This window comes from Nonomuraea turcica (genome assembly GCF_030718205.1).
GTDB lineage: Bacteria > Actinomycetota > Actinomycetes > Streptosporangiales > Streptosporangiaceae > Nonomuraea.
Genome location: NZ_JAUZQF010000017.1, coordinates 228,926 through 285,848 on the forward strand (window position 1 = coordinate 228,926; position 56,923 = coordinate 285,848).

Here is a 56,923-nt window from a genome sequence, read left to right on the forward strand (position 1 = left end):
GTGCGGCAGTGGATGCTCGACGGCATGGTGGCGCGCCTGTCGGCGGGCGTATCGGTGATGCCGGGCGCCTCCGAGCTGCTCGACGCCGTCCGGGCCGGGGGAGTCCCCGTGGGGCTCGTCACGTCCTCGCTGAAGGAGATCGCCGACGCGGTGCTCAAGAGCGTCGGCAGAGACCGCTTCGACGTCGTGGTCACCGCCGACGACGTCTCCCGCACCAAGCCGGACCCGGAGCCGTACCTGATGGCCGCGAGCATGCTCGGCGTGGAGCCGGTCCGTTGCGTCGTCCTGGAGGACTCGCCGAACGGCGTGGCCGCGGCCACGGCGGCCGGCTGCGCCGTCGTGGCGGTCCCCAGCCTCCTGCCCATCGAGCCGGCGCCCGGCCGGCTCGTGGTCTCCTCCCTGCAAGAGGTCGCGGTCGCCGACCTCAGGGCACTCCTGACGTTCTGAGGGCTCGTCCCCTAAGGGAAAAGTGGTTCTCGCGGAGGAGGCGACCGGGCGTTCGCGTGCCAGGATGGAGTAACGAGCCACACATTGAGGGGGCGGCACCATGGACATGTTCAACCAGCTTGCTTCGCTTTGGCTGCCACTGTGTGCCGGTGCGACGGTCGCCGGGCTGGTGTTCAGCTTCCTGGCGTTCCGCCGCAGGGGTGCGGCTTCGGGGATGCGGGTGGCCGCATGGGCACTGTTGCCCATGGCGGCCTACCTGACCGGCGCGCTGCAGGCGCTGTGGACCGTCGGCACGACCCTGGTGGGGTTCGTCACCGGACTGGTGCTCAACCCGCTGGTCTGGGCCGGCGTGGCGGTCACGGGGCTGTCGGTGGTGCTGTTCGTCGTGTCCGGGGTTCTGCGTGGCAGGAGGCTGGCCGCGGGCAGGAAGACGTCCGCTTCTGACACTCCGGCGCAACAGTCCGTTAAGCCTTCAGCGAACAAGCCGGCCGCCGCACCCAAGCCTCAGCCCGCCGTGGGCGCCCCGAAGCCGGCCAAGAGCGACGACGACTTTTCGGACATCGAGGAACTTCTCAAACGCCGTGGTATCGGCTGAATCCGGCTTGTGTCACAGTTCTGAGACTGAAACGGGACGTGCCCCAGACATTCCGTTCAAGATCGATACGAATGAGTTTCGCATCAATCACAGATTAGCCACATAGCAGCCCGAGGGACTGGTCACAGCAGCTCAGGCCATAGATTCTGCCTCCTGAGGTCGCGACTCGCGGTCTAAAGTCATCTCTAATAGACAGCGTCGTCTAGATGCAGGGGGCAATTTCGCATGACCGCGCCGCTCGACGTTTCCGGTTCCGCGGCGGAGGCGCATCCGGAGTCGGTGCTCGCGGGAGCGGGCAAGGCCATCCAGGGCCGGTCGCTCACCGGGATCGCCTGGATGCGGTTGAGGCGGGACAAGGTCGCGCTCGCCGGCGGGATCTTCGTCATCTTCCTGATCCTGGTGTCCGTTTTCGCCTCGCCGATCATCGCCGCCTTCGGGCACCCGCCGCTGGAGTTCCACCAGGACGCGATCGACCAGAGCACGCTCCTGCCCAAGGGAAACTTCGGCGGTGTGAGCAGTGAATACCTGCTCGGCGTCGAGCCGGTCAACGGCCGCGACATCTTCAGCCGCATCGTGGCCGGCGCGGGGATCTCGCTGCTGATCGGCTTCCTCGCCACCCTCGTGTCCGTGCTCATCGGCACGGTCCTGGGCGTCCTGGCGGGCTACTTCGGCGGATGGGTCGACCAGGTGATCGGCCGGATCATGGACGTCTTCCTCGCCTTCCCGCTGCTGGTCTTCGCGATCGCGCTCGCCGGCGTCGTCCCCGACAAGGGGTTCGGCCTGGAGGGCAACGGACTGCGCGTAGCGATGCTCGTCTTCATCATCGGGTTCTTCAGCTGGCCCAGCATCGGCCGCATCGTACGCGGGCAGACCCTGTCACTGCGGGAGCGGGAGTTCGTCGACGCCGCGCGCAGCCTCGGGGCACGCCACGGCTACATCCTGTTCCGCGAGGTCCTGCCCAACCTGATGGCGCCGATCCTGGTCTACGCGACCCTGCTCATTCCGACCAACATCCTGTTCGAGGCCGCGCTCTCGTTCCTGGGAGTCGGCATCAACCCGCCCACTCCGACGTGGGGCGGCATGCTCTCGGAGGCGGTGCGTTTCTACACACTCCCGCACTTCGTGCTCTTCCCGGGCTTGGCGATCTTCGTTACCGTCCTGGCGTTCAACCTGTTCGGCGACGGGCTGAGGGACGCCTTCGACCCGCGCGCGCATTGACCTTCGCCTACGCTCCATCCCCCATCTCACTAACAAGGGGTTAGTCAATGAGAAGGAAATCCGCACTGGCGGCGGCCGCGACAGCGGCGCTCGCCTTGGTGCTCTCCGCCTGTGGCGGAGGTGGCGGCCAGCAGCAGCCGGCCCAGACGGCCACCGCCGGCGGCGCCGCGCAACCCGCGGCGAACGTGGCGCTGACCCAGGTGTTCAACGCTTCCACCAAGAAGGGAGGCACGCTCAAGGCCGCGCACTCCTCCGACTGGGACAGCCTTGACCCGGCCGACACCTATTACGGCTACTCCTTCAACTTCGGCCGCCTCTACTGGCGGACGCTGACGATGTACAAGCCGGGACCGGGGCCTGAGGGCGCCACCGTGGTGCCCGACCTGGCCGAGGGTCTCGGCCAGCCGAGCGCCGACGGCAAGACCTGGACGTACAAGATCAAGAGTGGTCTGAAGTACGAGGACGGCACGCCGATCACCGCCCAGGACGTGGCGTACGCGGTGGGCAGGTCGTTCGACAAGGAGACCTTCACGCACGGCCCCTCCTACCTCAACGAGCTGCTGGCCTGGCCGAAGGACTTCAAGGGCGTCTACAAGACCCCCGACGTGGACTACAAGTCGGCCGTCGAGGCGACCGACGACACCACGGTCGTCTTCCACCTGACCAAGCCGTTCGCGTCGATGGACTACATCGTCCAGATGCCGATGACGGCCCCGGTGCCCAAGGCCAAGGACACCGGCGCGAAGTACCGCGAGCACGTGATCTCCTCCGGTCCTTACAAGTTCGAGAGCGTCCAGGCCGGCAAGAGCCTGGCGCTGGTGCGCAACGACCAGTGGGACGCGGCGACCGACCCCAACCGTCCGGCGCTGCCCGACCGCATCGAGGTCCAGCTCAACGTCAACGCCGACGACCTGGACAACCAGCTGATGTCCGGCAACATCCACCTGGACGTCCCGGGCACCGGCCTGCAGCCCGCCGCGCTGGGCAAGGTCCTGCCCGACCCGGCGATGAAGGCCCGTACGGACAACCCGGTCCTGCAGCGTCTGTGGTTCGTGTCGGTCATCCCCGACACCAAGCCGCTGGACAACCTCGACTGCCGCAAGGCCATCATGTGGGCCGCGGACCGCGTCGCCAACCAGACCGCCTTCGGCGGCCCGGTCGCCGGCGGCGAGATCGCCACGAACGTCATGCCGCCGCCCATCAAGGGCCAGCAGAAGTTCGACCTGTACCAGACGCCGGAGAACAAGGGCGACGTCACCAAGGCCAAGGAGGCCCTGACGGCCTGCGGCCAGCCCAACGGCTTCTCCACGACCATGTCCTTCCGCTCCGACCGGCCGCGTGAGAAGGCGCTGGCCGAGGCGATGCAGCAGGCGCTGGACAAGGTCGGCATCAAGCTCACGCTCAAGGGCTTCCCGTCCTCCAGCTACTTCTCCGACTACGCCGGCAACGTCGAGTACGTGAAGAAGAACGGCATCGGCCTGGCCGCCCACGGCTGGGGTTCGGACTGGCCCGACGGCTACGGCTTCCTGCAGGCCATCGTCGACAGCCGCACCATCCGCCCGGCCGGCAACTACAACCTCAGCGTCAAGAACCCTGAGGTGGACAAGCTGATCGACCAGGCCTCGTCCGAGCTGGACGCCACGGCCCGCGAGAAGCTCTGGGTCGACGTGGACAAGAAGGTCATGGAGGACGCCTCCATCCTTCCCGTGGTCTGGGCGAAGGCTCTGCTCCTGCGCGGCCAGAACGTGACGAACGTCGCCTACAACGAGGGCCAGCAGGGCTACGACTACATCATGATGGGCGTCCAGTGACCTGGCGCGCTTCGGGGATCTAGTAAAGGCAGGTGAAGGCGGGAGCGGCCTGGCCCGGCGACGGGCCGGGCCGCTCGGCCGGTAGCGGTGCTCACATATATCATCAGACGTCTGATCGGCGCAGTCGCGATGCTCGTCGTGATCAGCATGGTCACGTTCGGCATCTTCTACATCGTGCCGCAGTGGGCCGGGGCCACCCCCGAGGCCCTCGCCTCACGGTACGTGGGCCGCGCGGCCACACCGGAGACGGTGCACCTGGTCGCCCAGAAGCTGGGCTTCTACGATCCGGTGGTCGTGCAGTACGGCCGGTTCCTCAAGAGCCTCATCTTCGGCGCCGAATACGACTACGGCGCGGGGGTCGAGCAGTGTCCCGCACCGTGCTTCGGCTACTCCTTCATCACCGGCCAGCCCGTCTGGCCGGACCTGATCGACCGCCTGCCGGTGACCATCTCCCTGGCCATCGGCGCCGCCCTCATCTGGGTGGCGGTCGGCATCGGCGTGGGCGTGCTGTCCGCGCTGCGCCGCGGCAGCTTCTTCGACCGCCTGTCGATGGGCACCGCGCTGGCCGGCGTGTCGCTGCCGATCTTCTTCACCGGCATGATCACCCTGGTCTTCTTCAGCTACGGCCTGGGCTGGACCGCGCCCGGCGGCGCCTACGTTCCGTTCACCCAGAACCCGGCGCTGTGGGCCTACGACCTGCTGCTGCCGTGGATCACGCTGGCGTTCCTGTTCGCGGCCGGCTACGCCAGGCTCACCCGGGCGGGGATGCTCGAGACCATGGGAGAGGACTACATCCGCACCGCCCGCGCCAAGGGCCTGCGTGAGCGCGAGGTCATCGTCAAGCACGGCCTGCGCGCCGCGCTGACGCCGGTCCTCACCCTCTTCGGCATCGACTTCGGCCTGCTCATCGGCGGCGCCGTGCTCACCGAGACCACCTATACTCTGCCCGGGCTCGGCCAGTACGCCATCCTGGCCATCAGGAACCAGGACCTGCCGCAGGTCATGGGCGTCGTCCTCATGGCCGCGCTGTTCGTCGTGATCGCGAGCCTGGTCGTCGACATGCTCTACGCCGTGGTCGACCCGAGGGTGAGGTTGTCATGAGCTTCCTTGACGTCAAGGATCTGAAGATCCACTTCCCGACCGACGACGGTCTGGTCAAGTCCGTCGACGGGCTGTCGTTCGGCGTCGAGCGCGGCAAGACGCTCGGCATCGTGGGCGAGTCCGGCTCCGGCAAGAGCGTGACCAGCCTCGGCGTACTCGGCCTGCATAAGGGCGGCCGTGCCAGGATGTCCGGCGAGATCTGGCTCGACGGCGAGGAGCTCATCGGCGCCTCCGCCGAGCACGTGCGCGGGCTGCGCGGCAAGAAGATGGCGATGATCTTCCAGGATCCGCTGTCGTCGATGCACCCCTTCTACACGGTCGGCCACCAGATCATCGAGGCCTACCGCATCCACCACAAGGTCACCAAGCAGGTCGCCCGCAAGCACGCCATCGACATGCTCGGCCGCGTCGGCATCCCCGAACCGGCCAGGCGCGTCGACGCCTACCCGCACGAGTTCTCCGGCGGCATGCGGCAGCGCGCCATGATCGCGATGGCACTGTCGTGCGACCCCGAGCTGCTCATCGCCGACGAGCCCACCACCGCGCTCGACGTGACCGTGCAGGCGCAGATCCTCGACCTCATGGTCGACCTGCAGCGCGAGTTCAACTCCGCACTCATCATCATCACCCACGACCTGGGCGTGGTGGCCCAGGTGTCCGACGACATCCTCGTCATGTACGGCGGCAAGTGCGTCGAATACGGCTCCGCCGACGACATCTTCTACCGCCCCGAGCACCCCTACACCTGGGGCCTGCTGGGCTCCATGCCCCGCCTCGACCGCGAGCCCACCGAACGGCTGCTGCCGATCAAGGGCTCCCCGCCGTCCCTGATCAACGTGCCGCCCGGCTGCGCCTTCCACCCTCGCTGCCCGTACGCCGAGCGCACCGACGGCAAGGCGGACACCGAAGTGCCCGCCCTGGCCGAAACCGAAGGCGGCCACCTGGTGCGCTGCCACATGAGCAGGACCGAACGGCGGAGCCTGTGGGAGACCGAGATCAAGCCAGTGCTGGAGACCCAGTGAGTGAAACCGAGCTGCTTCTTTCCGTGCAGAACATGGAGAAGCACTTCCCCGTGACGAAGGGCCTGCTCAAAAGGCAGGTCGGCGCGGTCAAAGCGGTCGACGGGATCAGCTTCGACGTGTTCAAGGGCGAGACGCTCGGCCTGGTGGGCGAGTCCGGCTGCGGCAAGTCCACGACGGGCCGGCTGGTCACCCGCCTGCTCGAGCCCACCGCCGGCAAGGTCGTCTTCGAGGGCCAGGACATCACGCACATGCGCCAGGGCAGGCTCCGCCCGCTCCGGCGCGACATGCAGATGATCTTCCAGGACCCCTACTCGTCGCTCAACCCCCGCCACACGGTCGGCGCCATCGTCGGCGCCCCGTTCCGCATCCAGGGCGTCAAGACCGAGCACGGCATCAAGAAGGCCGTCCAGGACATCCTGGAGCTCGTCGGGCTCAACCCCGAGCACTACAACCGCTACCCGCACGAGTTTTCCGGCGGCCAGCGGCAGCGCATCGGCATCGCCCGCACGCTCGCGCTCAAGCCCAAGCTCATCATCGCCGACGAGCCGGTCTCCGCGCTCGACGTGTCCATCCAGGCGCAGGTCGTCAACCTGCTGGAGGACCTGCAGAACGAGCTCGACCTCACCTACGTCGTGATCGCCCACGACCTGTCGGTGGTGCGCCACATCAGCGACCGCGTCGCCGTCATGTACCTGGGCAAGATCGTCGAGATCGCCGAGCGCAAGCAGCTCTACAGCGCGCCCATGCACCCGTACACGAACGCGCTGCTGTCGGCCGTGCCCGTGCCCGACCCGAAGGCCCGCAAGGAACGCGAGCGCATCCGCCTGGCCGGAGACGTGCCCAGCCCGCTCAACCCGCCGCCCGCCTGCCGCTTCCACACCCGCTGCTGGAAGGCACAGGAGATCTGCCGGACGGTCGAGCCTCCGCTGGAGGAGCTGGCAAGCGGCCACCGCGTCGCCTGCCACTTCCCGGAGAACGCCCCGGAGATCGCCGCGAAGGAGAGCCCTGCCGCGAAGTGAACCCGGCTGGGGCTCAGGACAACGCGCCCGGGGTGATCAGCCCCGTCTCGTAGGCCAGCACCACGGCCTGCACGCGGTCCCGCAGTCCCAGCTTGGTCAGCACGTTGCCGACGTGCGTCTTGACCGTCGTCTCGCTCACCACGAGCTTGGCGGCGATCTCCGCGTTGGACATGCCCTTGGCGATGAGCCGCAGCACCTCCAGCTCCCGCTCGGTCAGCCGGTCCAGCCGCGCCGGCGTGGCCTGCTCGTACGCCGACGGCAGCCTTGAGGCGAACCGGTCCAGCAACCGCCTGGTCACGCTCGGCGCCACGATCGCGTCCCCGGCCGCCACCACCCGGATCGCCTGCACCAGCTCATCCGGCGGCACATCCTTCAGCAGGAACCCGGACGCACCCGAGCGCAGCGCCTCCACGATGTATTCGTCCAGGTCGAACGTCGTCAGCACCAGCACCTTCGGCACGTGCGCCGACGGCGCCGCCTCCCTGACGATCCTGCGGGTCGCCTCGATGCCGTCGACCCCGGGCATCCGAATGTCCATGAGCACCACGTCGGGCAGCAGCGCCCGCGTCTGCTCCATCGCGACCTTGCCGTCCCCGGCCTGGCCCACCACCGTGATGTCGGACTCGGCCTCCAGGATCAGGCGGAATCCCGTGCGCAGCAGCGGCTGATCGTCCACCAGCAGCACTCTGATCGTCATTGTCCGTCCTTCAACGGGAACCTCGCCCGCACCTCGAAACCGCCCCCCGGCAACGGACCGATGTTCAGGATTCCACCATAGAGTGCCACCCGTTCGCGAATGCCGACCAAGCCATGTCCTGACCGCATGGGCAGATCCGGCCCGCCGTTTCCGTCGTCCTCCACCCGTACGTCCAGCTCGCGCGGTTTGTGCTGGACGGTGACCACCGCCTTCGCCCCGGCCCCGGCGTGCCGCAGGCTGTTGGTCAGCCCCTCCTGGACCAGCCGGTACGCGGCCAGGTCCACCCCTGCGGGCAGCGGCCGCGGCTCGCCCTCCACCAGCAGCCGGGCCGGCAGCCCCGCCTCCCGCATCTGCTCCACCAGCGCCGGCAGATCGTGCACGCCCGGCTGCGGACCCAGCTCGGCCCGGGCGTCGGTCCGCAGCACGCCCACGATGTTGCGCATCTCCGCCATCGCCATCCGGCCCGTCTGCTCGATCGCCGACAGCGCCTCGCCCGCCAGCTCCTGATCGGAGGCCAGCACCCGGCGGGCCGCCGCCGCCTGCACGATCATCACGCTGACGTGGTGGGCGACCACGTCGTGCAGCTCGCGGGCGATCCTGGAGCGCTCCTCGGCGCGCGCGGCCCGCGTGTCGGCCTCATGCGCCCGCTCCAGCCTGGCCGACCGGTCCTTCAGCTCCTCCAGGTACGCCCGGCGCAACCGCAGGCTGCGGCCCGCGCCCCACACCGCGCCCAGCACCACCAGGACCATCACGTGGTCGGTCCAGCTCGTCACGCTGACCGGGCCCGCCGCCGCCCCGAAGGCGTACGCCGCCAGCGTTGCCCCCAGCCCGCCCAGCGCCATCGCCAGACCCCGATGCGAGGCCACCGAGTACAGCAGCACCAGCCCGGGCAGGCCCGGCACGCCGTTGCCGTATCCGGACGCCGTCACCACCGCCTCCGGCGCCAGGCCCGCGCACAGCGCCGCCAGCGGCCACCGCCGGCGGGCCGCCACCGGCACGCACGCGAGCACCACCAGCGCCGTCCCGAGCGCGTCCGGCGGGCGCAGGCCCCCCACCGGCAGGCCGTCGGCCGCGAGCCGGTCCGGGTCGTAGAGCAGGAACAACACGACCGACGCGACGGCCACCACCCCGGCGAGGACCGTGTCGTGGAGCCTGGTTCGGTCGATACGCACCGCTTCACTGTAAGACCAGGTGAGAGCCCATAACCTCCTCCCTTGGGAGGATTACCCGCCCACACCCGCTCGCCGCCGATCAGCGCCGCCACGCTGACCCCCCAGCCACCCCGCCGTGTCCGGACTCCGCGCCGCCGTGTCCGGCACTCCACTACGCTGCCGCAGGCACCCGCACGTCATGGCGCCCGCTCCCTGGCCGGGGAGCATCCCCCCACGCGCCGGAAGCCGGCGCGGGGCCATGCGGGTGCGCGACTTGGGGGCGTCCGATCCCGTGCACGCGCCCGACGCCGCGGGAGACACCGCGTCAACGTCCGGCCGGCTGCGCCGTGGTAGGCAGCAACCTGGGATGCTCAGTTGCACGGGGTGCGCCGTGCACGCCTGCGGCCACCTGGGATGGTCGCTGCGCCGCCGGCACCGTGGACGCCTGCGGCCACCTGGGACGCTGGGCTGCGTCACCCCGCGCCGTGCACGCCTGCGGCCACAGGCGATGTGCCGCCGGTCCGGTCACGGCCGGACCGCTGGGCGGCCGTTACAACTCGTCGGTGGCCGAGCGGCGGTTGCTGCGGACCGTGTCGCCGGGCCGGCGGTCGGGGACCGGGGGAGGGGTGCCGCCGAACTCCGGGCACAGCGCCTGATGGTCGCACCAGTCGCACAGCCGGCTGCGCCGGGCCCGCCACTCGCCGGTCTCCATCGACCGCTCGATCGCCGCCCACAACGCCATCACCTTGCGCTCGGTGGCCAGCAGGTCGCCCTCGTCCGGCGCATACCGCAGCACCTCGCCGGCCCCGCCCAGGTAGACCAGCTGCAGCAGCCGCGGTACCTGCCCCCGCAGCCGCCACAGCACCAGCGCGTAGAACTTCATCTGGAACAGCGCCTTGGCCTCGAAGTCCGGCCCCGGCGCGCTGCCCGTCTTGTAGTCGACCACCCGGACCTCGCCGGTCGGCGCCACGTCGAGCCGGTCGACGTAGCCGCGCAGCATCAGCCCGCCGTCCAGGACCGCCTCGACGTAGAGCTCGCGCTCGGCCGGCTCCAGCCGCGTCGGGTCCTCCAGCGTGAAGTAGCGCTCCAGCATGCCCCGCGCCTGCGTCAGCCACTCGGCCTGCTCGGCGTCGTCGGCGAACATCTCCGCGAACTGCGGGTCCTCCGCCAGCAGCTGCGCCCACTGCGGCTCCAGGAGCTCCAGCGCCGCCTGCACCGAACGGCGCGGCGCCGGCAGGTCGTAGAGCCGCTCCAGGACCGCGTGGACCACCGTGCCGCGCACCGCCGCCTGCGAGGGTCTCTCCGGCAGCTGGTCGATCACCCGGAAGCGGTAGAGCAGGGGGCAGGTCATGAAATCGCCCGCCCGGGACGGGGAAAGAGCTCCGATGATCACCGGCTCGGTCAACGTCATGCACCGCACTCTAGGTCAAGACCCCGACAGAATAGGTCCCCGCGAAACGAGGTTCACGTGCCACGGCGCGTAGCATCAAGGGCAGCGACACCACGTACCGGCGGGAGGACCGCGCCCCTGACGGGCCCCCGGCGACAAGGACGTACAAGGAGTGCGGTGAGCGAGCAAAGCCCGCGGCAGGAGTTCTCCGGCCTTCGGATGGGAAAACCGTTCGGGATTCCCGTCTACGTCTCATGGACGTGGTTCCTCGTGGCGGCCTTCATCACGGTGATGTTCGGGCCGCAGATGCAGCAGATGCTGCCCGAGCTCGACAGCGCCGCGGCATACGCGGTGGCGTTCGTGTTCGCGGTGCTGCTGTATGTCTCGGTGCTGCTGCACGAGCTCGCGCACAGCGTCCTGGCCAAGTGGTACGGCCTGCCGGTGCGCAGGATCACCCTCTACCTCCTCGGCGGCGTGTCGGAGATCGAGAAGGAGCCGCCGACGCCGGGCAAGGAGTTCGCGATCGCCGCGGCCGGCCCGGCGCTCTCCCTCGGGCTGGCCGGGGTGGGCGTGGCCGCCGACATCTTCGTGATCAACAGCGGCGGCATCGTCGAGGCGCTGACCTGGCAGCTGTGGGTCGCCAACCTCATCGTCGGCGTGTTCAACCTGCTGCCCGGCCTGCCCCTCGACGGCGGCAGGATGTTGCGCGCCGGCGTGTGGAAGCTGACCAGGAACCCCGGCTCCGGCACCATCGTCGCCGCCTGGGGCGGGCGGGTGCTGGCCGTGGTGCTGGTGGCGTTCGCGCTGGCGACCACCCTGACGGGCGACCGGGAGGCCGACTTCACCAACCTCGTGTGGCCGCTGGTGCTGGCCTCGTTCATCTGGATGGGAGCGACGCAGTCGCTGCGCGTGGCCAAGATCAGGGCCAGGATCCCGCAGGTCAATGCCCGCGCACTGGCCCGCAGGGCGATCCCGGTGACGGCGGAGACGCCGCTGTCCGAGGCCCTGCGGCAGGCCGCCGAGCAGCGGGCGGGCGCCCTCGTCGTGGTCGACCACGACGGCACGCCCCTGGCGATCGTGAACGAGGCCGCCGTGCAGGCCACCCCTGAGCATCGCCGCCCCTGGGTGAACGTCGCCTCCCTCGCCAAGTCCCTCGATCCCACCATGGTGCTCGACGCCGGTCTGACCGGGGAGCCGCTCATCGACGCCATGCGGGAGGCCCCCGGCAGCGAGTATCTGCTCGTGGAACCCGGCGGCGCAGTCTACGGCGTGCTGGCCACAGCCGATGTGAACCGGGTTTTCACCGGCGTCTGATTTGTCCCACTCGTTTAAGCGGCGGCCCCCGGATAGGGTCGTGTCCAGCAGTTTCGGGCGGGCCGCTTCTGACTCCGGCGATTTCTGCGATGCGATGACTGGCCGATAGTGTTCGGTTTGGCCAAACTTGCACAGTTAAGGGGTTTGTTGCGGTCCACCGGTTCACCGAATCGAGACGACGGGGCAGCGACACGCCCTCGCCGTCTGGGTATGCGTATGGCTGGTGGGGCCACCGCAAGCCAGCACAGCAGTGCGGGTGCCGTGACATCGCCGGCTTCCGGGGAGGAGAGTTGAGTGACCGAGCGAAGCGAGGGCACCAATCGGCACAGCGACCTGGTCGCAAGGCCGACGGAGGAGGCCTTGTGACCGAGCGAAGCGAGGGCACCAATGAGCACAGCACGGTCGTCATGAAGGAGGACGCATGACCGACCAAGGTTTCGGAACGGTGCGTCCGCTTCCTGGAAATGGACTGGTCGCCTACGTGGGCGGGCTACTGCTGGTGTGCGACCCGGATGAGGCCACCGCCGACGGCCTGCTCGAGGCGCTGCGCGAGACGGCCGCCTCGGGCGGGGACGGCAGGGCGCTGGCCCGCCGCGCCGCGCAGGTCCTGGCGGCCAACATGGCCGGCGACCCGGCCACGTGCGCCGTCGCGGGCGCCGTGAGCGGCGGCGTGGCCGTGCTGGTCAGCGGCGCGGCGTCGGCCACCATCGGCACCTCGTCGGGCGAGACGCGGCTGGCCGGCAGCGACTCCCTGACCTGGGCCGACCGGCTCGTCACCGGCACCGTCGAACGCGTCGAGCTGAGCATGCCCGGCGCCGGCAGCCCTCACCCCGCCGTGCGTTTCGAGGGCGGCGTGGTTCACGGCGGCGGCCTCATCGGCGACCTCACCGACCAGCCGTTCGCGCCCGCCCCGTCCAGGCCGCTGACCAGCGAGATGCCCGCCACGGCCTTCCACCTCGAGGCCGACCTGATCCAGCCGCCCGCACAGCAGCAGGTGGAGCGGCCTCCCTACCCGCTGGCCGACCAGCCGCCGGTCCTGCAAGGGCCGCCCTCGGGCCCGCAGCCCGCGCCGCCGGCCGCGGAGCAGCCGCCGCCTTACCAGCCGCCGCAGGACCAGCCCCAGCCGTCGTACGTGCCGCACCAGGAGCAGTCTCCCTTCCAGGGGCCGCAAGAGCAGCCGCCCTACCACCACCCACAAGAGCAGCCGCCCTACCAGCAGGAGCAGCCGCCGCCTTACCAGCCGCAGGACCAGCCGCCGCCCCTGCCGGAGCCGCAGCAGCAGTTCCCGTCGTACGACGAGCCGCCACCCTCCGGCAACGGCGCCGGCGAGCCGCAGGTCCCGCAGCACATGGGCCCGCCGGAGCACTTCGACCAGCCCGCGCCGCCCCTGCTCGGCCCGCCCGACCACTTCGACCACCCGGGGCCGCCGCCTCAGGAGCAGCAGCAGTCCGAGCACGGCGACCGCCCGCTCGTCTACGGCGTCGACTGCAAGAACGACCACTTCAACGACCCCCGCGTGCCCTACTGCGCCGTCTGCGGCATCGCCCTGGTCCAGCGGACGCTCGTCCCCTACAAGGGTCCGCGCCCGTCGCTGGGCGTCCTCATCCTGGACGACGGGACCGCGCTGCCGCTGGAGAGCGACTACCTGCTCGGGCGCGACCCCGAGCGGGCGCCCGAGGTGGCCGGCGGCACCGCCAGGCCCGCCAAGGTGACCAGCCCGGACGGGTCGGTGTCGCGGCGGCACCTGCGGGTGGCGCTGGACGGCTGGGACGTCAACCTGGTGGACCTGGGCTCCGTCAACGGCACCCAGATCCAGCCGCCCGGCGACCCCAACTTCTACGACATCCCGCCGAACGAGCCCGTCACCATCGCACCGGGGACCACGGTCCGCGTGGGCGTCTCCCGCACGCTCCGCTTCGAGGCGCACCGAGGGTAGGACGGCCCGTCATACCGACCGCGTCCCCGGGCCCTATGGGTCCGGGGACGCGTGCGTTCGAGGGCACGGCGTGGAGGCCTGGCCGCGATGACGCGGCCGGCCTCGCGCCGGTCGCGCGTCCCTGCCCAGGTCCAGGTGACGTGCCCGGCATTCGCGGCCTGCCGTCGCGACGCCGGCCCGCCGGAGCCGCCGGAGGGGGACGGACGCTGGGGCCGTCGCGGCTCGTGAGGAGGCATGGTTACAGGGGGTGCAGCAGGCAGTCTGGGGCGCCGAGCCGGCGCAGCTGAACGGACGCCGACGCCGGCGCAGGGCCGTTGGTGGTGCAGGCGGTGGCGGCTGGGCTGCTGGAGGCAGTCTGCGGGTGCAGGAGGCGGCCAGTGGTGTGGAGCCGACGGTGCAGGGGTGCAGGCCGTCGCAGGTGGGGCTGGAGGCGGGCACTCGGTGGGATGCGGGCCTGTCGGCTTGGACGGGGTCGGGACGCGGACGGGGGCGGGACGCGGACGGGGTCAGGACGCGGACGGGGTCAGGAATGCGCGGGCGCCGCGGAGGCGGGTGCGGAGCCGTCGTTGCGTCGCCGTGCAGTCCAGGCGGACGTCGTACGGTCCGGGCAGGGCCGTGTCGGCGCGGCGGCCGGTGGGCAGGCGCCCGGCGTCGAGGCCGTCCCTGCGGGCGATCAGCACCCCCAGCTCGTGGCGGCTCAGCGCGTCGGTGCCGGCCAGGTGCCACATGCCCGCGTCCCCGCGGACCGCCAGCTCCACGAGCGCCGCCGCGAGGTCGGCGACGTGCACCGGGCACCGGACATCGTCCGTGAACAGAACCCCGTCCCCGCGCCCTGCGGCGAGCGCCCGGACGAACGCCTCGTGCGGGGATCCGCCCCGCCCGATGATCAAGGATGTGCGGGCGATCGCGGCGTCCGGCAGGACGGCCCGCACCGCCGTCTCGGCGGCCGCCTTGGCGGCGCCGTACGGGCTGACCGGGTCCGGCACGCAGGTCTCGTCGTAGCGGGGCGCGGAGCCCGAGAAGACGGCGTCGCTGGAGACGTGCACCAGCCGCCCGCCCGCCGCCGCCACGGCCAGGACGAGGTGCGCCGCGCCGTCCGCCGTGGCCGTCCAGTCCCGCTGCCGGTACGCCGCGTTGATCGTCACCTCCGGCCGGAACGCCCTGACGACGGAGGCGGTCTCCGCACGCGAGCGCACGTCCAGAGGCAGCCACGCGGCTTCTGGGACCTCCCCGGCCCGGGTCAGATACGTCGCGCCCACGTCATGACCCGACGCCACGCACAGGCGCACAAGCTCGCCTCCGAGAAAGCCGCTCCCGCCCACGATGAGAATCCGCACGAACATCACCTTCGTCAATACCGCCCCCGGAAGACCAGCTTGTTTCTTCAGCCCATCCATGCGCAAATACGACATATCAGGCAAGGGGTGTCGCGCGGGTGACCGGAACCCTGTCGGAGGCCATCCCGTGATCGGCTGGCCGAGGGCGGGAACCCCGGGACTCAGGGGCTCGCCGCCGCGCGGACCGCGGGTCAGGTGACTGGCACGGGGAACATTCCGCCGTCCCCGGGTAAACGCTCCCGCCGTTGTAGATAAATCGCCAAATAACTGAAAAATCATCGGAAAATGTGGGTTGTTGAAACGACCTCACATCCGCATGGCCAACGCATTACCGCCCGGTAACCGACCATCCCTTTCCCGGTGATCCGGACGCCCTCAAGGCTAGGCCGGTCGGAAGGCCCGGATGCCGCGCAGCATCCGTACCGCCGCCTCCAGCCCACTGGCCGCCTCCAGCGCCCGTCCCGCCGCCGTCGCGAACCTGCCCAGCAGATGCTCGTCCGCGTCCCCGAAGCCGCGGCCCGCGACCCACACGAACGTGTGCTCCCGAGCCACCACCGGCACCAGAGTGGCCAGGAACCCCGGCTCGCCCACAGCCGCGTCCTGAGCCAGCCGCAGCGTGCCCGCCGATAAAGCGAGCTCCTTCAGCACTCCCGATTCCGCCAGCCACCGGCCTATCCGCAGCGGATCCCCGGGTGGGCCGTGCAGGTGGACCGGCAGCGCCTCCCGCCGCAGCGGGTCCACCCGGACGAACCCCGCGTAGGCGGTGCCCGCGACGGCGGCGGCGGCGCGCGCCAGCCGTTCGACGAGGTCGTCGGCCTGCAGACACGAGAAGTCGGCGACGAGTTCACGCATGGCGACATCGACACGGTTGTACAGCATCGCGATGATCCCTCAAGCGGAGGCGGCGAGATCGCGCGGCCCGGTCGCGCGACTCGAGTGCGGGTGCCCCGACTATCACTCCCGACGAGGCCCTTGACTAGCCCCACATCAGGAAATCCAGATTTTTGCCCATTTCGGTCCTCGGGCGGGACCCGCCGTATGGCCGGCCGGCGAGCCGCCACGACGAACGCGGTCCCGCCCACGCCAGGTCCGCCACGCCGCAGCCGCGCCCACGCCCGTGTACGACGGCCGCAGCCGCGCCCACGCGACGTCTACGACGGCCGCAGCCGCGCCCACGCCACGTCGTCGGCACGCCCGCCGCCCGGCTTCGGGAACAGCTCCCGGTGCACGCCCTCCCTGCGGAAGCCGGCCCGTTCCAGCACCCGGTGCGAGGCCGTGTTCCCTGCCTCGGTCCCGGCCACGATCCGGTGCAGCGCCGTGTTCGCGAACGCCCACTCCACCAGCAGGTCGACCGCCCGCGTCATGAACCCCTTGCCCCGGAACTCCGGCACCAGCGAATAACCGATCATCGCCTGTCCCAGCACCGGCGCCACCTGCGTCAGCTGCACGTGCCCCGCGAACGCCCCGGAGCCCGCGTCCCTGATCGCCACCTCGATCCTCTGCCCCGACATCCACCAGTATCCGGTGTAACGGCAGCGCCGCTCGTCGTCCTCCATCGTGCTCGGCGGCCCCACGAAGTAGGCCGCCACGCTCGGCTCGGTCACCATCCGGTGGAAGTCCGCGGCGTCCTCGACGGCCAAGGGTTCGAGCCGCACGACGCCGTCCGACAGCCGCCCGTCCTCGAAGAACGGTAGGTACGGCTCCGCCACCTCCACCGCGTCGCCCTTCAGCCTGGCGAAGGCCACGAGGTCGGCGTACCGGCCGTCGCGCATCGACTTGGCCTCCCGCTTGCGTCCCTCCTCGCGGAAGCCGCACTTGTAGGCCACCCGCAGGCTCGCCACGTTCTCCACGGCCGCCTGCAGCTCCACCCGGCGTATCCCGTGGTCGAACAGCCAGTCGGTGACGGCCCTGACCGCCCTGGAGGCCACGCCCTTGCCCCGCGCCCACGGCGCCACCATGTAGCCGATCTCGGCCACGTTCCACGGGTCCGGTGGCCGCACGCCGACGGAGCCGGAGTAGCGGCCGTTCTCGACGATCGCGAACTCCGCGCCGCCGCCTTCCCATTTGGCCGCCGCATGAGCGAAGTAGTCGCGCGTGTCCTCCATCCGGTACGGCGACGGCAGGAGCGGCAGGAACCAGGCCGTCACCGGATCGTCGCACGTCTCGACGATCCCCTGGGCGTCGCCTTCCACGGGAGGCCGCAGGATCAGGGGACCGCTGGAGATCACGTCGCGCGGGAGCATCCCCCATAGATACCGTGCGTCCGGACGCGCTCGAAAGCCCTATAACCTTGCGGCCATGGGTTTCCGCAGGCATGGGCCTTTCCAGGCGGGGGATCAGGTGCAGCTCACCGACCCCAAGAACAAGCGCCACACGATCACGCTGAAGCAGGACGGCGTCTTCCACACCCATAAGGGCGCCATCCCGCACAGCGACCTGATCGGGCAGCCTGAGGGCTCCGTCGTGCGCTCCTCCGGCGGCACCCAATACCTCGCCTTCCGCCACCTGCTGCAGGACTACACGCTCGCCATGCCGCGCGGCGCGGCCGTCATCTACCCCAAGGACGCCTCGATGATCGTCGGCATGGCCGACATCTTCCCCGGCGCCCGGGTGATCGAGGCCGGGGTCGGCTCGGGCGCGCTGACCTGCTTCCTGCTGCGGGCCGTCGGCCCCGAGGGCCACGTGACCTCCTACGAGCGGCGCGAGGAGTTCGCCGACGTGGCCCGCAAGAACGTCGAGAAGTTCTACGGCGGGCCCATGGACGACAACTGGCGCCTGGTCGTCGGGGACCTGGTCCACTCCATCGACGAGGTCGACGTCGACCGCGTCATCCTCGACATGCTCGCCCCGTGGGAGTGCGTCGACGCCGCCGCGAAGGCGCTCACGCCAGGCGGCGTGATCTGCTGCTACGTCGCCACGACCACGCAGATGTCCAAGACCGTCGAGACGATCCGCGATCACGGGTGTTTCACCGAGCCACATGCGTGGGAGACCCTGGTTCGCGACTGGCATGTCGAAGGGCTCGCGGTAAGACCCGATCATCGGATGATCGGCCACACGGGCTTCCTCGTCACCGCCCGCCGCATGGCGGACGGGGTGACGCCCCCGCCGCGACGCCGTCGACCGAAGGGGACCACTGAAGAACTATGACAATTTGGCCACGAGGGTGCGTTCGTGCGTGACACGGGAACAGATTGCCGTGTTCCTATGCTGGGAGTATTAAACGCACTATTGAGGATTATTCACCGAACACTGAATGTCACTCTACGAACACTGCCCGGCCAGGTTACGGAGGGGCCCGAGATAGGTAAGGTCCTAAGTAGTCGCCCTCGACTGGGAAGGAGGTGACGGGGCGTGGCAGCTCGCGATGATGCTGAGGCTCGAGCCGCGCAGCGCGAACGGGAGGTCGCTGATCTTTCAACACAGGTCTCCTTCCTCCAGGAGGAGATCACCGCGCTGAGGCGGAAGCTGGCCGAGTCACCCCGTCAGGCCAGGGTCCTCGAAGAACGTCTCCATGAGGCACAGGCGAACCTCGCGGCCGTGACCGGCCAGAACGAACGCCTGGTGGCCACACTCAAGGAGGCCAGGGACCAAATCGTCGCTCTCAAGGAGGAGGTCGACCGGCTGGCGCAGCCGCCATCCGGCTTCGGCACCTTCCTCGAGGCCAGAGAAGACGGCACGATCGAGGTGTTCACCGGCGGCCGCAAGCTGCGGGTGAACGTCAGCCCCGCCGTCGACATCGACTCGCTGCGGCGTGGCCAGGAGGTCATGCTCAACGAGGCGCTCAACGTGGTCGAAGCACTCGGCTACGAAGAGGTCGGCGAGATCGTGATGCTCAAAGAACTGCTCGACGAGGGCAAGCGGGCCCTGGTCATCTCGCACGCCGACGAAGAGCGTGTCGTGCGTCTGGCCGAATCGCTGGTCGGCCAGCCCATCAGGGCCGGCGACTCGCTCCTGCTCGAACCTCGCTCCGGCTACGTCTACGAGCGCATACCCAAGTCCGAAGTCGAAGAGCTCGTGCTCGAAGAGGTCCCCGACATCTCCTACGAGGAGATCGGCGGCCTCACCAGGCAGATCGAGCAGATCAGGGACGCCATCGAGCTGCCCTACCTGCACGCCGACCTGTTCCGCGAGCACAAGCTGCGGCCCCCCAAGGGCGTGCTGCTTTACGGCCCGCCCGGCTGCGGCAAGACGCTCATCGCCAAGGCCGTCGCCAACTCCCTGGCCAAGCAGGTCGCGGAGAAGACCGGCCAATCAGGCAAGAGCTTCTTCCTCAACATCAAGGGCCCGGAGCTGCTCAACAAGTACGTCGGCGAGACCGAGCGGCACATCCGCCTGGTCTTCCAGCGGGCCCGTGAGAAGGCCTCAGAGGGCACCCCGGTGATCGTGTTCTTCGACGAGATGGACTCGATCTTCCGCACCCGCGGCTCCGGCGTGTCGTCCGACGTGGAAAACACCATCGTCCCCCAGCTGCTGTCGGAGATCGACGGCGTCGAGGGCCTGGAGAACGTCATCGTCATCGGCGCCTCCAACCGCGAGGACATGATCGACCCGGCGATCCTGCGGCCCGGCCGCCTGGACGTCAAGATCAAGATCGAGCGGCCGGACGCCGAGGCGGCCAAGGACATCTTCTCCAAGTACCTGGTCGCCGACCTGCCGCTGCACCCCGAAGACCTCTCGGAGCACAGCGGGTCCCGCGAGGCCACGATCAGCGGCATGATCCAGAGCGTCGTCGAGCGGATGTACACCGAGAGCGAGGAAAACCGCTTCCTCGAGGTGACCTACGCCAACGGCGACAAGGAAGTCCTCTACTTCAAGGACTTCAACTCCGGAGCGATGATCCAGAACATCGTCGACCGGGGCAAGAAGATGGCCATCAAGCAGTTCCTCGAAAGCGGCCAGAAGGGCCTGCGGGTGCAGCACCTGCTCACGGCCTGCGTGGACGAGTTCTCCGAGAACGAGGACCTGCCCAACACCACCAACCCCGACGACTGGGCCCGCATCTCCGGCAAGAAGGGCGAGCGGATCGTCTACATCCGCACGCTCGTCTCCGGCAAGCAGGGCACCGAGGCCGGCCGTTCCATCGACACCGTCGCCAACACCGGTCAATACCTGTAACACCACACGAGAGCGGGAGGGCCGGGCGGCCCTCCCGCTCTCGTGTGCCCCACGGCCGTCCCGACCCGGCGACCGCGCCTGACCGCCGGCACCCCGCCTACCGGCCCACGCCTGTTCACACCCTGCCCCGGCCTGACGGGCACGCAGGCCGTGCACGTCAAGGACGAGAGCGGCCGCCTGGGGGACGGCAGCTTCACAAGCGCTTGGCGGCGCCTACTCCGGTTACCTGCCCGCCCATCGGCCCGGCCGCGTCCCGATCGTCTGCGCCGGCGCCGGCAACCATGGGATCTCCGTCGTTTCCGTCGCCTCCGGCGCGCGCGAGCCCGGCGCGCCGTGCGCCGTCTACGTCAGCCAGGGCGTCCCCAAGGCGTTCGCGCCGAGCTGCGCGCGCTCGGGGGTGCGGCGCGACGGCGACGACTACGGGGCCGCCATGGCCGCCCGGGTAGCGGGCCGCGCACGAGCGCGCGGGTGGCGGCTCGTCGCCGACAGCTCGTGGGAGGGCCACACCGAGGTGCCGCTGGACGTCATGCGCGGCCACACGGTCCTGTTCGACGAACTCGCCGTCGCGCACCTGCTCCGCTCCGACGCCATCGTCGCCGGCGGCCACGATCACCGATCGCCGCCTCCGTCGTGCACCGGCAGGACCCTGGCGAGCCAGGCACCGCCTCCTGACGCGCCTCGCCGACCTCACCATCACTGACGGCCAGGCCGAGGCGGCCGCCCGGCGGCCGCCGGCCACGGCGCCGGCGGAGCCGCAGGCCTGCTCGCCCTCATCCCTTCAGGTCGCACCGCTCTCGGCCTCGGCTCTGCCTCGCGCGTGTTGCTCCTGGGAACAGAGGGGCGAATGGAACCAAAGTGACCTTATTTCCGTCAAAGATGGCGTGCATTCCCCCAACCGGCCCAAACACGCTCGGGAGGACGGCCGGTTGGCCGAACTCGACCTCCTGCGCTTCATCGCCGCCCTGGCCGTCGTCGCCTTCCACTACCTGGTCGCCTTCGCCTCCGTCTGGGGCGACCGGCCCGCCGAGCTGTTCCCCGCGCTCGCGCCGTTCGCCGGGCTCGGCATCCTCGGCGTCGAACTGTTCTTCATCATCAGCGGGTTCGTCATCCTCATGACCGTCTGGGGGCGCGGCCTGGGTGCGTTCGTCCGCTCCCGGCTCGTCCGCCTCTACCCGGCGTACTGGCTCAGCCTCGGCGCCGTCGCCGCCCTCTACGGGCTCACCGGCGTCAAAGTGCTCGACCCAAAACTTTCCCCAGGCGAATACCTGGTGAACGCCACCATGTTCCAGCGGTTGTTCAAGATCACCGATGCCAGCGGCGTCTACTGGTCGCTGTGGGCCGAACTCCGCTTCTACCTGCTGATGGCGATCCTCGTGATCATCGGCGTCACGTACGGGCGCGTCCTGGCCTTCGCCGGCCTCTGGCTGGCCGCCGCCCTGGCGGTCAAAGTGCTCGGGCACGCCGGGATTCTCGACAATCCGGTCCTCGACGAGATCGTCATGCCCGACTACGCCCCCTACTTCGTCGCCGGTATGAGCCTGTACCTCATCCGCCAACACGGCAGCTCCTGGCTGCCCTGGCTCTACGTCGCCGCCGCCTACGGCATGTCGATCGACTCCGCGCTCGCCCGCGTCCACCGGCGCATCGACGCCGCCGGGTTCAAGAACATGCCCGTCACCGACACCAGCGTCATCATCACCATCACCGTGATCTTCGTGGTGATGGCGCTCGCGGCGCTCGGCTTCCTACGCCTCAAACCCTCCAAAACGCTCACCGCGCTCGGAGGCACCACATACCCTCTTTACCTGTTCCATGGGGTCGTCGCCGCCGTCCTCATTCCCGCGCTCACCGGCGACCTGCCCCCCTGGGCGGTCGCCGTCATCGCCACGCTGACGGCCATCCTGCTGTCGTACCTGGTCTACTCCTTTGCCGAACGCCCCATCCAGCGGCTTCTCAAGCCCCGCAGACCCACACAAACCCCAACAGCTCCGGTCGTACAGGTGGAAAAGGCGTCGGTGCCATAACTCTGTGACCCTGGGGCACTGTGAAGGGCATAGGCTCGGGCATATAAACGGCGGATAGACAGATCCGGACGAACAGAGGGTGTTGCATGACGGTGCGTCGGGTGATGGGCATCGAGACCGAGTACGGCATCTCCGTACCCGGCCAGCCAGGCGCCAACGCGATGGTGACCTCCTCACAGGTCGTGAACGCCTACCTGGCCGCCTCGGCGGCCCGCGCGCGCAGGGCACGATGGGACTTCGAAGAAGAAAACCCGCTGCGCGACGCGCGCGGTTTCGACCTCGCCAGAGAGGTCGCCGACCCCACCCAGCTCACCGACGAAGACCTCGGGCTGGCCAACGTCATCCTCACCAACGGCGCCCGGCTCTACGTCGACCACGCCCACCCCGAATACTCCTCGCCCGAATGCACCAACCCCCGGGCCGCCGTCCTCTGGGACAAGGCCGGAGAACGCGTCATGTACGACGCCGCCACCCGCGCCTCCGCCATCCCCTCCAACGCGCCCATCCAGCTCTACAAGAACAACACCGACGCCAAAGGCGCCTCCTACGGCTGCCACGAGAACTACCTCATGCGGCGCGCCACCCCCTTCGCCGACATCGTCCGCCACCTCACCCCCTTCTTCGTCTCCCGCCAAGTCGTCGTCGGCGCCGGCAAAGTCGGCATCGGCCAGGACTCCCGCGGCGAAGGCTTCCAGATCAGCCAGCGCGCCGACTTCTTCGAAGTCGAAGTCGGCCTCGAGACCACGCTCAAGCGGCCCATCATCAACACCCGCGACGAGCCCCACGCCGACCCCGAGAAATACCGGCGACTCCACGTGATCATCGGCGACGCCAACATGTCGGAGATCTCCACCTACCTCAAGCTCGGCTCCACCGCGCTCGTGCTGGCAATGATCGAAGAAGGCTTCCTCACCCGCGACCTGGCTGTTGAAAGCCCCGTACAGGCGCTCCGGGCCGTCTCCCACGACCCCAGCTGCAAGTACGAGATCCCCATGCGCGACGGACGCAAGCTCACCGCCATCCAGCTCCAGATGGAATACCTCGAGCAGGCCCGCAAATACGTCGAAGAACGCGGCACCGCCCAAGACGAGATGAACAAGGACATCCTCGACCGCTGGGAATCCGTCCTCACCCGCCTCGCCGAAGACCCCATGCAGCTCTCCCGCGAGCTCGACTGGGTCGCCAAACTCGAACTCCTCGAGGGCTACCGCAGCCGCGACGGCCTCGCCTGGTCCCACCCCAGACTCCAGCTCGTCGACCTCCAATACTCCGACATCCGGCCCGAGCGCGGCCTCTACAACCGGCTCGTCGCCCGCGGCCGCATGCAGCGCCTCGTCACCGAAGACGAAGTCCAGCGGGCCGTGGAAAGTCCCCCGAACGACACCCGCGCCTACTTCCGCGGCCGGTGCCTGAGCCAATACAGCGAATCCGTCGCCGCCGCCTCCTGGGACTCCGTCATCTTCGACATCCCTGGCCGCGAATCGCTGCAGCGGGTGCCGACCTTGGAGCCCCTGCGGGGCACCAAGGCCCACGTGGGTGAGCTGTTCGACCGGTGCAGGACCGCCGCGGACCTCGTCGCGGCACTCACCGGCGGAGACTGACCCTTACAGCAGCAGGCCGATCCCCAGCGTCAGCGTGCCCGCCGCCAGGCACGCGCCGCCGGCGAACGTCAGCCAGATCAGCCTGCTCGGCTTCGTGTCGCTCGGGCGCACCACCGACAGGAAGAAACCCAGCGGCATCAAGATGGGCGCTGCCACGATCAGCGTGCGCGTCAGCGCCTTCACGCCCTCGGGCAGGCTCGCCAGGTCCACGTACAGCATCGCCACCAGGCTGAACAGGACCAGGACGCCCGCATGCGCGTGGCCGGCCCGCCACAGGCCGCGGCGGACCGGGTTGTCCAGGTAGCCCGGGACGTTGCGCATGAGGAACTTCAGGAGCGTGACGCCGCCGAAGGCCACGCCCGGGACTGTGATGAGGAGCACACCTGCGGTGCTCAGGGACGAAGGGGACATCTCAACCTCCTTGTGGGTACGGCATCCCAGTATTGGATAGGAGGACTATCTAGTCAAGCTCGCAAGATCGCTGGGCGATCGGCGCGAAATGTCGGCTGGTTCGGGGAAGATATGCCTAGAGGCAGTCCCCCAAGTGGAGGTAGGACATGGCTACCAAGGACACCGGCGGTCAGAAGCAGACCGGGAAGCGTGAGGCCGAGGTCGAGGAGACCCAGGCTGCGGAGGCGTCTGACGTTCAGGAGCGGCAGGAGAAGCTCACTGACGATGTCGACGCGATTCTGGACGAAATAGACGAAGTTCTCGAAGAGAACGCAGAGGAATTTGTGCGCTCTTACGTCCAAAAGGGCGGAGAGTAGGGCAAAACGGACACACGAAAGGGGTAAATCGGGTGGAAACGCCGGACGGATCTAAGTGGTGCCCGGACTGTGGGGAGACCAAGGAGGTCTCTGAGTTCGGGCGCAATAAGCGTATGGCTGATGGGCTTGCGCGCTATTGCAAGGTCTGCTTCAGGAGGCGTTCCACTCAGAGTTACCGCAAGCGCATGGGTGAGCAAGGGAAAACCGTGCGCGATCGGGTTCAGGTTCCTGATGGGCATAAGTACTGCGCCCGATGCGCGGAGATAAAGCCCAAGGCCGAGTTCGGCAGCAATAGGGCTAGCAAGGATGGGGTGACCACCTACTGCAAGCCGTGTCATGCTGTCGTGACTCGCGAGAACAAGGTCAAGAAATACGGCAGTGAGCGGAACTATCTGCTCCAATACCGTTACGGCATCACCGAGGACGACTTTGAGCGCATGCTCGCCCAGCAGGGCGGGCTCTGCGCCATCTGCCGGGCCGTGCCGGGCACGTTCGTCGACCACAGTCACGCGACCGGGCAGGTCCGGGGCGTTCTCTGTTTCAACTGCAACAACGGGCTCGGCCACTTCGGCGACAACACGGTGCTGCTGGAGTTGGCCGCGCTCTATCTGGACGGGGAGGTTCTCTGGCCGGATTTCGTCATTCTGCCGGAGCAGCGTGACGGCGGTTCTGTGGCGCGGACGCGGACTTATCACCTGTCGCAGCGTTATCGGATGCGGCATGAGGATGTCGAGAAGATGGTCGCGGCGCAGCACGGGTTGTGTGTGGTGTGCTGGGATCGGCCGCCGGAGCATGTGGACCATAGTCATCGGACCGGTGATGTGCGGCATGCGTTGTGTTTGCCGTGCAATACCGGGATCGGGCAGTTCAGGGATGATCCGGCGGTGGTGCGGCGGGCGCTTTCGTATGTCGAGGCGGTCTCGCCGGATGATTTCGAGGAGGTGGCGGTCTCCGAGGAGGAGTTGGCGGAGTTGTTCCGGGCGGAGGAGGAGCTTCGTGCTGATTTCTACTCCCGGGCGACCCGGGTGGGTTGAGCCCGGTTATTTCTCCGGCATGGTGTAGTCGACTCCTACGCCGAGGAGGCGTACGGGGCGGTTGAGGTCGAAGCGGCCGAGGATGGCGACTGCCGTGCGGGACAGGGTGTCCGGGTCGGTGGTGGGGGTGGGGAGCTTCGACTGGCGGGTGCGGGTGAGGAACGGGCTGAAGCGGACCTTGACGGAGACGCGGATCACTTCGCGGCCTGCGGTGGCGGCGTCGTGGGCGACCTGTTCGGCGAGGGCGGCGACGTGGCGGGTGATCTCGGCCGGGTCGGTGAGGTCGTGGGGGAAAGTGGTTTCGCGGCTGTGGCCGCGGGCGATCCAGGGTGTGGTGACGACTTCGGCTTCGCCTTTGCCGAGGGCGAGGTAGCGCAGCCAGGGGCCGTTGGTGGGGCCGAAGACGCGGGCGAGTGCGGCGGGGTCGGCGGCGGCGAGGTCGGCGACGGTGTGCAGGCCGAGGGCGGCGAGTTTCTTGGAGATTTTGGCGCCGATGCCCCAGAGGGCGTCGGTGGGGCGGGCGTACATGGTCTCGGCCCAGTTGTCGCTGGTGAGGCGGTAGATCCCGGCGGGTTTGGCGAAGCCGGAGGCGAGTTTGGCCTGGTTTTTGTTGTCGCCGATGCCGACGGAGCAGGACAGGTCGGTGCGGGCGCGCACGGCGTGCTGGAGGTCGGCGGCGAGGGCTTCGGGGTCGTCGGTGGCGGCGCCGATGAAGGCTTCGTCCCAGCCCCAGACTTCGACGCGGACGGGGAATTCGCGGAGCACGGCCATGACGCGTGCTGAGGCTGCTTCGTAGGCGGGTGGGTCGCTGGGGAGGAAGATCGCGTCGGGGCAGCGTCTGAGGGCGGTGCGCAGTGGCATGCCGGAGTGGATGCCGTGTTCGCGGGCTTCGTAGGTGGCGGTGGCGGCGACGGTGCGGGGTTGGGTGGGGTCGCCGCTGCCGCCGACGACGACGGGTTTGCCGCGGAGTTCGGGGTGGCGGAGGATTTCGACGGCGGCGATGAACTGGTCGAGGTCGACGTGCAGGATCCAGTCCCTGGCGGGGCTGGATGGCCTGGTGGTCATGCTGTCCAGTATGGCCGGTGCGGGGCGGAGGGCCCCGCTGCGCCGTTTTCAGCCGGACTGGTGGTTCTCGCTGGCGTGGAGTGTCTCGCCGCGGTAGATGAGGCTGCGGCGCGGCACGGCCCAGGCTTGAGTGCCGGTGGGGGGTTCGTCGCCTTCGGGGACGACCAGTTGGATGAGGGTTTCCGGGGTTTCGAGGGTGACGAGGGTGTGGGTGCCGAGGTTTTCCAGGACGGAGACCGTGCCGGGGAAGGCGTCGGGGCGTGGGGTGGGGGATAGGTGCATGTATTCGGGGCGTACGCCGTAGGTGATGTGGTCGCCGGGGGCGAGGCCGGGCGGGACGGGGAAGGCGGCGCCGGCGACGTGGAGGGCGGCGGGGGTGACGTCGGCGGGGAGGAGGTTCATGGGGGTGGAGCCGATGAAGGAGGCGACGAAGGTGGTGCCGGGGCGGTGGAAGATGTCGGCGGGGGTGCCGATCTGGATCATGCGGCCTTGGGACATGACGGCGATGCGGTCGGCGAGGGCGAGGGCTTCGGCCTGGTCGTGGGTGACGAAGACGGTGGTGACGGCGAGTTCGCGTTGAAGCCGTTTGAGGAAGGTGCGGGCTTCGAGGCGGAGGCGGGCGTCGAGGTTGGACAGGGGCTCGTCGAAGAGGAAAGCGGCGGGGTGGCAGGCGATGGCGCGGGCGAGGGCGACGCGTTGTTGCTGGCCGCCGGACAGTTCGCCGGGGCGGCGGTGGAGGAGTGCGGTGAGGCTGAGCCGGGCGGCGACTTCGGCGGCTTTGGCGGTGCGCTGGGCGCGGGGGACCTTTTTGATGCGCAGGGGGTAGGCGATGTTGGCGGTGACGTCCATGTGGGGGAAGATCGCGTAGTCCTGGAAGACCATGGCGACGTCGCGGTCGCCGGGCGGGAGGGCGGTGGCGTCTCTGCCGTCGATGCGGACGCTGCCGGCGGTGGGGGTTTCGAGGCCGGCGATGGTGCGCAGGAGGGTGGTCTTGCCGCAGCCGGAGGGGCCGAGGAGGGCGAAGAACTCGCCGTCGGCGATGGTGAGCTCGATGCCGTCGAGGGCGCGTACCCCGCCGGGGAAGACCTTCGTGAGGCCGTGCAGCGAGATCACCGTTTGATCCCTCCGTGGAAGCGGAAGCCGTACCGCTGGGAGACGAACAGGTACATGACAACGACGGGCAGCGAGTACAGCAGGGAGAAGGTGGAGATGAGGTCGAGTCTGGGGGCGCCGCCTTCGGTGTAGAGGGTGTAGAGGATGACGGAGCCGGGGGCTTTTTCCGGGTCGCGCAGCAGGATGAACTGGAACAGGAAGCCGCCCCAGACGCTGGCGAGGGCCCAGACGGCGATGGTGGCGAGGCCCGGCCGGACCAGGGGGATGACGATGTGGCGCAGGATCTGCAGGGGTGAGGCGCCGAAGACGCGGGCGGACTCTTCGTAGGAGGTGGGCGTCTCGTCCATGAAGTCCTTCAGGATGAAGATCGCGGCGGGCAGGAGGCCGCCGGAGACGACGAGGATGACGCCGAGGTGGGTGTCGATGAGGTCGAGCCGGGTGGCGAGTTCGAAGATGGGCACCATGGCGGCGGTGCCGGTGACGACGGACGACAGCAGCAGGAGCAGGTAGAGCAGCGCGTCGCGGCCGGGTACGCGGACTCGGGACAGGGCGTAGGCGGCGAGGGCGGCGAGGGCGACGACGAGCGCGGCGGCGCCGCCGCCTTGGATGAGGGAGTTGCCGATGGAGCCGAGCGCGTAGGGGTTGTCGAGGATGGCGGCGAAGTTGCGCAGCGTGAACTCGGGGATCGACGTGGTGATGGCAGGGGTGTCGTCGAAGGGGGCGCTGGCCAGCCAGAGCATGGGGAGGGCGAAGAAGGCCAGGACGACGGCGATGAAGACGGTGGCGGCGAGGCGGCCGACGACGTGGCGGATCATGCCGGTGGTCCTCCGGCGGCGGCGACCTCCCGCTGGCGACGCTGGCCGCGCAGCAGCCGCAGGTAGGCCAGGGCGAAGAGGAGGTTGATGAGCAGGATGAGGAAGGAGATGGCGGCGCCGGCGCCGAGCTGGCCGTCTCTGAGCGCGACGCGGTAGACGTACACGGGCAGGATCTCGGAGCGGCCTTCGGGGCCGCCGCCGGTGAGGACGAACGGCGTGAAGTCGTTGAACGTCCACAGGCTGATGAGCAGCAGGTTCGTCAGGATGTGCCGGCGGATGCGGGGGAAGACGACGTCGCGCAGCTGCTGCGGCACACTGGCGCCGGCCAGGCGGGCAGTCTCCAGGTGTGAGGGGGGCACGTTCTCGAGTGCGGCCGCGTACAACATCATGGAGAACGCGGTGCCGCGCCACACGTTGAAGATGATGATCGACAGCAGTGGGTAGTCGAGCAGCCAGGCGAATCCGGGGGTGTGCAGCAGCGCGTTGAGTGTTCCTTCGTCGCGGTCGAGCAGCGCGAACCACAGGAAGCCGACGACGGTGCTGGGCAGGATCCACGACAGCAGCACGACGCCTTCGACGAGGCGCCGTACGGGGCCGGTGCGCGCGCGCAGGATCCAGGCGAGGGTGAAGCCGAGCCCGGCCTGGCCGATGATGGCCGAGCCGCCGACGTACAGGACGGTCAGCCAGAGCGAGGTGAGGAAGCGGGGGTCGTCGAGCGCGCCGGTGTAGTTGTCCAGGCCGACGACCTGCGGGTTGGCCGCGGCCAGGCCGGTGAGCCGGTAGTCGGTCAGCCCGAGGTAGATGGTCCACAGCGCGGGGAAGACGAGGAAGACGGCGATGAGGACGAGGGCGGGCAGGACGAACGTGATCGCCCTGCCCTTGCCCAGCCCGGCGGCGTCAGCCGCCGACGTTGGCCGCGCCACCGACCACTTCCTCCAGTTTGGTCTGGTAGGCGGCGGCCGCCTCGCCGGCGCTCTTGCCGCTGACGACGGCGGCGGTGGCCTCCTGCAGAGCGGTCGACACCTGCGGGTAGACGGCCAGTCCCGGCCGGTAGGCGGTGAGGGGCAGCACCTCGTCGGCAATGTACTTGAGCATCGGGTCGGCGGTGAGCACCTCGCTGTTGACGTCGGTGCGGGAGCTGATGCGCACCTGGCCGGCCAGCTGCGACTTCGTCGCCTCGGCGGAGTGCATGAAGGCGAGCAGGTCCCAGGCGAGCTTGGGGTTCTTGGAGAACGGGTTGAGCACGCGTACGGCTCCGCCTGACATGCTGACGTGATCCTGGCCGCGGATGCCGCCGCCGGGCTGCTTGGCGGGGATCTTGGTGTAGCCGACGATCTGGTCGCGGTCCTTCATGGGCGCGACGCCGGCGTTGGGCTCGACGACGGAGCGCCAGAAGTAGTCGCTCTCGGCCAGGATGCCGATCTTGCCTTGCGCGAATTGGGCGAAGGACTTGTCGCGGCCCTTGGCCTCCTGCTGGAGTTTGGGGTCGCCGAGGCCGCTGCCTCCGTAGATCTGCTGGTAGAAGCCGAGCACGTCCTTGACGGCCGGCGAGTCGCCGGCCCACTTGCCGGCGGCGTAGATCTCGGAGCCGGCGCCGGCCAGCAGCGGGAGCACGCCTTGCATGGTGGTGGCCTCGCCCATGGCGGTGCCGGCGTTGATCTGGATGGGGACGGGCACGCCGGCGGCCTTGAGCTTGTTGCCGGCGTCGATGATGTCCTGCCAGCTCTTGGGCTCCCACGTCTCGGGCAGCCCGGCCTTGGCGAACAGGGTCTTGTTGTAGAACAGGACGCGGCCGTCGGTGCCCTGCGGCAGACCGTACTTCTTGCCGTCGAAGATGCCCAGCCCTTGGACGGCCTGCGGGATCTGCGACCAGCCCTCCCACTGCTCGACGCCGGGCCCGCCGACGTCGGTCAGCGGCTTGATGTAGCCGGCCTGGGCGAACTCGCCCACCCAGATGCCGTCGACGTCGATGACGTCGGCGCCGGCCTTCGACTTGAGGTCGAGGGCGATCTTCGTCTTGTACTGCTCGTCGTCGACGCCGCTGGGCTGGAACAGCACTTTGACGTTCTGGTGGGTCTTCTCGAACTCGGGGATCACCCAGTTCTTGATCCAGGTGGCCGACTCGGAGTTCTTGCCGCCTTGGATGGAGTTGGCGGCGATGGTGAGGGTGATGCTCCCCGGGCTGGATTCGGTGCCCGTGCCGCAGGAGGTGAGGACGAGGACGGCGGTGGCGGCGATCACCGCAGGTCGGCTGGGGAATCGCATGTCGGCCTCCTGTGCAGGACGTGCAGACATACCGACAATCGCATGGGCCGTGGGCGGCGTAAAGAAACGATCTGGATACGAGGCCCGGCGTTTTCGGGGGTCACGCAGGGGAGGGGTTCGCCGTGAGCTGATCGTGGGAAGTGCAGACAGCAGCACAACATGAGTAGGGTCGCCCTAGGAACACTGACGTTTGGGAGGGAGTCGCGTGGCATCGCACAGGGATCTGCCCGCCGGCTTGGTGGACCATCTTTTCCGTAACACCGGGAGCTCTTCGTTCACGGAGTTCATGAGCTCGTATGCGCCGGAGTTGCTGCCGCTGCGGGATGAGGTTCTGGCCACTCCGATCGGCGACCAGGTTCCGCACGCGACCACGATCGTGGCCGCCACCTTCGCCGGTGGCGTGGTCATGGCGGGCGACCGGCGGGCGACGTCGGGCAACATCATCTCGCAGCGTGACGTGGAGAAGGTGTTCCGCGCCGACGAATACTCGTGCATGGGCATCGCGGGCACGGCGAGCACGGGCATCGAGTTCGCCCGGTTGTTCCGGGTGGAGCTGGAGCACTACGAAAAGCTCGAGGGCCTGGGCATGTCGGTGAAGGGCAAGGCCAACCGGCTGGCCACCATGATCAGGGGCAACCTGGCCATGGCCATGCAGGGGCTGGTGGTGGTGCCGCTGTTCGCCGCCTACGACCCGGACAAGGACGAGGGGCGCATCTTCAGCTACGACGTGGCGGGCGGGCCTTACGAGCGGGAGAGGTTCGACGCGATCGGCTCGGGCTCGATCTTCGCCCGCGGGTCGCTGAAGAAGCTCTACCGCGACGGCGCGTCGGCGGACGACATGGCGATGACGCTGATTCAGGCGCTTTATGACGCGGCCGACGACGACTCCGCGACCGGCGGTCCCGACGTGACGAGGAAGATCTGGCCGATCGTGGCGGTGATCGACGCCGACGGTTTCCGCCGGCTGGGCGAGGAGCAGATCTCCGGCTACGTCGACCAGATGCTGGAAGCCCGCCTGATCTCGCCCGACGGCCCCATCGCCCCGCTGCGCTAGAAAGGACCACCGCCTGTGTCCATGCCTTTTGGATATGCGTCCCCTGAGCAGATCATGCGGGACAAGGCCGACTACGCGCGCAAGGGCATCGCGCGGGGCCGTTCCGTCGTCGTGCTGCAGTATGTCGACGGGTTGTTGTTCGTGGCGCCCAACCCGTCGCGGGCGCTGCACAAGATCAGCGAGATCTACGACCGCATCGGGTTCGCGGCCGTGGGCCGCTACAACGAGTTCGAGGAGCTGCGGCGGGGCGGCATCCGCTACGCCGACATCAACGGTTTCACCTATGACCGCACCGACGTGACCGGCCGCGGCCTGGCCAACCTCTATGCCTCCAACCTGGGCCGCATCTTCACCGAGTCGATCAAGTCGCTGGAGGTGGAGGTCGTGATCGCCGAGGTGGGTGAGACCCCGGAGAGCGATGCGATCTACCGGTTGACGTTCGACGGGTCGGTGTTCGACGAGCACGGTTTCGCGGCCATGGGAGGCCAGGCGGAGGCGGTGGTCAGCCGGCTGAAGGAGCGTTACCGGGAGTCGATGTCGCTGGCCGACGCGCTGGAGGTGGCCCTGCAGGCATTGACGGAGCCCGGTGGGGAGCGGCCGCCGGTGGGGCAGCTGGAGGTGGCGGTGCTCGACCGCAACCGGGAGCACCGTAAGTTCCTGCGGCTGACGGGCGCTCGCCTGGAGCGCCTCCTGGCTCAGACCTCTGCCACCCCGCCTCCGTCCGAGCCGCCGCCCACGGCCCCATCTTCCGACACCCCGCCTCCCACCGGCCCCGAAGGGCCCGTGGACGACGGCTCCTCGCCCCTGTAGGTTCTCCCGACTTCCCCCGGGGCCGTCGCTCGATCGGGCGGTTCCCGGGCGGATGGCCGGGCCGTGCTCGGCCGCCGATCCCCTGGCGGGTCCGTGCGCGGGGCCCGTGGACGAGGGCTCCTCGCCCTGTCGGCCTACTGACGTCCCCATGGCCGCTCCTCGGTCCTCGGCCCTTCGAGGGCAGACGCGGCCCCGAGTGCTGGAGCGGTGTGCTGAGCGGGTGAGGGGCGCAGTGGGCGCGGCATGTGCCGGACGCCGCGTCGGCGGCGATGTGATCTGTATCACCCTGATGTGCCCGAACCGGCTGGCGTGATCGAGGATCTCAGAATCCGTGAACACTTCCCTGCGGGCCCTCGTGGCCGGCGGCGCGGCCGCTGCGGTGATGCTGACGTCGGGCGTGGCCGCCCACGCCGCCACCGCCTACCCGGACTACAAGGCGCCCAAGACCTTCGGCACCTCGTTCCAGCCCGACCCGAAGCATGACTTCACCAAGGGCATCCACTCCCGCCACGACGGCATCCTGCGCGGCTGGATCACCCACGTGCGGGGCGGCGTGGCCGAGTACGAGCCGATCAAGTGGAAGAAGGGCACCCACACCGAAGGGCACTTCGTGGGGCCGCCCGAGGGCGACGCGACGGCGTACGCCTCGCCCATCGCCAAGGACGTGCTGTTCCTGTCGGCGTACGGCTGCAAGGTCTCGATGGGGGACCTGACCGTGAGCAGCAAGACCGGCCTGGGCAGCAAGAAGTGCTCCAGGAGCACGCTGATCAAGCGGCACGGCCGCACGCCGGTGGCCGCGCTCATCACCGTGCACAAGAGCAGGATCGTCAAGGTTCAGGAGATCTATACGCCCTGACGCGCACGCCTGCGAGCACCCGCGCCCCGTGGGGGCGGGCGCGGGACGAGGCGGGCCGTACGCGCGCGGCGGAAATCGCCTGGGAGGATCTCTCCCACTGGCCGACCCATGGGCATAGTGTGAGGTGATGGATCGTCGCATCTTCGGGCTGGAGAACGAGTACGGCGTGACCTGCACGTTCAGGGGACAGCGCAGGCTGTCGCCCGACGAGGTCGCGCGCTACTTGTTCCGGCGGGTCGTGTCCTGGGGCCGATCGAGCAACGTCTTCCTCCGCAACGGCGCGCGTCTGTATCTGGACGTGGGCAGCCATCCTGAATACGCAACACCCGAGTGTGACAACGTCATCGAGCTCGTCACCCACGACAAGGCCGGCGAGCGCATCCTCGAAGGCCTCCTCGTCGACGCAGAGAAGCGGCTGCGCGAGGAGGGTATCGCGGGGGACATCTACCTGTTCAAGAACAACACGGACTCGGCCGGCAACTCCTACGGCTGCCACGAGAACTACCTGGTCGGCAGGCACGGGGAGTTCGGGCGGCTGGCGGACGTGCTGATCCCGTTCCTGGTGACGCGGCAGATCGTGTGCGGGGCCGGCAAGGTGCTGCAGACGCCCCGCGGCGCCGTCTACTGCGTGTCGCAGCGGGCCGAGCACATCTGGGAGGGCGTTTCCAGCGCCACCACCCGGTCCCGGCCCATCATCAACACCCGTGACGAGCCGCACTCCGACGCCGAGCGGTTCCGCCGCCTGCACGTCATCGTGGGCGACTCCAATATGAGCGAGACCACCATGCTGCTCAAGGTCGGCGCCACCGACCTGGTGCTGCGCATGATCGAGGCGGGCACGGTGATGCGCGACCTGTCGCTGGAAAACCCGATCAGGGCCATCCGCGAGGTCTCCCATGACATGACCGGCCGGCGCCGGGTGCGCCTGGCCAACGGGCGGGAGGCGTCGAGCCTGGAGATCCAGCAGGAATACCTGTCGAAGGCGAAGGACTTCGTCGACCGGCGCGGCGGCGACGCCATCGCGCACCGGGTGCTGGAGCTGTGGGAGCGCACGCTGCGCGCGGTCGACACCGGCGACCTCGACCTGGTCTCGCGGGAGATCGACTGGGTGACGAAATACCAGCTGATCGAGCGCTACCGCAAGAAGTACGACCTGCCGCTGTCGTCGCCGCGGGTGGCGCAGCTGGACCTCGCCTACCACGACGTGCACCGCAAGCGTGGCCTGTTCTACCTGCTGCAGAAGCGCGGCTCGGTGGAGCGGGTGGCCTCCGACCTGAAGATCTTCGAGGCCAAGTCGGTGCCGCCGCAGACGACCAGGGCGCGGCTGCGGGGTGAGTTCATCCGCAAGGCGCAGGAGAAGCGCCGCGACTTCACCGTCGACTGGGTGCATCTCAAGCTGAACGACCAGGCGCAGCGCACGGTGCTGTGCAAGGATCCGTTCCGCAGCGTGGACGAGCGGGTGGACAAGCTCATCGCCGGGATGTAGCCATCGGTTTACCTCGGCCCTACTCGGGAGTCGGGTAGGGTGACGCGAATCTGCCGTCTTTTCCGAGGGAAGCGCATGCGCCGCGTTCTGGCCGTTCTGGCCGCCATGCCGTTGATCTTTTTCGCCGCCGCGTGCGGCTCTGAAGAGAGTCCCGCGACCGGCGCTTCCGCCGGGGTGAAGGTCACCGGGAATCTGGGCGCCAAGCCCACGGTGACCTTCCCCTCCGGTTCGCCCGCGACCAAGTCGTCGTATGAGGTGATCCAGCCGGGCACCGGCGCCGCGGTCAAGGCCGGCGACAAGCTGATCGTCAACCTCACCGTCTTCAACTGGGACGGCAAGGGCAACGCCGTCCAGGGCTCCTCGTACGACACGAAGGCGCCCGAGACGATCCCGGTCAACGAGCAGCTGCCGCAGGTGCTGCAGGAGGGCTTCACCAAGGTCAAGCACGGCGGTCGGCTGCTGGCCGTGCTGGCCAACGACTCGATCCCGCAACAGCAGCAGCAGACGGCGCCGGCCGAGCCGACCAAGGTGTTCGTGATCGACGTGGTCGGCGCGCAGCCGGCGGCGCTGAAGGCCGCCACCGGCAAGGAGACCGGCCAGAGCATCGCGGGCGTCAAGGTCGAGAACCCAGGCGGCGACAAGGCGCCCACGCTGACCACGAAGACCTCCGAGAAGCCGTCGGACAAGCTCGTCGTCAAGACGATCATCGAGGGCACCGGGGCGAAGGTGCAGCCCACTCAGACGCTGACCGTGCACTACACGGGCAAGATCTGGGGCACCGACAAGCAGTTCGACTCCAGCTGGGAGCGGGGGGCGCCGGCCGAGTTCCCGCTCAACGGAGTGATCAAGGGGTGGCAGCAGGGGCTGGCCGGGGTGCCGGTCGGCAGCCGGGTCGTGCTGAGCATCCCGCCGGACCTGGGGTACGGCGACCAGGCGCAGCAGAACATTCCCGCGAAGAGCACGCTGGTGTTCGTCGTGGACATCCTCGCCGCCTACTGACCCGATTCGATGGGCGGCCACGGCAGGGTGTGCGTTGCCCGCGCACTCTGCCCGGATCGCCGGGCCTCAGGTCGGCGCCGCGTCTGCCGGCGGCTCGGCGTCCGGGCGAGGGTGTGAGGCACGCGCCGAGAGCCGTCCTGCGCGGCGGGCGCTCATCGGGCACTGCGGCGGGCTGTGCGGCATTGTGGGGCATGAGGGGACATCGGGGCTCGACCGGTATGGGGATATTTCCGGGCTTGCTGACGTGTGATCTGGCGTCGCGGTAGCATCGCCAGGCCCGGCGGCGCAGCGTCGGCGGGCCGTTTCGCGTGGGAGGACCGATGCTCCGCCGTGCCGTCGCCCCGCTCCTGCCGGCGCTCCTGCTGGCGGCCGGCTGCACGGGCGCGCCGGCGGGGAGCCTGGAGCTGAAGGTGGGCGGCGCGTTCGGCGCCAGGCCCACGATCGCCTTCCCCGACGGCAGGCCGGCGGCCGGGCTGCAGGTGGACGAGCTGGCCACCGGCAAGGGCGCGCGGCTCGAGCCGGACGACGTGGCGATCGTCGCCTACACCGCGCACGTGTGGGACGGCGGCCAGAACCGCCTGGTCGACTCCAGCTTCAACCGCGGAGCCCCGGCGGCCTTCCCCGTGGGGCGGCTGCTGCCGGGCCTGGACCAGGCGTTGCAGGGCCGCACGGTCGGCAGCCGGGTGATCGCGGCGATCCCGCCCGAGCAGGGCTTCGGCCCCAACCCGCCGAGCGGCGTGCAGCCGGCCGAGGAGCTGTTCTACGTCGTCGACATCCTCGGCGCCCACCCCAAGGGCGCCTCGATCGACGGCCGCGGCGGCACGCTGGCAGGCGTGCGTGTCACCGGCGGCGCACGCCCGAAGCTGACGGTGCCCGCGACGGCGCCGCCTGCGCGGTTCGCCGCCAAGGTGCTCGAGCGCGGCGCCGGGCGCAGGACACAGGCCGGGCAGCTCGTGGTCGTCCAGTACACGGGCGCGGTCTGGAGCGGCCGCCGGATCTTCGACACGACCTGGACGACGGGGCAGCCGAAGGCGTTCAGGATCGGCGACGGCACCGTGATCAAGGCCTGGGACCGGGCGCTGGCAGGCGTCCCGGCCGGCAGTCGCGTCCTGATGATCGTCCCGCCCGCGTACGGGTACGGCGCCCCGGGTCACCCCGCGTACGGGATCAAGGGCTCCGACACGCTCGTCTTCGTGGTGGACGTCCTGGCGGCGTACTGACGGCGAAAGAGACGCGGAGAAATAGACTCCGCGTGTGAGTACCGACGACCTCGAGGCGCTGGCCTTGCTGCACGACCCCGTACGCCGCAGCCTCTACGACGCCGTCACCGCCGGCGGCGGCGACGTGGGCAGGGGAGAGGCGGCCGAGGCGGCGGGCGTGTCCAGGACGCTGGCCGGGCACCACCTGGACAGGCTCGTCGAGGCGGGCCTGCTGGAGAGCGGGTTCCGGCAGCAGGAGAAGAAGGGCCCGGGCAGCGGCCGTCCCGCCAAGGTCTACCGCAGGGCCAGGGGCGAGCGGTCGGTGAGCCTGCCGCCGCGCGACTACGCCGCCCTCGCCTCGGTGCTGGCCGGCGTGGTGGACCTCCTCGGGGCCGAGGAGCAGGCCGAGGAGGCGGCGCGGCGCGCGGGCGAGCGCATGGCCGGCCGGCACACCGGGCAGCCGGTCGAGCGGGTGCTGGGGGAGCGCGGCTACGAGCCGTACGAGGAGGCCGGGGTGGTGCGGTTGCGCAACTGCCCGTTCCACGCCTTGTCCGAGGAGCAGCCGCTGCTGGTGTGCTCCATGAACCTGGCCCTGTGCCAGGGGCTGCTCCAGGGGCTCGGCGACGACCCGGCCAGGGCGAGGCTGGATCCGCGGCCGGGGGAGTGTTGCGTCGTCCTTTCTAAAACAAATATAGATTGACATAGAAGGGGAAGAGGTGGTGTGCTGAGCGCCATGCATCTCGCAGAGCTGAACATCGCCCATTTGCGCGCGCCCATCGACTCCGCCGAGCTCGCCGAGTTCGTCGCCCTGCTCGAACCCATCAACGCCATCGCCGACGAGGCCCCCGGGTTCGTGTGGCGGCTGAAGGAGAGCGAGAGCGACCCCACCGCCACCGTCGTGCACGACTACGGCGACTACCTACTGGTCAACTTCTCGGTGTGGGAGTCGCTCGACACGCTGTGGAACTACGTCTACCGCAGCGCCCACCTGGGCGTGCTGCGCCGCCGCAGGGAGTGGTTCCTGCGCATGGCGGAGCCGTACATGGTGATGTGGTGGGTCCCGGAAGGGCACATCCCGTCGCTGGCCGAGGGGATGGCGCGGCTGGAACGCCTCAAGGCGGAGGGCCCCAGCCCCGAGGCGTTCACGTTCAAGGACGCCTACGACAGCAGCGAGGCCGCCAGCCTGCCCGCCGCCGCCGAGGCCAGGAAGTAGGCCAGGTCCTCCTCCAGCCCCCGGCCCATCGTCGACAGCTTGACCGGCGAGCCGCGCAGCGCCTCGTGCAGGCCGTCCACCGGCACCGGCACCAGACGGTGCCGGACGGCCAGCAGCTCGGCCTGGTCCCTGACCCGCTCGCCGAACTCGCCGGGCAGCTCCGGCACCGGCACGTCCGCCGGACTCAGCGCCACCCGGCCGTAGGCGGTCAGCGAGTGGTGCGAGACGCCGTAGTGGCGCTCGCGCAGGTCGCCCTCGCTGACCCGCAGCGCCGCCACCGGCCGTCCCCGCAGCACCCCGGCCGCGTTGACCGCCTCGCCCGCCGCCACGCCTGAGAAGCCCCACTTGGTGCCCGTGCCCAGGTTGCCCGGGCCCTGGGTGACGATCGCGACGTCGGCCTCCAGCACGTGCCTGGCCGCCAGCAGGCCCGTGTGCACGGTGACCGCCTCCACTTCGCCGCCGAACGCCTGCCCGACCGTCACCACGCCCGCCAGCCAGCCGGCTTCCCGCAGCCGCGCCGCGGCCATCGAGAACCACACCGGCAGCGCGCCGCCGTCCTGCATCACGTACGCCACCCGCGTGCCGGGCGCGGACTCGTACAGACCGCACAGGATCGGAGCGAGCGCCGAGTGCAGGTCGGCCACCACGACCGGCATCCCGTCCAGCGCGTCTGCCTCGCGCAACTTGTCGTGATGGGGGGAATCCTGCTCGTCCGCGCCCAGCACTGTGGCCTGCAGCGGCGTGTACCGGGCCTTCACCAGGTGCCCGGGCCCCTCAGGATCTTGCGGCAAACGGTTCGGGAGGGCCACCACCATGGCGTAACCTCCCGTACCGAGACCCATCGCGAGCGCGGTCGTGTTGAGCAGCACCTCGTCGCCGGGTTCCGGGCGGCCCACCAACGGCGGGTACGCGAGCGCCCGGCACTCCCCCTCGGGGACGGCGACGTCCAGCTCCACCGCTCCCGGCCACTCGCGTCGGATCCGTACGACCTCGCCCTTGCGCCATCTGATCACGGGGGCAGGGTAGCGTCATGAAGGAGGAGTGAGGCAGATGTCGCGCCGGAAAACGGAACGGTTGCTCAATCTGGTGATCTGCCTGCTCGCCACCCGGCGCCCGCTGTCGGCCGAGCAGATCCGTCAGGCCGTGCCCGGCTACGACCGGGACGGCGACGAGGCGTTCCAGCGCATGTTCGAGCGGGACAAGAACGAGTTGCGCGAGCTCGGCATCCCCATCGACGTGGTGCGCGACCCGTGGGAGGACGAGCCGGGCTACCGGATCGAGCGGCAGTCCTACGAGCTGCCCGAGATCACCCTGGAGCCCGACGAGGCCGCCGTGCTGGGGCTGGCGGCGCAGGTGTGGCAGCGCGCGAGCCTGGCCGAGGCGGCCTCAGGGGCGCTGCTGAAGCTGCGCGCCGGCGGCGTGGCCACCGACCAGCCCGTCGGTACCGGGGCCCTGGAGTTGCGCGTCGACACCCGCGACCCGGCCTTCCCCGCGCTGTGGGACGCCGTACGCGACCAGCGGGTCGTACGCTTCGACTACCGCGGCGCCGGCAGCGAGAGCGTGCGCAGCCGCACCGTGGAGCCGTGGGGCGTGGTCAGCCGCCGCGGCAAGTGGTATCTGGCGGGCTTCGACCGCGACCGGCAGGCGCCGCGCGCCTTCCGGCTCAGCCGCATCACCGGGCAGGTCGCCGCGCTCGGCAAGGCGGGCGCCGTGCAGGTGCCTGAGGGCGTCGACCTGCGGGCCATGGTCGGCTTCCCCGACGAGCCCATGGACGAGCGGGTCGCCGTCGTCCGCGTGCGCCAGGGGGCGTGCGAGGGGCTGCGGCAGCTGGCCAGGGCCGTGCATCCGGGCATCGACGGGTGGGACGAGGCCGAGCTGGCCTTCTCCGACCCCGAACGGCTGGCCGGGTGGATGGCCAGCCTCGGCGCCGACGTCGAGGTCGTCGAGCCGCCGGACGCCCGCGAGGCCGTCATCCGCAGACTGAAGGGGGCTATGGCGTGAGCGAGCGGAGCGGGCGAACAATCAGACGCAGCAGTGGCCCACTCATGCGGCCGACGAAGGAGGGCACGTGAGCGGGCGAACAATCAGACGCAGCAGTGGCCCACTCATGCGACCGACGAAGGAGGGCGCATGAGTGGGTCGGCGGATCGGCTGCCGAGGTTGCTGGCGCTGGTGCCCTACCTGATGTCCCACCCAGGGGCGCAGGTCGGCGAGGTGGCCGCGGTGTTCGGGCTGAGCGAGAAGCAGCTCATCGACGACCTGCAGCTCGTGTGGATGTGCGGGCTGCCCGGCCACACCCCCGGTGACCTGATCGACGTGTCCTGGGACGGCGGCGAGATCATCATCGACAACGCCGATACCATCGCCAGGCCGCTGCGGCTCGGCATCGACGAGGCCAGCGCCCTGCTGGTCGCGCTGCGCATGCTGGCCGCCACCCCGGAGCTGGCCGAGGTGCAGGCCGGCAGCGACGCGCTGCCCCGGGTGATGGCCAAGCTGGAGCGGGCCGCGGGCGAGGGCGCCGCCACCGTCAGCAGCCAGGTCGCCGTCGACGTCGACGCCACCCCCGACGCGCTGCCGCGCGTGCGCGAAGGACTCAAACGGGGCCGCAGGCTGTCACTGCGCTACTACGTGCCCGGCCGCGACGAGGTGACGCCGCGCGAGGTCGACCCCACCCGGGTCGTGGTCGTCGACGGCCGCGCCTACCTCGAGGGCTGGTGCTACCGGGCCGAGGCGATGCGGCTGTTCAGGCTCGACCGGATGCTCGGCGTGGACGTGCTCGACGTGCCCGCCGACCCTCCGGAGGAGGCCGAGCCGATCGACGTCACCCAGGGCGTCTTCCGGCCCTCGCCGACCGACGAGCTGGTCGAGCTGGAGGTCAGCGCCGCCGGGCGCTGGGTGGCCGAGTACTACCCGTGTGAGCAGGTCACCGAGCTGGGCGAGGGGCGGCTGCGGGTGGCGTTGCGGGCCCGCGACGAGGACTGGATACTCAAGCTGGCGCTGCGGCTGGGCGACACCGGCAGAGTCGTCTCCCCGCCGCGGATGGCCGAGACCGTGCACCGGGAGGCCGAGCGCGCCCTGGCCCTGTACGCTCACCGGTCATGACGTGGATCTTCTTGACCGGCGGGCTCGTCCTGGCCGGGCTGGCAGTCCTCGCGGCCGCGGCTGCCCGCGTCGTGGCCGCGGCACGAGGGTTGAACAGGGAAATCGCTCAAATTCACGAGCAATTCAGGCTGAAAGAGGACCTCAAGGGATGAGGCAGAGCCGCTGGCAGCGTACGATCGGGGGGAAGTACAGCACCGCTCTCACCATGAAGGACGTCACATGAACTTGGGAGCTCCAGAGATCATCCTGATCCTGGTGGCGTTGGTCCTGCTCTTCGGGGCCAAGAAGCTGCCGGACCTCGCCCGTGGCGTCGGCCGGTCCCTGCGCATCTTCAAGGCGGAGACCAGCAAGATGACCGAGGATGACGACAAGCCGACGGTCGTGCAGGCCACGCCCGAGCCCCAGCAGGCGCCCGTGCCCCCGCAGCAGATCCCGGCCGCGCCGGTGATCTCCCCCGAGGAGCAGGCCCGCCGGCTCGAGGAGGAGGCCGCGCGCCTGCGTGCCGGCGCTCAGGCAGACAAGCGTCCCTGACCACCCCTCGTCCCCAGGACTGCTGAATGGCGCTGCTGAAACGGTCGGGTCCCAAGCCCAAGCCGGAGCCGGACCCCGAAGGCCGGATGCCGCTCATGGAGCACCTCCGTGAGCTGCGCAACCGGTTGCTCATCGCGTTCGCCGCCGTGGCGGTGGGCCTGATCATCGGCTGGATCGTCTCCGGCCCGGTGTGGGAGCTGCTCAAGGAGCCCTACTGCTCGACCCCGCAATCGCGCCAGCTCAACGGGGAGTGCAGTCTGACCTACAACGGCATCTTCTCGTCGTTCTTCATCACGCTGAAGGTCTCGTTGATGGTCGGCCTCGTGGTGTCCTCGCCCGCCTGGCTCTACCAGCTCTGGGCGTTCGTCACCCCGGCCCTCTACCGCACCGAGAAGCGTTACACGATGACGTTCCTCGCGCTGGCCATCCCGCTGTTCGCGCTGGGCGCGGCGCTGTCCTACATCATCATGGACACCGCCCTGGGGTTCCTGCTGGGGTTCTCCCTCGACGGCACGGTCGCCACCATCTCGATCGACGACTACCTCGACTACGTCCTGATCATGCTGATGATCTTCGGGGTGTCGTTCGAGCTGCCGCTGGTGCTGGTGTTCCTCAACATCATCGGCGTGCTGCCGCACGCGACGGTCGCCAAGCACCGGCGGCTGGTCATCTTCCTGATGTTCGTGTTCGGCGCCATCGTGACGCCCGGCGGCGACCCGATCACCATGATGGCGCTGGCGGCGCCGATGATCGTGCTGTTCTCGGCCGCCGAGCTGTTCATGTACCTGCGGGAGAAGCGGCGGCCGCAGAGTGAGTTCGCGGACCTGTCCGACGACGAGGCCTCGCCGCTGCCGGCGGACACACCGCTCGACGACGACGATCCCGACAAACGCCTTGAAGAGGACTCCGGTCCGGCGCGGTAACGGACGAGCCGCCGGCCTCCGGAGCTCTCCAGGCCAGAAGAGGATTCCGGTTCCGGCCGATAGGCGATAGGTTCCGGGCGTGTCCCCGCAAATCGCGCTGCTCGTCAACCCGGCCGCCCGCGGCGGCCGGACGCTGCGCCTGCTCGAGCCCGTGGCCCGCCGATTGCGTGCCGGAGGCGCCGAGCTCTCGGTGATCGTCGGCGACAACGCCGCGGACGCGCTCGAACGCGCCTGCACCGCCGTCGCCGAACGCCCTGACGCGCTCGTCGCCTTCGGCGGCGACGGCCTGGTCCACCTGGCCGTGCAGGCCGTGGCCGGCACCGACGTGCCGCTCGGCGTCATCCCCGCCGGCACCGGCAACGACATCGCGGCCGCGCTCGGCCTGCCCTGCACGGACCCCGTCGCGGCGGCCCGGACCGTGCTGCGCATGAAGTCGCGGCCGGTCGACGCGGCCCGCATCCGCGCAGGGGGCGTCGAAGAGCTGTTCGCGGGCGTGGTGTGCTGCGGGTTCGACTCGCGGGTCAACGAGCGGGCCAACCGGCGCACCTGGCCGCCCGGGATGGCTCGATACCTGGTCGCGACGCTGGAGGAGCTGCGGTCGTTCCGGCCGATCCCGTTCCGGGTCACCTTCGACGAGGACGAGGTGGTCGAACAGGAGGCCATGCTCGTGGCCGTGGCCAACACCAGCTCGTACGGGGCCGGGATGCGGGTGTGCCCGGACGCCCGGCCCGACGACGGGCTGCTGGACGTGGTGATGGTGGGTGCCATCTCCAAGCCGGAGTTCCTGAGGGCGCTGCCCAGCGTGTACCGGGGGACGCATGTCGGTCACCGGGCGGTGTCGGTGCGGCGGGTGCGCAGGGTGCGGCTGGAGGCCGCGGACGTGGTGGCGTACGCCGACGGGGAGCGGATCGGGCCGGTGCCGGTGGAGTGCGAGATACGGCCCGGGGCGCTGCGGATCATCGTTTGAGATCTACATTGTAAAGGAGCCCGGACGAGGCGGCCGAGGCGGAGGAACGGGCGGGACGGACCGGAATGGCGATTTCGGTAGGCTGACGGGTATGACAACGCCAGCGGAACGCTACGCGGCCTTCCGTCAGAAGCACGGGGACGAAGGATCCGCACTCAGATCGTTCCGAGGTCTCTACGACTTCGAGCTGGACGACTTCCAGCTGGACGCCTGCCGGGCTCTCGAGGCCGGCGACGGCGTCCTGGTGGCGGCGCCCACGGGGTCGGGCAAGACGGTGGTCGGCGAGTTCGCCGTCCACCTGGCCCTGGAGCAGGGCCGCAAGTGCTTCTACACCACCCCGATCAAGGCGTTGTCCAACCAGAAGTACAACGACCTGGTCAAACGCTACGGCACCGCCAAGGTCGGCCTGCTGACCGGCGACAACAGCATCAATGGCGACGCCCCCATCGTGGTCATGACCACCGAGGTGCTGCGCAACATGCTTTACGCCGGGTCGGCCACGCTGGGCGGGCTCGGTTTCGTCGTCATGGACGAGGTCCACTACCTGGCCGACCGGTTTCGCGGCGCGGTGTGGGAAGAGGTCATCATCCACCTGTCGGAGTCGGTCCGGCTGGTGGCGCTGTCGGCGACGGTGAGCAACGCCGAGGAGTTCGGCGAGTGGATCGGCGAGGTGCGCGGCGAAACCACGGTCATCGTCGACGAGGTCAGGCCGGTGCCGCTGTGGCAGCACATGATGGTGGGCAACCTCCTCTATGACATGTTCATGAACGACGAGCTGACGCCGCGCATCAACCCCACCCTGATGCGGGTGACCAGGGACGCCGAGCGGCTGACCGCGGGCCGGGGCCGGCGCGGCTACAGCCGCCCGCAGCGGTCCCGGCCGCCGGACCGGGTGCAGGTGATCGAGAAGCTGGACGCCGAGGGGCTGCTGCCGGCGATCACGTTCATCTTCTCCCGCGCCGGTTGCGACGCGGCCGTGCAGCAGTGCCTGTACGCCGGGATCCGGCTCACCACCGACCGCGAGCGGCATGAGATCAGGCAGCTCGTCGACGAGCGCACCGCGCACCTGCCTGATGAGGACCTGGCGGTGCTGGGCTTCCTGGAGTGGCGCGACTGCTTGGAGCGCGGGCTGGCGGCGCACCACGCGGGCATGTTGCCGGCCTTCAAGGAGGTCGTGGAGGAGCTGTTCACGCGCGGGCTGGTCAAGGCCGTGTTCGCCACGGAGACCCTCGCGCTCGGCATCAACATGCCGGCCCGCAGCGTGGTGATCGAGAAGCTGGACAAGTGGAACGGCGAGACCCACGCCGACCTCACGCCCGGCGAATACACGCAGCTGACCGGGCGGGCCGGGCGGCGCGGCATCGACGTCGAGGGGCACGCCGTGGTGCTGTGGCAGACGGGCATGGACCCGCTGTCGGTGGCGGGCCTGGCCGGCACCCGCACCTACCCGCTGCGCTCCAGCTTCCAGCCGTCCTACAACATGGCGGTCAACCTGGTGGGCCAGTTCGGCAGGGAGCGGGCGCGCACGCTGCTGGAGGAGTCGTTCGCGCAGTTCCAGGCCGACCGGGCGGTCGTGGGCCTGGCCAAGCAGCTGCGCAAGCAGGAGGAGGCCCTGGAGGGCTACCAGGAGGCCATGACGTGCCACCTGGGCGACTTCCCTGAATACGCGGCGCTGCGCCGCCGCCTGTCCGACCGGGAGGCCGAGCTGGCCAGGCAGCGGGGCGCCGCCCGGCGCGCCGCTGCGGTGCGGTCGCTGGAGGCGCTGGAGCCCGGCGACGTCATCCGGGTGCCCGGCGGGCGGCGGGCCGGATTGGCGATCGTGCTCGACCCGGGACGCAACCCGCGCGGTCGCGCTGCGGGGACGGGCCCCAACCCGCTCGTGCTGACGATCGGCAAGCAGATCAAAAAGCTCGACCCGGCCGACTTCCCGGTGCCGGTCGAGCCCTTGGAGAAGCTGCGCATCCCGAAGAACTTCAACGGCCGCTCGCCGAAGGAGCGCGCCAACCTCGTCTCCACGCTGCTGGCCAAGATCGGCGACCGTGACCTGGGCAAGCCGGACCGGGTCCGCGACCACGCCGTGGAGGACGAGGAGGTCAACGAGCTGCGCCGGCGCATCCGCCAGCACCCCTGCCACGGCTGCGACGAGCGTGAGGACCACGCCCGCTGGGCCGAGCGCTACTACAAGCTGCTGCGCGAGACCGAAGGGCTGCGCCGCCGCGTCGAGGGCCGCTCGCACGTGATCTCCCGTACGTTCGACCGCATCTGCTCGGTGCTGGAGCAGCTCGGCTACCTCGACGGCGAGGCGGTCACCGATGAGGGCAGCCGTCTGGGCCGCATCTACACCGAGCTGGACCTGCTGACCGCCGAGAGCCTGCGCCAGGGGTTGTGGGAGGAGCTGGAGCCGGCCGAGCTGGCGGCGTGCGTGTCGGCGCTGGTGTTCGAGTCGCGGGCCGCCGACGACGCCCGCCGGCCCAAGATCCCCGCGGGGCGCGCCCAGGACGCGCTGACGGCGATGATCCGGCTGTGGGGGGAGCTGGAGGGCATCGAGTCCGACCACGGGCTGTCCACCATCAGAGAGCCCGACCTGGGGTTCGCCTGGGCGGCGTTCCGCTGGACGAAGGGGCACAGCCTGGACGCGGTGCTCATGGACGGCGTCAACGGCAACGAGTTGGCCGCCGGCGACTTCGTCCGGTGGATCAAGCAGCTGATGGACCTGCTCGGCCAGCTGGGGAACGCGGCCCCGCCCGGCAGTAAGATCAAGCAGACCTCCGTCAAGGCCGTGGACGCCATGCGGCGCGGGGTGGTGGCCTACTCCTCGCTCACCTGAGCATGCTCGTGGCCGTCTAGTCGTCGTGGCGGAGTCCGAGGACTGTCACCACCAGGCCCAGCAGGCCTGCCACGGCGGCGACGGCGGTCAGCGCGCCGCCCTCGAACCACAGGTGCAGCAGGCCGAAGCTCTTGCCGAAGACGTGCTCGGCGACGAGCGCGCCGAAGCCTTGAATCATGAGGATGATGCCGAGGAACGTCATGCACCGATCGTGGCAGGCATGGTGAAGGCTTCCATCGAACCAAAGTATCGGCCGTCCTCCTCCTTGGAACCAGCCCCCAGAAGCACCTTTGGTGGTCTGATTACCTACTTTAGGTATTCCAGGCATTTACTCCTAATTTAACTGGAATGCGGAATTGCCTTTCTGGGCTGGGTCGGCGGGTCAAGTCTCTTTTGCATCGGTGAATATCTCGTGATTTATCAGAATTAGGGTGCTAACGTCCGATTTGTGAATGTGTCGGCCATCCAATGGGGGAGGAATCATGGCTAACACGCAGTTCACGCAAGTCGGGTTCCACGAAGGATGGGGTTGGGGCCGACGGCGGGGGTGGCGACGACGCCGCCGCTGCTGGGGCAGACGTCGTAAGTGGTGGTGGGGGTGGTAAACACACCCCGTGAGAGCCGGCGGCTGAGCCGCCGGCTCTCTTTCGTCGCCTCCGGCCGCGAACTCGCGCCGGCGATTTCCCTTCGCCGCACCTTCCGCGAGTTCTGGCCGGACACGCGCGGGCTGCGCCGGCTGTTCGTGGCCGGCCTGCTGCTCGCCATCGTGGCCGCGCTGTGCGAGGTCGCCGCGATCCGCCTGTTCGGCCACATCACCGACGAGGTGCTCGCCACCCGGAATCTGGGAGCCTTCTGGGTTCCGGCGCTCACCTGGCTCGGGCTCGCCGCGGTCGCGGGGGTCGCGGCCTTCGCCGGCACGTACGCCACCGCGCTCGGCGCCGAGCGCTTCCTGCTGGGACTACGCGACCGGGTGTTCGCCCACATCCAGACACTCGCGCCGGACTTCTCGGAGAAGCGGCGCCTCGGCGACCTCATGGCCCGGCTCACCGACGACGTCGAGGCCATCGAGGAGCTCGTCGGCTCAGGAGTGGTCAAAGCCCTCACCGCGGCCGCCAGCGCGGTGTTCTTCGCCGGAGCCGCCTTCCTCATCCGGTGGGACCTCGCGCTCGTCACCTTCGCGCTCATCCCGGCGTTCCTGCTGGTGTCGAAGGCGTTCGCGGGCAGGTTCAGGACGGCCGCGGCACGCGAGCGGCACAGCAACGGCGTCATGAACAGCGTTCTGGAGGAAGGGCTGGCCAACCAGCCGCTCGTGCAGGCGTACAACCGGCAGCCGGCCGAGTCGCGCCGCCTGCACGCCGAGGGACGCACGTGGCTGCGTGCCAACATGGCGCAGGCCTGGCTGTCCGGCCTGTACGGCCCCGCCGTCCAGATCATCGAGACCGTCTGCCTGATCGTCATCCTCGGCGTCGGCGCGTGGGAGATCGCCGCGGGCCGGCTGACCATCGGCGGCCTGCTCGCCTTCGCCGCGTACCTGGCCCTGCTCTACCCGGCCGTGCAGAGCCTCGGCGAGCTGGCCCTGACGGTGTCGGAGGCGGCCGCGGGATCCGACCGGATCATCGAGATCCTGCGGACCGAGCCCGCCGTCACCGACGCACCCGGCGCGGTGGCCGCCGGAACTCACGGACGCAGTCGCGGGTGGGTCGAGTTCGACAAGGTCGGCTTCGCCTACCCGGGGCGGGCGCGGCCGGTGCTGCGGGAGGTGTCCTTCACCGCCGGGCCCGGCGAGCTGCTCGTGCTCACCGGGCCCAGCGGGGCGGGCAAGTCCACGCTGGCCAAGCTGCTGCTGCGCTTCTACGACCCGGACGTGGGGTGCGTCCGGCTCGACGGCGCCGACATCCGGGGCCTGACCCGCGAGTCGCTGCGGGCCAACGTCACCGTGCTGCACCAGGAGACGCTCCTGTTCTCCGGGTCGGTACGGGACAACATCGCCTACGGGCGGCCGGACGCCTCGCACAAGGAGCTGATCAGAGCCGCCCAAGCGGCCGGGGTGCACGATTTCGTCAAACTGCTGCCGCAGGGCTACGACACGCCGGTCGGGCAGCGGGGGCGCCTGCTGTCCGGCGGGCAGCGGCAGCGGATCGCGATCGCCAGGGCCATCCTGCGCGACGCGCCCGTGCTGGTGCTCGACGAGCCCATGAACGGGCTGGACGAGGCGACGGCCGCCCAGGTCATGCAGCCGCTGCGGCGGCTCATGGCCGGCCGGACGACGATCCTCATCACCCACGACCTGCGGCATGTGCCCGACGGAGCGCGGGTCGTCGAGCTGGAGCCGGTGCCCCGTGAGGATCGCCTGCGCCTCAAGCGCACCGGCACCCCGGCCCGCCGCCCGGCCCCGCGCCGCGCCGCCCAGCCAGCGCCGGTGCCGGGTACGGCGTGGCAGGCGACTGTGCCGCCACGCGAACTCCCGCCCGGTCTCTGTCCTCGATAGAATCGGAGAACGCTCTCCGCTTGTCGGGACGAAGGCAGGTGCACATCATGGGCGACGACCACAGCACGGGCAGGCCGCTGCGCGCCGACGCCCGCCGCAACCGCGAGCGGGTCCTGCAGATCGCTCAAGAGGCCCTGGCCAGCGACGGACTGACCATCTCCTTCGACGACATCGCCCGCAGGGCCGGGTTCGGGGTCGGGACCGTCTACCGGCATTTCCCGACCAAGGAGGCGCTGTTCGAGGCGGTGCTGGTGGGGCGGATCGAGCGGTTCGTGGCCGACGCCCGCGCGCTGGGCACGGCCGAGGACCCGGGCAAGGCGTTCTTCGGGTGGTTCGCGCAGGTGGTGGAGCTCGCCTCGGCCAACCAGGCGCTGTGCGACATGCTGGACAGCGGCTCCGGGATGGCGTTACGCCCGGGCTCGACCCTCGCGGACGACTTCGCCGGCGCGCTCGGCCGGCTGCTGACCAGGGCGCAGCAGGCCGGCGCGGTGCGGCGCGACCTGGTGACGGAGGACGTGCAGGACCTGTTGCGAGGGTGTCTGGCGGCGGAGCGGCGAGCCCGGGCCAGGGGCGGAGCCGTACGGCTGGCGGAGGTCATCTGCGACGGGATGCGGGTCAGGCCAGGGTGAAGCGGACCTCGCGGGTTGCCGGGTCCGCTTGCGCCAGGCGTACCGTGACTTGCTCGCCGAGAGGGAGGGCCCCGTCGCAGCGGGCGATCACCGCGGGGTCGGTGAGCTGCACCTGCCCGCCGCCGCGCCGCTCGTCCACGTCGATCACCATCGCCTCGAACGCCTGCCCGAGCCGGTCCCGCAGCAGGAACGCCTCCACCAGGTCCACGCACGCCCGGTCCACGGCCGCCGCGCGCCGCCCCGAGGACGACATGACGGCGGGCAGGCTCGCCAGCCCCGCCCGCACGTCGGACGGCACCGGCTCGCCCGCGGCGACCGCCAGGCACACCTCGGTCGCGTACCGGTCGACCAGGCGCCGCAGCGGGGCCGTGACGTGCGCGTATGGGGCCGCCACCGCGGCGTGCCCGGCCTCCTTCGGCGGCCCCCCGTCGAAGGCCTCGTAGCCGGAGCCGCGCAGCAGCACTCTCGACTCGTGCAGGAACGCCGCCTGCTGCGGGTCGCGCGGATCCAGGTCGTGCACCACCGCGCCGTAACCGGCGCCGTCAGGCCACGGCACGCCCAGCGCCCGCGCCACCCTGCGGACCTTGGCCAGGTCGTCGGGACGCGGCGGCGGCAGCACCCGCAGGATGCCGATCTCGGCGTCGAGCATCATGGCGGCCGCGGCCATGCCGGTCAGCAGCGAGATCTGCGCGTTCCACGCCTCGGCCGGCAACGGCAGCCGGAACTCCAGCCGGTAGCCGCCGTCGGCGGGGACCACCTCCTGCTGGGGCGTGGGCAGGGTGACACCGCCGCGCTCGCGCTCCAGGGCCAGCCGGAGCCGGCCGATCTCGGCCAGCAGCCCCAGGACGCCGTCGGCGGTGCCGGTGTCGACGGCCGCCTGCACGTAGGCGTAGTCGAGGCGCTCGCGGCTGCGGACGAGGGCACGCTGCACGTCCGCGCCCACCGTGCGGCCGTCGGCGTCGAGGTCGATCCGCCACACCGCGGCCGGCCGCGGCGCGCCCGGCAACAGGCTGGCCGCGCCCTCCGACAGCACGCGGGGGTGCAGCGGCACCTTGCCCGCCGGCAGGTAGACGGTCTCGCCCCGGGAACGGGCCTCGGTGTCGATGATCCCGCCGGGCTGCACGAAGGCGCCGACGTCGGCGATGGCGTACCAGACGCGGTAGCCGGCGCGCAGCCGTTCCAGGTGCACGGCCTGGTCGAGGTCCATCGAGCCGGGCGGGTCGATGGTGACGAACGGCACGTCGGTGAGGTCCTTGCCGGTCGGTCGAGGCACCTCCGCCACCCATTCGGCCTCGTCGAGCACGGCACGCGGGAAGGCGCCCGGCAGCGCGAGCTCGCGGCTGATCCGCTCGAAGCCGTCTTCCAGCTTGACCGGGATCTCTTCGGGAACCTGAATCATCGACACGCCCCCCAACCTACCGGGGTGCGCGGGCGGCGCCGATCAAGCGAGGTGGCCGTCGAGCCCGGTGATCCGCAGCAGCCGCCGCATGGCCGGCGGGACGCCCGCGATGCGCAGCGGCGTGTGCTGGCACCGGGCGTGGTCGTGGACGGAGACGAGCATGCTGAGCCCGGCCGCGTCGATGAAGGACAGGCGGCTGACGTCGATGACCACCGCGGCGTGCCGGGCGCGGCCGGCCTCCCGTAGCAGGGCGAGCAGGTGACCCCTGAGCAGCTCGGTGGTGGCGATGTCGAGCTCGCCGGACACGGCGACCGTCACGGTGCCGTTGCGGCGGCTGGTGGTCAGCTGTAGTGGATCCAAGTCCGGCTCCGCGCTCTGTCAGGGCCGGGAACACTCTGTCGCTGTGCGCGGACCCGCCCTTGTCGTCGACACCAGATGCGATGCGCAGGTCACTCAACGCGACTGCGTGCTTCCGGAATGGAGTTTACCTGCCTGCTCGCGAACGTCGAGAGGCTGCGCGATGGTTTCGGGTAGACAGGAGAATTCCTCGGGAAAGCAATTTCGAATACCCGGTGGGAAAAACATCACCCCTCAGCGGGCGGCCGGTCTCAGCCGCGAGGCGGGTCAGGCGTTGACCTCGGCGCGGCCGTGCCGCCAGTAGCCCATGAACGCCACCGCGCGCCGGTCCATGCCGCGTTCGGCCACCAGATGCCGGCGCAGGGTTTTGATCACCGCCGCCTCGCCGGCCAGCCACGCGTACAGGGAGTCGGCCGCCTCCTCCTCCGGCACCTCCCACAGCTCCTCGGCGTCGACGTCCACGTCGTCGAAGGACTCGGGCTGGGGCAGCGCGGGCAGCAGCCGCTCGGCCGCGGCCCGCACGGCGGGGACGAGCAGGCCGCCGCGCTCGGCGTCGTTCCTGGCCAGCCACGAGACCGTCACCGAGCAGGCGGTCTCGACCGGCAGGAAGTCGTCCTCGCACGGAACCTCCATGAGAGCCTCGCCCTGGACACCGGCCGGCAGGCGTTCGAGGACGGAGCAGATCGCGGGCACGGCGGTCTCGTCGCCGGCGATGAGCACGGTCTTGCTGCCGGCCGGCGGGCGGAACTCCAGGCCGCCGTGCCATCCGTCGTAGCGGGCGTCGGGGCCCATGAGGACGGCCGTGTCGCCGGGCCGCACCTGCGCCGCCCAGCGGGCCACCGGGCCGTCGCCGCCGGGGTGCATGACCACGTCGACGTCGACCTCGCCGGCCTCCCGGCGCACCCCCCTGGCGGTGTACGTGCGCATCGGGTTGCGCTTGTCGTCGTCGAGCCCCCGCCACCGCGTGAACCAGTCGGGTCCGGCCGGCAGGTGGGCCAGGCCGTGCTCCGGAACCGGCAGGATGAGCTTGATGCGCTGGTCGAACCCGTTGTCGGCGAAGTGATGGAGATCGGCTCCGGTGAACGTCACCCGCAGGAACGACGGGCTGAGCCGCTGCAGCCGCTCGACCTGGACGTGGAACATGTGAAAGGGCTCGCTCATCCCCGGCCTCTCGATCGATATTAGGTGAGCCTAACCTAAACGATCGCGACCGGGATGGCCAATGCCGCCGGGACGCCCGGGAAAAGCGCACGTCAGGGGTGGTTTGCACAGTCGGCGCCGCAGGACTGTGATGAAAGTTTCACGTCTCGTTGACAGCGGGAAAGCGCTTACCTATGTTGTGGCGTGTTCGCTCACACGTATGGCAGCCACATATGTGAACGATGCTCACCTGGGGGGCCACCATCTCGCAGGCCGGCTCGGCCTGCACGGGCCAGCAAGGAGCTTGTATCGTGCGACACAGAATCAGCGGCAGGACAGCCGCGGTCATCGCGGGCGTCATCGCCCTCGCCGGCACCACCGTGGCCGGCATCGCGGCGGCCTCCTCCGCGGCGGCGGCGCCGGCGCCCGGGACGTACACCGTGGTGAACAACGGCAGTGGCCTGTGCCTCACCGTGCCGGGGGCCACCACGTCCGACGGCGTCCAGCTCACCCAGACCGGCTGCGGCGGCTCCGGCCAGACCTGGAACCTGGCCGCGAGCGGGAGCGGCTACACGCTCAAGGCCGCCCACAGCGGCAAGTGTGCCGGCGTGCGGGACGCCAGCACGTCCGCGGGCAAGCCCGTGCAGCAGGAGAGCTGCACCGGCGCGTCGTCCCAGACGTGGACGCTGCCCGAATCGGGCAGCACCGTCCGGGTCGTCAACGCCAACGGCGGCAAATGCCTCAACATCAAGGACAACTCGACCGCGTCCGGTGCCCTGGTGCAGCAGAACTCCTGTGACTCGGTCGCGACCAAGCAGTGGCGGCTCGTCCCCGCCGGCGGCGGCAACCCCACCCCGACCGTGACGCCGACGACACCGCCTCCCGGCCCCGGGAACCCGACCGGGCTGGTCGGCTGGGCCACCCAGGGCGGCGGCACCACCGGAGGCGGCAGCGCCTCGCCCATCACGGTCACCTCGGCCTCGGCCCTGACCAGCGCCCTGTCGGCCAGCGGCGCGTCGGTGATCCGGGTGTCCGGCACCATCTCCTGCTCCGGCATGCTCCGCGTAGCCTCCAACAAGACCGTGCTGGGCAACTCCGGCGCGACCATCGCGGGCTGCGGGTTCAACATCTCCGAGGCGTCCAACGTGATCGTCCGCAACCTGACCTTCCGCGACTGGAACGACGACGCCATCAACATCCAGTACGCCACCCGCGTCTGGGTCGACCACAACTCCTTCAGCAACGGCTACGACGGCGCCGTGGACGTCAAGCGGGCCAGCGACTACGTCACGATCTCGTGGAACAAGGTCTCCAGCCACAGCAAGACCATGCTGCTCGGCCACGACGACGGCAACAGTGCCGAGGACCGCGGGCACCTGCGCGTGACGTACCACCACAACTGGTTCGACGGCACCAACAGCCGCCACCCGCGCGTGCGCTACGGCAACCCCGTGCACGTCTACAACAACTACTACGGCAACATCGGCGACTACGGCGTGGCCTCCACCCAGGAAGCCGGCGTGCTGGTCGAGGGCAACTACTTCGAGAACACCGACGACCCCTTCCACCGCGGCGAGGGCGACTCCGACCCGGGCAACCTGGTCGCGCGCAACAACCACTTCGTCAACTCCGGCACCGGCGACCAGGGCGGCAGCGTCGGCTCCATCCCCTACTCCTACACGCTCGACACCCCGTCCAACGTCAAGTCCATCGTGACCGGGGGCGCGGGCGCGGGCCGCATCTCCGTCTGACGCCTCCCGCACGGCCCCTCCGGCTCCCGCCCCCGGAGGGGCCTCCCCGCGCCCGGTGACCATGAGCGCTTCGGGTAGCGTCTCCACTCAGGTCACGAACCCCCGCCTGAGTAAGGAGCCCGAACTTTGTCCCCCGTCATCCTCTCCGCCGCGGGCACGGCCCTGCTGCTTCTCACCGACGGCCAGGGCCTGCCGCGGGTGCGCCACTTCGGTGCGGACCTCGGCCCCGTCGCCGGGCCCGAGCTGCTTCCCGCGCTCACCTCATCGGCTCCCGCGCTGCCGCTGCTGCCCGCCCAGGGCGACGGCTGGTACGGCAGGGCGGGCCTGTCGGGCACCAGGACCGGCGAGCACTGGGCGGTGCGGTGGACCCTCGACCGGCTCGACGCGCAGGCCGCCCCCGGCGCCGGTGGCACGGTGACCGTCGCCGCCTCCGACGAGCGGGCGGGGCTGGCGCTGGTGAGCGAGCTGGCCATGGACGCGGGCGGCCTGGTGACGCTGCGGCACACGGTGACCAACACCGCCGCCACGCCGTACCGGCTGGCGGGGCTGACCTGTGCGCTGCCGGTGCCCACGCGGGCCGGCGAGCTGCTGGACTTCACCGGCCGCTGGGCGCTGGAGAAGGTGCCGCAGCGCAGGGCGTTCGGGCATGGGGTGTGGAGCAGGGAGAACCGGCGGGGCCGCACCGGGCACGACGCCGCCGGGCTGCTCGTGGCCGGGACCGAGGGGTTCGGCTTCGGCGGCGGCGAGGTGTGGGCGGTGCACGCCGGCTGGAGCGGCAACCACGTGCACTACGCCGAGCGCTTCCACGAGGGGGTCGCCCTGCTGGCCGCGGGCGAGCTGCTCGAGCCCGGCGAGATCACCCTGGCCCAGGGGGAGAGCTACCGCACGCCGCTGGTGTACTTCACCTGGTCCGGCAGCGGCCTGGACGAGGCGAGCGCCCGGCTGCACGAGCACCTGCGGGCCGCCCGCCCGCTGCCGGTCCGGCCCGTCACGCTCAACAACTGGGAGGCCACCTACTTCGATCACGGCCTCGACCGGCTGCTGGAGCTGGCCGAGAAGGCCGCGGCGGCCGGGATCGAGCGGTTCGTGCTCGACGACGGCTGGTTCCGGCACCGCCGCCACGACCGCGCCGGGCTCGGCGACTGGTACGTCGACGAGGGGGTCTGGCCCGACGGGCTGCACCCGCTGGCCGACCACGTGCGCAAGCTCGGCATGCAGTTCGGGCTCTGGTTCGAGCCGGAGATGATCAACGAGGACTCCGACCTGGCCCGCGCCCACCCCGACTGGATCCTCGGCCGGCCGGAGCGGATGCCGCCGCCGTATCGCCACCAGCAGACGCTCGACCTGGCCCGGCCGGAGGCCTACGACTACCTGCTGGAGCGGCTCGACACCCTGGTCGGCGAGTACGCGCTCGACTACATCAAGTGGGACCACAACCGCGACATCGCCGAGCCCGTCCACGACGGCGTGGCCGGCGTGCACGCCCAGACGGAGGCGACCTACCGGCTGCTGGACGAGCTGCGCCGCCGCCACCCCGGCCTGGAGATCGAGTCGTGCTCGTCCGGCGGCGCCCGCGTCGACTACGGCATCCTCGCCCGCACCGACCGGGTGTGGACCTCCGACAGCAACGACGCCCTGGACCGGCAGGCCATCCAGCGCTGGACCGGGCTGCTCGTGCCGCCGGAGCGGATGGGCGCCCACGTCGGCGCGCCGCACGACCACGTCACCGGCCGGTCGCTGCCGCTGGCCTTCCGCGCCGGGACCGCGTTGTTCGGGCACATGGGCGTGGAATGGGACCTGACCTCGGCGAGCGAGGCCGACCTCGAGGAACTGGCCACGTGGATCGCCCTGCACAAGCGGCTGCGGCCGGTGCTGCACGCCGGGCGGGTGGTCCGGGCCGACCACCCCGACCCGTCGTCGCTGCTGCACGGCGTGGTGCTGCCCGAGCGCGGGGTGTATTGCTATGTGCAGGTGACCTCCCGGGTGGAGTCCGCGCCCGCGCCGCTGCGGCTGCCGGGCCTCGACCCCGCCGCCCTGTACGAGGTGCGCGTGGCGGGGCCCGTCCCGCAGGGCGCGGCGATGCCGCCGTGGGCCGCGATGCCGGAGTGGGCCGCGGCGCCGGTGCGGTTGCCCGGCGCCGCGCTGGCCGAGCTCGGGCTGCCGGCGCCGGGGCTGCGCCCGACGTCGGTGCTGGTCATCGAGGTGGAGAGGATCTCCGGCTAGTCCGTCCTGAGCCGACTTGGGCCCGCGCCGGCCGCGGGCCTTCGGTCAGTCCAGGTCCAGCCCGGAGCCGCCGAACCTGTCGCGCAGGAAGCGGCCCTGATCGCGCAGCGCCTGCTCGTCGCCCCGATG

Annotated in this window: 53 protein-coding genes (2 of these 53 cut by a window edge); 35 read left to right on the plus strand and 18 right to left on the minus strand. The window is 70.1% G+C overall.

The genetic code is table 11. The features are described 5' to 3' along the window. The 7 genes from Q9G87_RS38095 to Q9G87_RS38125 form a co-directional block, all read left to right on the plus strand. Nucleotides 1-447, plus strand: partial view of an HAD family hydrolase gene (locus tag Q9G87_RS38095; protein ID WP_305921432.1) — the 3' portion only. 198 nt of this gene lie to the left of the window's left edge; the window shows 447 of its 645 coding nt (coding positions 199-645); its start codon lies off the left edge, out of view; its stop codon occupies nt 445-447. Between the two features lie 100 nt (nt 448-547). Then, nucleotides 548-1,042 (plus strand): cellulose synthase, encoded by a 495-nt coding sequence (locus Q9G87_RS38100; RefSeq protein ID WP_305921433.1) that lies wholly within the window; start codon nt 548-550, stop codon nt 1,040-1,042. A 225-nt stretch (nt 1,043-1,267) separates the two neighbouring features. Further along, nucleotides 1,268-2,260 (plus strand): ABC transporter permease, encoded by a 993-nt coding sequence (locus Q9G87_RS38105; RefSeq protein ID WP_305921434.1) that lies wholly within the window; start codon nt 1,268-1,270, stop codon nt 2,258-2,260. Nucleotides 2,261-2,307: 47 nt separating this feature from the next. Beyond that, nucleotides 2,308-4,071, plus strand: a complete 1,764-nt coding sequence (locus tag Q9G87_RS38110; RefSeq protein WP_305921435.1) for an ABC transporter substrate-binding protein — start codon at nt 2,308-2,310, stop codon at nt 4,069-4,071. Between the two features lie 87 nt (nt 4,072-4,158). Next, nucleotides 4,159-5,172 (plus strand): ABC transporter permease, encoded by a 1,014-nt coding sequence (locus Q9G87_RS38115; protein ID WP_305921436.1) that lies wholly within the window; start codon nt 4,159-4,161, stop codon nt 5,170-5,172. Beyond that, entirely contained in the window at nt 5,169-6,194 is a 1,026-nt protein-coding gene (locus Q9G87_RS38120; protein ID WP_305921437.1) for an ABC transporter ATP-binding protein, read from the plus strand. Before Q9G87_RS38115 ends, Q9G87_RS38120 begins: the two co-directional genes overlap by 4 nt. A 32-nt stretch (nt 6,195-6,226) precedes the next feature. Further along, nucleotides 6,227-7,213 carry an ABC transporter ATP-binding protein gene (locus tag Q9G87_RS38125; protein WP_305921512.1) on the plus strand — a complete coding sequence of 329 codons (987 nt, stop codon included), beginning with the start codon at nt 6,227-6,229 and terminating at the stop codon, nt 7,211-7,213. Between the two features lie 13 nt (nt 7,214-7,226). Here the strand turns inward: Q9G87_RS38125 and Q9G87_RS38130 are convergent, their stop codons facing one another. From Q9G87_RS38130 to Q9G87_RS38140, 3 genes are all read right to left on the minus strand, one after another. Continuing rightward, complete coding sequence (locus Q9G87_RS38130; RefSeq protein ID WP_305921438.1) at nt 7,227-7,910, minus strand: response regulator; 684 nt, start codon at nt 7,908-7,910, stop codon at nt 7,227-7,229. Next, a complete protein-coding gene (locus Q9G87_RS38135) occupies nt 7,907-9,082 on the minus strand; it encodes a sensor histidine kinase (RefSeq protein ID WP_305921439.1) in 1,176 nt (391 codons plus the stop codon). Before Q9G87_RS38135 ends, Q9G87_RS38130 begins: the two co-directional genes overlap by 4 nt. Nucleotides 9,083-9,611: 529 nt before the next feature. After that, entirely contained in the window at nt 9,612-10,472 is an 861-nt protein-coding gene (locus Q9G87_RS38140) for a RecB family exonuclease (protein WP_305921440.1), read from the minus strand. A 156-nt stretch (nt 10,473-10,628) separates the two neighbouring features. Here Q9G87_RS38140 and Q9G87_RS38145 point away from each other — a divergent pair, with 156 nt between their 5' ends. Both Q9G87_RS38145 and Q9G87_RS38150 read left to right on the plus strand, forming a co-directional pair. Then, the gene (locus tag Q9G87_RS38145) at nt 10,629-11,765 is read left to right on the plus strand and encodes a site-2 protease family protein (RefSeq protein ID WP_305921441.1); all 1,137 of its coding nucleotides are present in this window, start codon (nt 10,629-10,631) and stop codon (nt 11,763-11,765) included. A 421-nt stretch (nt 11,766-12,186) separates the two neighbouring features. Further along, nucleotides 12,187-13,701, plus strand: a complete 1,515-nt coding sequence (locus tag Q9G87_RS38150; protein WP_305921442.1) for an FHA domain-containing protein — start codon at nt 12,187-12,189, stop codon at nt 13,699-13,701. A gap of 506 nt (nt 13,702-14,207) precedes the next feature. Here the strand turns inward: Q9G87_RS38150 and Q9G87_RS38155 are convergent. The 3 genes from Q9G87_RS38155 to Q9G87_RS38165 form a co-directional block, all read right to left on the minus strand. Beyond that, nucleotides 14,208-15,044 carry an SDR family oxidoreductase gene (locus tag Q9G87_RS38155; protein WP_371825886.1) on the minus strand — a complete coding sequence of 279 codons (837 nt, stop codon included), beginning with the start codon at nt 15,042-15,044 and terminating at the stop codon, nt 14,208-14,210. 375 nt (nt 15,045-15,419) lie between these two features. Then, nucleotides 15,420-15,917, minus strand: a complete 498-nt coding sequence (locus Q9G87_RS38160) for a hypothetical protein (protein WP_305921444.1) — start codon at nt 15,915-15,917, stop codon at nt 15,420-15,422. Nucleotides 15,918-16,189: 272 nt separating this feature from the next. Beyond that, nucleotides 16,190-17,281 (minus strand): GNAT family N-acetyltransferase, encoded by a 1,092-nt coding sequence (locus tag Q9G87_RS38165; RefSeq protein ID WP_305921445.1) that lies wholly within the window; start codon nt 17,279-17,281, stop codon nt 16,190-16,192. 55 nt (nt 17,282-17,336) lie between these two features. On the opposite strand from Q9G87_RS38165, the gene Q9G87_RS38170 reads away from it, so the two are divergent. From Q9G87_RS38170 to dop, 5 genes are all read left to right on the plus strand, one after another. After that, the gene (locus Q9G87_RS38170) at nt 17,337-18,188 is read left to right on the plus strand and encodes a tRNA (adenine-N1)-methyltransferase (protein WP_305921446.1); all 852 of its coding nucleotides are present in this window, start codon (nt 17,337-17,339) and stop codon (nt 18,186-18,188) included. Between the two features lie 204 nt (nt 18,189-18,392). Beyond that, entirely contained in the window at nt 18,393-20,156 is a 1,764-nt protein-coding gene (gene arc / locus Q9G87_RS38175) for a proteasome ATPase (RefSeq protein WP_305921447.1), read from the plus strand. Between the two features lie 397 nt (nt 20,157-20,553). Continuing rightward, nucleotides 20,554-20,856: a hypothetical protein gene (locus Q9G87_RS38180; protein ID WP_305921448.1), complete on the plus strand. Its 303-nt coding sequence runs from the start codon at nt 20,554-20,556 to the stop codon at nt 20,854-20,856. Between the two features lie 226 nt (nt 20,857-21,082). Next, nucleotides 21,083-22,180: an acyltransferase family protein gene (locus Q9G87_RS38185; protein WP_305921449.1), complete on the plus strand. Its 1,098-nt coding sequence runs from the start codon at nt 21,083-21,085 to the stop codon at nt 22,178-22,180. Between the two features lie 86 nt (nt 22,181-22,266). Beyond that, nucleotides 22,267-23,781, plus strand: coding sequence for a depupylase/deamidase Dop (gene dop, locus Q9G87_RS38190; RefSeq protein ID WP_305921450.1), 1,515 nt, complete (start codon nt 22,267-22,269; stop codon nt 23,779-23,781). 3 nt (nt 23,782-23,784) lie between these two features. Here dop and Q9G87_RS38195 read toward each other — a convergent pair whose 3' ends face one another. Further along, nucleotides 23,785-24,192, minus strand: coding sequence for a hypothetical protein (locus Q9G87_RS38195; protein WP_305921451.1), 408 nt, complete (start codon nt 24,190-24,192; stop codon nt 23,785-23,787). 146 nt (nt 24,193-24,338) lie between these two features. Here Q9G87_RS38195 and Q9G87_RS38200 point away from each other — a divergent pair, with 146 nt between their 5' ends. Continuing rightward, nucleotides 24,339-24,548: a ubiquitin-like protein Pup gene (locus tag Q9G87_RS38200; protein ID WP_305921452.1), complete on the plus strand. Its 210-nt coding sequence runs from the start codon at nt 24,339-24,341 to the stop codon at nt 24,546-24,548. 185 nt (nt 24,549-24,733) lie between these two features. Then, nucleotides 24,734-25,582: an endonuclease VII domain-containing protein gene (locus Q9G87_RS38205; protein ID WP_305921453.1), complete on the plus strand. Its 849-nt coding sequence runs from the start codon at nt 24,734-24,736 to the stop codon at nt 25,580-25,582. 6 nt (nt 25,583-25,588) lie between these two features. Here the strand turns inward: Q9G87_RS38205 and Q9G87_RS38210 are convergent, their stop codons facing one another. From Q9G87_RS38210 to Q9G87_RS38230, 5 genes are read right to left on the minus strand one after another with little or no spacing between them, the layout of a single operon-like run. Continuing rightward, the gene (locus tag Q9G87_RS38210; RefSeq protein ID WP_305921454.1) at nt 25,589-26,647 is read right to left on the minus strand and encodes a DNA polymerase IV; all 1,059 of its coding nucleotides are present in this window, start codon (nt 26,645-26,647) and stop codon (nt 25,589-25,591) included. Nucleotides 26,648-26,695: 48 nt separating this feature from the next. Beyond that, a complete protein-coding gene (locus Q9G87_RS38215) occupies nt 26,696-27,760 on the minus strand; it encodes an ABC transporter ATP-binding protein (RefSeq protein WP_305921455.1) in 1,065 nt (354 codons plus the stop codon). Next, nucleotides 27,757-28,575, minus strand: coding sequence for a carbohydrate ABC transporter permease (locus Q9G87_RS38220; protein ID WP_305921456.1), 819 nt, complete (start codon nt 28,573-28,575; stop codon nt 27,757-27,759). The genes Q9G87_RS38215 and Q9G87_RS38220 overlap by 4 nt, the downstream gene beginning before the upstream one ends. Beyond that, a complete protein-coding gene (locus Q9G87_RS38225; RefSeq protein ID WP_305921457.1) occupies nt 28,572-29,498 on the minus strand; it encodes a carbohydrate ABC transporter permease in 927 nt (308 codons plus the stop codon). The genes Q9G87_RS38220 and Q9G87_RS38225 overlap by 4 nt, the downstream gene beginning before the upstream one ends. Beyond that, nucleotides 29,473-30,840, minus strand: coding sequence for an extracellular solute-binding protein (locus Q9G87_RS38230; RefSeq protein ID WP_305921458.1), 1,368 nt, complete (start codon nt 30,838-30,840; stop codon nt 29,473-29,475). Before Q9G87_RS38230 ends, Q9G87_RS38225 begins: the two co-directional genes overlap by 26 nt. 286 nt (nt 30,841-31,126) lie before the next feature. Between Q9G87_RS38230 and prcB the strand changes: the two genes are divergently transcribed. The 8 genes from prcB (at nt 31,127) to Q9G87_RS38270 (ending at nt 38,457) form a co-directional block, all read left to right on the plus strand. Further along, nucleotides 31,127-31,894 carry a proteasome subunit beta gene (gene prcB / locus Q9G87_RS38235; RefSeq protein WP_305921459.1) on the plus strand — a complete coding sequence of 256 codons (768 nt, stop codon included), beginning with the start codon at nt 31,127-31,129 and terminating at the stop codon, nt 31,892-31,894. 21 nt (nt 31,895-31,915) lie between these two features. Then, a complete protein-coding gene (gene prcA / locus Q9G87_RS38240; protein ID WP_305921513.1) occupies nt 31,916-32,704 on the plus strand; it encodes a proteasome subunit alpha in 789 nt (262 codons plus the stop codon). 331 nt (nt 32,705-33,035) lie between these two features. After that, on the plus strand, nt 33,036-33,560 hold the full coding sequence (locus Q9G87_RS38245) for a hypothetical protein (RefSeq protein ID WP_305921460.1): 525 nt from the start codon (nt 33,036-33,038) through the stop codon (nt 33,558-33,560). Nucleotides 33,561-33,687: 127 nt separating this feature from the next. Continuing rightward, complete coding sequence (pafA, locus tag Q9G87_RS38250; RefSeq protein WP_305921461.1) at nt 33,688-35,046, plus strand: Pup--protein ligase; 1,359 nt, start codon at nt 33,688-33,690, stop codon at nt 35,044-35,046. Between the two features lie 75 nt (nt 35,047-35,121). Then, nucleotides 35,122-36,045, plus strand: a complete 924-nt coding sequence (locus Q9G87_RS38255; protein ID WP_305921462.1) for an FKBP-type peptidyl-prolyl cis-trans isomerase — start codon at nt 35,122-35,124, stop codon at nt 36,043-36,045. Nucleotides 36,046-36,365: 320 nt separating this feature from the next. Continuing rightward, nucleotides 36,366-37,265, plus strand: a complete 900-nt coding sequence (locus tag Q9G87_RS38260; protein ID WP_305921463.1) for an FKBP-type peptidyl-prolyl cis-trans isomerase — start codon at nt 36,366-36,368, stop codon at nt 37,263-37,265. 34 nt (nt 37,266-37,299) lie between these two features. Further along, nucleotides 37,300-37,944 carry a helix-turn-helix transcriptional regulator gene (locus Q9G87_RS38265; protein WP_305921464.1) on the plus strand — a complete coding sequence of 215 codons (645 nt, stop codon included), beginning with the start codon at nt 37,300-37,302 and terminating at the stop codon, nt 37,942-37,944. Nucleotides 37,945-37,977: 33 nt separating this feature from the next. Next, on the plus strand, nt 37,978-38,457 hold the full coding sequence (locus Q9G87_RS38270) for a DUF3291 domain-containing protein (RefSeq protein WP_305921465.1): 480 nt from the start codon (nt 37,978-37,980) through the stop codon (nt 38,455-38,457). Here the strand turns inward: Q9G87_RS38270 and Q9G87_RS38275 are convergent. After that, nucleotides 38,403-39,470: a DUF3866 family protein gene (locus Q9G87_RS38275; protein WP_305921466.1), complete on the minus strand. Its 1,068-nt coding sequence runs from the start codon at nt 39,468-39,470 to the stop codon at nt 38,403-38,405. The genes Q9G87_RS38270 and Q9G87_RS38275 overlap by 55 nt on opposite strands. A 37-nt stretch (nt 39,471-39,507) precedes the next feature. Here Q9G87_RS38275 and Q9G87_RS38280 point away from each other — a divergent pair, with 37 nt between their 5' ends. The 7 genes from Q9G87_RS38280 (at nt 39,508) to Q9G87_RS38310 (ending at nt 46,807) form a co-directional block, all read left to right on the plus strand. Continuing rightward, a complete protein-coding gene (locus Q9G87_RS38280; RefSeq protein WP_305921467.1) occupies nt 39,508-40,458 on the plus strand; it encodes a helix-turn-helix transcriptional regulator in 951 nt (316 codons plus the stop codon). 129 nt (nt 40,459-40,587) lie between these two features. Further along, entirely contained in the window at nt 40,588-41,559 is a 972-nt protein-coding gene (locus Q9G87_RS38285) for a helix-turn-helix transcriptional regulator (protein ID WP_305921468.1), read from the plus strand. Continuing rightward, entirely contained in the window at nt 41,556-41,711 is a 156-nt protein-coding gene (locus Q9G87_RS38290; RefSeq protein ID WP_305921469.1) for a hypothetical protein, read from the plus strand. Before Q9G87_RS38285 ends, Q9G87_RS38290 begins: the two co-directional genes overlap by 4 nt. 67 nt (nt 41,712-41,778) lie before the next feature. Continuing rightward, entirely contained in the window at nt 41,779-42,090 is a 312-nt protein-coding gene (gene tatA / locus Q9G87_RS38295; RefSeq protein ID WP_305921470.1) for a Sec-independent protein translocase subunit TatA, read from the plus strand. A 26-nt stretch (nt 42,091-42,116) separates the two neighbouring features. Next, complete coding sequence (gene tatC / locus Q9G87_RS38300) at nt 42,117-43,013, plus strand: twin-arginine translocase subunit TatC (protein ID WP_305921471.1); 897 nt, start codon at nt 42,117-42,119, stop codon at nt 43,011-43,013. A gap of 79 nt (nt 43,014-43,092) precedes the next feature. Continuing rightward, nucleotides 43,093-43,980, plus strand: a complete 888-nt coding sequence (locus Q9G87_RS38305; protein WP_305921472.1) for a diacylglycerol/lipid kinase family protein — start codon at nt 43,093-43,095, stop codon at nt 43,978-43,980. 91 nt (nt 43,981-44,071) lie between these two features. Then, entirely contained in the window at nt 44,072-46,807 is a 2,736-nt protein-coding gene (locus Q9G87_RS38310; RefSeq protein WP_305921473.1) for a DEAD/DEAH box helicase, read from the plus strand. Nucleotides 46,808-46,823: 16 nt separating this feature from the next. Here Q9G87_RS38310 and Q9G87_RS38315 read toward each other — a convergent pair whose 3' ends face one another. Beyond that, nucleotides 46,824-47,009 (minus strand): hypothetical protein, encoded by a 186-nt coding sequence (locus Q9G87_RS38315; protein WP_305921474.1) that lies wholly within the window; start codon nt 47,007-47,009, stop codon nt 46,824-46,826. Nucleotides 47,010-47,405: 396 nt separating this feature from the next. Between Q9G87_RS38315 and Q9G87_RS38320 the strand changes: the two genes are divergently transcribed. Together Q9G87_RS38320 and Q9G87_RS38325 are read left to right on the plus strand one after the other, a co-directional pair. Continuing rightward, the gene (locus tag Q9G87_RS38320) at nt 47,406-49,295 is read left to right on the plus strand and encodes an ABC transporter ATP-binding protein (protein ID WP_305921475.1); all 1,890 of its coding nucleotides are present in this window, start codon (nt 47,406-47,408) and stop codon (nt 49,293-49,295) included. A gap of 47 nt (nt 49,296-49,342) precedes the next feature. Beyond that, nucleotides 49,343-49,924 carry a TetR/AcrR family transcriptional regulator gene (locus Q9G87_RS38325; protein ID WP_305921476.1) on the plus strand — a complete coding sequence of 194 codons (582 nt, stop codon included), beginning with the start codon at nt 49,343-49,345 and terminating at the stop codon, nt 49,922-49,924. Here the strand turns inward: Q9G87_RS38325 and Q9G87_RS38330 are convergent. The 3 genes from Q9G87_RS38330 to Q9G87_RS38340 form a co-directional block, all read right to left on the minus strand. Next, nucleotides 49,911-51,323: an RNB domain-containing ribonuclease gene (locus Q9G87_RS38330; protein ID WP_305921514.1), complete on the minus strand. Its 1,413-nt coding sequence runs from the start codon at nt 51,321-51,323 to the stop codon at nt 49,911-49,913. The genes Q9G87_RS38325 and Q9G87_RS38330 overlap by 14 nt on opposite strands. Nucleotides 51,324-51,365: 42 nt before the next feature. After that, the gene (locus Q9G87_RS38335; protein ID WP_305921477.1) at nt 51,366-51,683 is read right to left on the minus strand and encodes an STAS domain-containing protein; all 318 of its coding nucleotides are present in this window, start codon (nt 51,681-51,683) and stop codon (nt 51,366-51,368) included. Between the two features lie 264 nt (nt 51,684-51,947). Next, nucleotides 51,948-52,841: a siderophore-interacting protein gene (locus Q9G87_RS38340; RefSeq protein ID WP_305921478.1), complete on the minus strand. Its 894-nt coding sequence runs from the start codon at nt 52,839-52,841 to the stop codon at nt 51,948-51,950. A 290-nt stretch (nt 52,842-53,131) separates the two neighbouring features. On the opposite strand from Q9G87_RS38340, the gene Q9G87_RS38345 reads away from it, so the two are divergent. Beyond that, the gene (locus tag Q9G87_RS38345) at nt 53,132-54,571 is read left to right on the plus strand and encodes an RICIN domain-containing protein (protein ID WP_305921479.1); all 1,440 of its coding nucleotides are present in this window, start codon (nt 53,132-53,134) and stop codon (nt 54,569-54,571) included. A gap of 126 nt (nt 54,572-54,697) precedes the next feature. After that, the gene (locus tag Q9G87_RS38350) at nt 54,698-56,794 is read left to right on the plus strand and encodes an alpha-galactosidase (protein ID WP_305921480.1); all 2,097 of its coding nucleotides are present in this window, start codon (nt 54,698-54,700) and stop codon (nt 56,792-56,794) included. 45 nt (nt 56,795-56,839) lie between these two features. Here the strand turns inward: Q9G87_RS38350 and Q9G87_RS38355 are convergent, their stop codons facing one another. Beyond that, nucleotides 56,840-56,923, minus strand: the 3' portion of a protein-coding gene (locus Q9G87_RS38355) for a hypothetical protein (protein WP_305921481.1). 537 nt of this gene lie beyond the right edge of the window; only the last 84 of its 621 coding nucleotides appear in the window; its start codon lies beyond the right edge, outside the window; it ends in the stop codon at nt 56,840-56,842.

Excerpts from the sequence above, each read along its gene's own strand:
- Q9G87_RS38100 (WP_305921433.1), top strand. The coding sequence starts at position 548 with ATGGACATGTTCAACCAGCTTGCTTCGCTTTGGCTGCCACTGTGTGCC.
- Q9G87_RS38105 (WP_305921434.1), top strand. The coding sequence starts at position 1,268 with ATGACCGCGCCGCTCGACGTTTCCGGTTCCGCGGCGGAGGCGCATCCG.
- Q9G87_RS38110 (WP_305921435.1), top strand. The coding sequence starts at position 2,308 with ATGAGAAGGAAATCCGCACTGGCGGCGGCCGCGACAGCGGCGCTCGCC.
- Q9G87_RS38120 (WP_305921437.1), top strand. The coding sequence starts at position 5,169 with ATGAGCTTCCTTGACGTCAAGGATCTGAAGATCCACTTCCCGACCGAC.
- Q9G87_RS38125 (WP_305921512.1), top strand. The coding sequence starts at position 6,227 with ATGGAGAAGCACTTCCCCGTGACGAAGGGCCTGCTCAAAAGGCAGGTC.
- Q9G87_RS38130 (WP_305921438.1), bottom strand. The coding sequence starts at position 7,910 with ATGACGATCAGAGTGCTGCTGGTGGACGATCAGCCGCTGCTGCGCACG.
- Q9G87_RS38140 (WP_305921440.1), bottom strand. The coding sequence starts at position 10,472 with ATGACGTTGACCGAGCCGGTGATCATCGGAGCTCTTTCCCCGTCCCGG.
- Q9G87_RS38150 (WP_305921442.1), top strand. The coding sequence starts at position 12,187 with ATGACCGACCAAGGTTTCGGAACGGTGCGTCCGCTTCCTGGAAATGGA.
- Q9G87_RS38155 (WP_371825886.1), bottom strand. The coding sequence starts at position 15,044 with ATGTTCGTGCGGATTCTCATCGTGGGCGGGAGCGGCTTTCTCGGAGGC.
- Q9G87_RS38160 (WP_305921444.1), bottom strand. The coding sequence starts at position 15,917 with ATGCTGTACAACCGTGTCGATGTCGCCATGCGTGAACTCGTCGCCGAC.
- Q9G87_RS38165 (WP_305921445.1), bottom strand. The coding sequence starts at position 17,281 with ATGCTCCCGCGCGACGTGATCTCCAGCGGTCCCCTGATCCTGCGGCCT.
- Q9G87_RS38170 (WP_305921446.1), top strand. The coding sequence starts at position 17,337 with ATGGGTTTCCGCAGGCATGGGCCTTTCCAGGCGGGGGATCAGGTGCAG.
- dop (WP_305921450.1), top strand. The coding sequence starts at position 22,267 with ATGACGGTGCGTCGGGTGATGGGCATCGAGACCGAGTACGGCATCTCC.
- Q9G87_RS38195 (WP_305921451.1), bottom strand. The coding sequence starts at position 24,192 with ATGTCCCCTTCGTCCCTGAGCACCGCAGGTGTGCTCCTCATCACAGTC.
- Q9G87_RS38200 (WP_305921452.1), top strand. The coding sequence starts at position 24,339 with ATGGCTACCAAGGACACCGGCGGTCAGAAGCAGACCGGGAAGCGTGAG.
- Q9G87_RS38205 (WP_305921453.1), top strand. The coding sequence starts at position 24,734 with ATGGGTGAGCAAGGGAAAACCGTGCGCGATCGGGTTCAGGTTCCTGAT.
- Q9G87_RS38210 (WP_305921454.1), bottom strand. The coding sequence starts at position 26,647 with ATGACCACCAGGCCATCCAGCCCCGCCAGGGACTGGATCCTGCACGTC.
- Q9G87_RS38220 (WP_305921456.1), bottom strand. The coding sequence starts at position 28,575 with ATGATCCGCCACGTCGTCGGCCGCCTCGCCGCCACCGTCTTCATCGCC.
- Q9G87_RS38230 (WP_305921458.1), bottom strand. The coding sequence starts at position 30,840 with ATGCGATTCCCCAGCCGACCTGCGGTGATCGCCGCCACCGCCGTCCTC.
- prcB (WP_305921459.1), top strand. The coding sequence starts at position 31,127 with ATGAGCTCGTATGCGCCGGAGTTGCTGCCGCTGCGGGATGAGGTTCTG.
- prcA (WP_305921513.1), top strand. The coding sequence starts at position 31,916 with ATGCCTTTTGGATATGCGTCCCCTGAGCAGATCATGCGGGACAAGGCC.
- pafA (WP_305921461.1), top strand. The coding sequence starts at position 33,688 with ATGGATCGTCGCATCTTCGGGCTGGAGAACGAGTACGGCGTGACCTGC.
- Q9G87_RS38255 (WP_305921462.1), top strand. The coding sequence starts at position 35,122 with ATGCGCCGCGTTCTGGCCGTTCTGGCCGCCATGCCGTTGATCTTTTTC.
- Q9G87_RS38260 (WP_305921463.1), top strand. The coding sequence starts at position 36,366 with ATGCTCCGCCGTGCCGTCGCCCCGCTCCTGCCGGCGCTCCTGCTGGCG.
- Q9G87_RS38270 (WP_305921465.1), top strand. The coding sequence starts at position 37,978 with ATGCATCTCGCAGAGCTGAACATCGCCCATTTGCGCGCGCCCATCGAC.
- Q9G87_RS38280 (WP_305921467.1), top strand. The coding sequence starts at position 39,508 with ATGTCGCGCCGGAAAACGGAACGGTTGCTCAATCTGGTGATCTGCCTG.
- Q9G87_RS38285 (WP_305921468.1), top strand. The coding sequence starts at position 40,588 with ATGAGTGGGTCGGCGGATCGGCTGCCGAGGTTGCTGGCGCTGGTGCCC.
- Q9G87_RS38290 (WP_305921469.1), top strand. The coding sequence starts at position 41,556 with ATGACGTGGATCTTCTTGACCGGCGGGCTCGTCCTGGCCGGGCTGGCA.
- tatA (WP_305921470.1), top strand. The coding sequence starts at position 41,779 with ATGAACTTGGGAGCTCCAGAGATCATCCTGATCCTGGTGGCGTTGGTC.
- tatC (WP_305921471.1), top strand. The coding sequence starts at position 42,117 with ATGGCGCTGCTGAAACGGTCGGGTCCCAAGCCCAAGCCGGAGCCGGAC.
- Q9G87_RS38310 (WP_305921473.1), top strand. The coding sequence starts at position 44,072 with ATGACAACGCCAGCGGAACGCTACGCGGCCTTCCGTCAGAAGCACGGG.
- Q9G87_RS38315 (WP_305921474.1), bottom strand. The coding sequence starts at position 47,009 with ATGACGTTCCTCGGCATCATCCTCATGATTCAAGGCTTCGGCGCGCTC.
- Q9G87_RS38325 (WP_305921476.1), top strand. The coding sequence starts at position 49,343 with ATGGGCGACGACCACAGCACGGGCAGGCCGCTGCGCGCCGACGCCCGC.
- Q9G87_RS38330 (WP_305921514.1), bottom strand. The coding sequence starts at position 51,323 with ATGATTCAGGTTCCCGAAGAGATCCCGGTCAAGCTGGAAGACGGCTTC.
- Q9G87_RS38340 (WP_305921478.1), bottom strand. The coding sequence starts at position 52,841 with ATGAGCGAGCCCTTTCACATGTTCCACGTCCAGGTCGAGCGGCTGCAG.